Origin of the sequence: Butyricicoccus sp. AF35-5AC (assembly GCF_003477715.1) — a bacterium.
GTDB lineage: Bacteria > Bacillota > Clostridia > Oscillospirales > Butyricicoccaceae > Agathobaculum > Agathobaculum butyriciproducens.
In genome coordinates this window covers 115,344-173,014 of sequence record NZ_QUDX01000005.1, presented here as the reverse complement: position 1 = coordinate 173,014, position 57,671 = coordinate 115,344, and the positions used below count along the sequence as shown (strand labels likewise).

General features: G+C 54.7%; 43 protein-coding genes, 1 tRNA gene, 2 pseudogenes and 1 riboswitch (1 of these 47 only partly in view). Of the genes and pseudogenes, 28 read left to right on the top strand and 18 right to left on the bottom strand.

Translation table 11 applies throughout. The features are described 5' to 3' along the window. On the top strand, nt 1-62 hold the 3' end of the coding sequence (recN, locus tag DWZ82_RS08555; protein WP_118480196.1) for a DNA repair protein RecN. It extends 1,618 nt beyond the left edge of the window; 62 of the gene's 1,680 nt are visible here — the last part of the coding sequence; the start codon falls outside the window, past its left edge; it ends in the stop codon at nt 60-62. A 105-nt stretch (nt 63-167) separates the two neighbouring features. Continuing rightward, entirely contained in the window at nt 168-1,391 is a 1,224-nt protein-coding gene (gene tyrS / locus DWZ82_RS08550) for a tyrosine--tRNA ligase (protein WP_118480194.1), read from the top strand. Nucleotides 1,392-1,474: 83 nt separating this feature from the next. Here tyrS and DWZ82_RS08545 read toward each other — a convergent pair whose 3' ends face one another. Further along, nucleotides 1,475-2,389: an AEC family transporter gene (locus DWZ82_RS08545; RefSeq protein WP_118480192.1), complete on the bottom strand. Its 915-nt coding sequence runs from the start codon at nt 2,387-2,389 to the stop codon at nt 1,475-1,477. A gap of 43 nt (nt 2,390-2,432) precedes the next feature. Between DWZ82_RS08545 and DWZ82_RS08540 the strand changes: the two genes are divergently transcribed. Then, nucleotides 2,433-3,287 carry a LysR family transcriptional regulator gene (locus DWZ82_RS08540; protein ID WP_158575155.1) on the top strand — a complete coding sequence of 285 codons (855 nt, stop codon included), beginning with the start codon at nt 2,433-2,435 and terminating at the stop codon, nt 3,285-3,287. Between the two features lie 12 nt (nt 3,288-3,299). Here DWZ82_RS08540 and DWZ82_RS08535 read toward each other — a convergent pair whose 3' ends face one another. Both DWZ82_RS08535 and DWZ82_RS08530 read right to left on the bottom strand, forming a co-directional pair. After that, complete coding sequence (locus DWZ82_RS08535) at nt 3,300-4,298, bottom strand: D-isomer specific 2-hydroxyacid dehydrogenase family protein (RefSeq protein ID WP_118480188.1); 999 nt, start codon at nt 4,296-4,298, stop codon at nt 3,300-3,302. Nucleotides 4,299-4,303: 5 nt separating this feature from the next. Next, complete coding sequence (locus tag DWZ82_RS08530) at nt 4,304-5,497, bottom strand: aminotransferase-like domain-containing protein (RefSeq protein ID WP_118480186.1); 1,194 nt, start codon at nt 5,495-5,497, stop codon at nt 4,304-4,306. Nucleotides 5,498-5,739: 242 nt separating this feature from the next. On the opposite strand from DWZ82_RS08530, the gene DWZ82_RS08525 reads away from it, so the two are divergent. Both DWZ82_RS08525 and DWZ82_RS08520 read left to right on the top strand, forming a co-directional pair. Further along, entirely contained in the window at nt 5,740-8,307 is a 2,568-nt protein-coding gene (locus DWZ82_RS08525) for a translation factor GTPase family protein (RefSeq protein ID WP_118480273.1), read from the top strand. Nucleotides 8,308-8,377: 70 nt separating this feature from the next. Continuing rightward, entirely contained in the window at nt 8,378-8,803 is a 426-nt protein-coding gene (locus DWZ82_RS08520; RefSeq protein WP_110436718.1) for an RrF2 family transcriptional regulator, read from the top strand. A 209-nt stretch (nt 8,804-9,012) separates the two neighbouring features. Here the strand turns inward: DWZ82_RS08520 and DWZ82_RS08515 are convergent, their stop codons facing one another. The 3 genes from DWZ82_RS08515 to DWZ82_RS08505 form a co-directional block, all read right to left on the bottom strand. Then, complete coding sequence (locus DWZ82_RS08515) at nt 9,013-10,431, bottom strand: lipopolysaccharide biosynthesis protein (RefSeq protein WP_158575153.1); 1,419 nt, start codon at nt 10,429-10,431, stop codon at nt 9,013-9,015. Further along, nucleotides 10,428-11,003 carry a phosphatase PAP2 family protein gene (locus tag DWZ82_RS08510; protein WP_110436720.1) on the bottom strand — a complete coding sequence of 192 codons (576 nt, stop codon included), beginning with the start codon at nt 11,001-11,003 and terminating at the stop codon, nt 10,428-10,430. The genes DWZ82_RS08515 and DWZ82_RS08510 overlap by 4 nt, the downstream gene beginning before the upstream one ends. A gap of 76 nt (nt 11,004-11,079) precedes the next feature. After that, the gene (locus tag DWZ82_RS08505) at nt 11,080-12,267 is read right to left on the bottom strand and encodes a cation:dicarboxylate symporter family transporter (RefSeq protein WP_199667432.1); all 1,188 of its coding nucleotides are present in this window, start codon (nt 12,265-12,267) and stop codon (nt 11,080-11,082) included. A gap of 239 nt (nt 12,268-12,506) precedes the next feature. Between DWZ82_RS08505 and DWZ82_RS08500 the strand changes: the two genes are divergently transcribed. The 4 genes from DWZ82_RS08500 (at nt 12,507) to DWZ82_RS08485 (ending at nt 17,742) form a co-directional block, all read left to right on the top strand. After that, nucleotides 12,507-14,141: a VanW family protein gene (locus DWZ82_RS08500; protein WP_118480180.1), complete on the top strand. Its 1,635-nt coding sequence runs from the start codon at nt 12,507-12,509 to the stop codon at nt 14,139-14,141. A 20-nt stretch (nt 14,142-14,161) separates the two neighbouring features. Further along, on the top strand, nt 14,162-15,094 hold the full coding sequence (locus DWZ82_RS08495) for a DUF975 family protein (RefSeq protein ID WP_158575151.1): 933 nt from the start codon (nt 14,162-14,164) through the stop codon (nt 15,092-15,094). Nucleotides 15,095-15,528: 434 nt separating this feature from the next. Further along, entirely contained in the window at nt 15,529-16,401 is an 873-nt protein-coding gene (locus tag DWZ82_RS08490) for a mechanosensitive ion channel family protein (protein ID WP_158574443.1), read from the top strand. Nucleotides 16,402-16,584: 183 nt separating this feature from the next. After that, the gene (locus DWZ82_RS08485; RefSeq protein ID WP_118480174.1) at nt 16,585-17,742 is read left to right on the top strand and encodes a Gfo/Idh/MocA family protein; all 1,158 of its coding nucleotides are present in this window, start codon (nt 16,585-16,587) and stop codon (nt 17,740-17,742) included. An 82-nt stretch (nt 17,743-17,824) separates the two neighbouring features. Here the strand turns inward: DWZ82_RS08485 and DWZ82_RS08480 are convergent, their stop codons facing one another. Together DWZ82_RS08480 and DWZ82_RS08475 are read right to left on the bottom strand one after the other, a co-directional pair. Beyond that, on the bottom strand, nt 17,825-18,982 hold the full coding sequence (locus DWZ82_RS08480; protein ID WP_118480172.1) for an alginate O-acetyltransferase AlgX-related protein: 1,158 nt from the start codon (nt 18,980-18,982) through the stop codon (nt 17,825-17,827). A gap of 13 nt (nt 18,983-18,995) precedes the next feature. After that, nucleotides 18,996-20,372, bottom strand: coding sequence for an MBOAT family O-acyltransferase (locus DWZ82_RS08475; RefSeq protein WP_118480170.1), 1,377 nt, complete (start codon nt 20,370-20,372; stop codon nt 18,996-18,998). A 206-nt stretch (nt 20,373-20,578) separates the two neighbouring features. Between DWZ82_RS08475 and DWZ82_RS08470 the strand changes: the two genes are divergently transcribed. The 3 genes from DWZ82_RS08470 to DWZ82_RS08460 all read left to right on the top strand — a co-directional run bounded on the left by DWZ82_RS08470 (nt 20,579) and on the right by DWZ82_RS08460 (nt 25,015). After that, nucleotides 20,579-21,919, top strand: coding sequence for an S-layer homology domain-containing protein (locus DWZ82_RS08470; protein WP_118359515.1), 1,341 nt, complete (start codon nt 20,579-20,581; stop codon nt 21,917-21,919). A 148-nt stretch (nt 21,920-22,067) separates the two neighbouring features. Then, nucleotides 22,068-23,387, top strand: coding sequence for an MATE family efflux transporter (locus DWZ82_RS08465; RefSeq protein WP_118480168.1), 1,320 nt, complete (start codon nt 22,068-22,070; stop codon nt 23,385-23,387). Nucleotides 23,388-24,247: 860 nt separating this feature from the next. Further along, entirely contained in the window at nt 24,248-25,015 is a 768-nt protein-coding gene (locus tag DWZ82_RS08460) for a tRNA threonylcarbamoyladenosine dehydratase (protein ID WP_118480166.1), read from the top strand. 50 nt (nt 25,016-25,065) lie between these two features. Here DWZ82_RS08460 and DWZ82_RS08455 read toward each other — a convergent pair whose 3' ends face one another. Then, a complete protein-coding gene (locus DWZ82_RS08455) occupies nt 25,066-25,482 on the bottom strand; it encodes an acyl-CoA thioesterase (protein WP_118480164.1) in 417 nt (138 codons plus the stop codon). 527 nt (nt 25,483-26,009) lie between these two features. After that, nucleotides 26,010-29,741 carry a phosphoribosylformylglycinamidine synthase gene (locus DWZ82_RS08450; protein ID WP_199667430.1) on the bottom strand — a complete coding sequence of 1,244 codons (3,732 nt, stop codon included), beginning with the start codon at nt 29,739-29,741 and terminating at the stop codon, nt 26,010-26,012. 448 nt (nt 29,742-30,189) lie between these two features. Between DWZ82_RS08450 and rpe the strand changes: the two genes are divergently transcribed. Together rpe and DWZ82_RS08440 are read left to right on the top strand one after the other, a co-directional pair. Further along, nucleotides 30,190-30,873, top strand: a complete 684-nt coding sequence (gene rpe, locus DWZ82_RS08445) for a ribulose-phosphate 3-epimerase (protein WP_117750831.1) — start codon at nt 30,190-30,192, stop codon at nt 30,871-30,873. A 76-nt stretch (nt 30,874-30,949) separates the two neighbouring features. Next, entirely contained in the window at nt 30,950-31,747 is a 798-nt protein-coding gene (locus DWZ82_RS08440; protein WP_118480162.1) for a hypothetical protein, read from the top strand. A 262-nt stretch (nt 31,748-32,009) separates the two neighbouring features. Here DWZ82_RS08440 and DWZ82_RS08435 read toward each other — a convergent pair whose 3' ends face one another. Beyond that, nucleotides 32,010-32,342, bottom strand: a complete 333-nt coding sequence (locus DWZ82_RS08435; RefSeq protein WP_118480160.1) for a hypothetical protein — start codon at nt 32,340-32,342, stop codon at nt 32,010-32,012. A 185-nt stretch (nt 32,343-32,527) separates the two neighbouring features. Here DWZ82_RS08435 and DWZ82_RS08430 point away from each other — a divergent pair, with 185 nt between their 5' ends. Together DWZ82_RS08430 and DWZ82_RS08425 are read left to right on the top strand one after the other, a co-directional pair. Beyond that, nucleotides 32,528-33,502, top strand: coding sequence for an ROK family protein (locus DWZ82_RS08430; RefSeq protein WP_118480158.1), 975 nt, complete (start codon nt 32,528-32,530; stop codon nt 33,500-33,502). Then, entirely contained in the window at nt 33,499-34,116 is a 618-nt protein-coding gene (locus tag DWZ82_RS08425) for an HAD family hydrolase (RefSeq protein ID WP_118480156.1), read from the top strand. Before DWZ82_RS08430 ends, DWZ82_RS08425 begins: the two co-directional genes overlap by 4 nt. Before the next feature lie 127 nt (nt 34,117-34,243). Here DWZ82_RS08425 and ftsH read toward each other — a convergent pair whose 3' ends face one another. From ftsH to DWZ82_RS08410, 3 genes are all read right to left on the bottom strand, one after another. After that, on the bottom strand, nt 34,244-36,082 hold the full coding sequence (gene ftsH / locus DWZ82_RS08420; protein ID WP_118480154.1) for an ATP-dependent zinc metalloprotease FtsH: 1,839 nt from the start codon (nt 36,080-36,082) through the stop codon (nt 34,244-34,246). Further along, a complete protein-coding gene (locus tag DWZ82_RS08415) occupies nt 36,079-36,534 on the bottom strand; it encodes a MarR family winged helix-turn-helix transcriptional regulator (RefSeq protein WP_118480152.1) in 456 nt (151 codons plus the stop codon). Before DWZ82_RS08415 ends, ftsH begins: the two co-directional genes overlap by 4 nt. A 163-nt stretch (nt 36,535-36,697) precedes the next feature. Continuing rightward, nucleotides 36,698-37,039 (bottom strand): phenylpyruvate tautomerase MIF-related protein, encoded by a 342-nt coding sequence (locus DWZ82_RS08410; protein ID WP_158575149.1) that lies wholly within the window; start codon nt 37,037-37,039, stop codon nt 36,698-36,700. Between the two features lie 256 nt (nt 37,040-37,295). On the opposite strand from DWZ82_RS08410, the gene DWZ82_RS08405 reads away from it, so the two are divergent. Continuing rightward, entirely contained in the window at nt 37,296-38,282 is a 987-nt protein-coding gene (locus DWZ82_RS08405) for an alpha/beta fold hydrolase (protein ID WP_118480148.1), read from the top strand. 45 nt (nt 38,283-38,327) lie between these two features. On the opposite strand, the gene DWZ82_RS08400 is transcribed toward DWZ82_RS08405, so the two are convergent. Both DWZ82_RS08400 and DWZ82_RS08395 read right to left on the bottom strand, forming a co-directional pair. Further along, on the bottom strand, nt 38,328-39,536 hold the full coding sequence (locus DWZ82_RS08400; RefSeq protein ID WP_118480146.1) for an MFS transporter: 1,209 nt from the start codon (nt 39,534-39,536) through the stop codon (nt 38,328-38,330). Nucleotides 39,537-39,798: 262 nt separating this feature from the next. Then, the gene (locus DWZ82_RS08395) at nt 39,799-41,241 is read right to left on the bottom strand and encodes a nicotinate phosphoribosyltransferase (protein WP_118480144.1); all 1,443 of its coding nucleotides are present in this window, start codon (nt 41,239-41,241) and stop codon (nt 39,799-39,801) included. 252 nt (nt 41,242-41,493) lie between these two features. Here DWZ82_RS08395 and DWZ82_RS08390 point away from each other — a divergent pair, with 252 nt between their 5' ends. The 8 genes from DWZ82_RS08390 to DWZ82_RS08355 all read left to right on the top strand — a co-directional run bounded on the left by DWZ82_RS08390 (nt 41,494) and on the right by DWZ82_RS08355 (nt 50,450). Next, nucleotides 41,494-42,747 carry an argininosuccinate synthase gene (locus tag DWZ82_RS08390; RefSeq protein ID WP_117487980.1) on the top strand — a complete coding sequence of 418 codons (1,254 nt, stop codon included), beginning with the start codon at nt 41,494-41,496 and terminating at the stop codon, nt 42,745-42,747. Nucleotides 42,748-42,817: 70 nt separating this feature from the next. Further along, nucleotides 42,818-44,212: an argininosuccinate lyase gene (gene argH / locus DWZ82_RS08385; RefSeq protein ID WP_118480142.1), complete on the top strand. Its 1,395-nt coding sequence runs from the start codon at nt 42,818-42,820 to the stop codon at nt 44,210-44,212. Continuing rightward, on the top strand, nt 44,202-45,122 hold the full coding sequence (gene argC / locus DWZ82_RS08380; RefSeq protein ID WP_118480140.1) for an N-acetyl-gamma-glutamyl-phosphate reductase: 921 nt from the start codon (nt 44,202-44,204) through the stop codon (nt 45,120-45,122). The genes argH and argC overlap by 11 nt, the downstream gene beginning before the upstream one ends. Nucleotides 45,123-45,142: 20 nt before the next feature. After that, complete coding sequence (argJ, locus tag DWZ82_RS08375) at nt 45,143-46,351, top strand: bifunctional glutamate N-acetyltransferase/amino-acid acetyltransferase ArgJ (RefSeq protein WP_118480138.1); 1,209 nt, start codon at nt 45,143-45,145, stop codon at nt 46,349-46,351. 35 nt (nt 46,352-46,386) lie between these two features. Further along, nucleotides 46,387-47,259, top strand: coding sequence for an acetylglutamate kinase (gene argB / locus DWZ82_RS08370; RefSeq protein ID WP_118480136.1), 873 nt, complete (start codon nt 46,387-46,389; stop codon nt 47,257-47,259). 65 nt (nt 47,260-47,324) lie between these two features. Next, nucleotides 47,325-48,506 (top strand): aspartate aminotransferase family protein, encoded by a 1,182-nt coding sequence (locus DWZ82_RS08365; RefSeq protein ID WP_118480134.1) that lies wholly within the window; start codon nt 47,325-47,327, stop codon nt 48,504-48,506. An 86-nt stretch (nt 48,507-48,592) separates the two neighbouring features. Further along, nucleotides 48,593-49,507, top strand: coding sequence for an ornithine carbamoyltransferase (gene argF, locus DWZ82_RS08360; protein WP_118480132.1), 915 nt, complete (start codon nt 48,593-48,595; stop codon nt 49,505-49,507). A gap of 109 nt (nt 49,508-49,616) precedes the next feature. Continuing rightward, a riboswitch (FMN riboswitch) is annotated at nt 49,617-49,748 on the top strand. 90 nt (nt 49,749-49,838) lie between these two features. Then, nucleotides 49,839-50,450 (top strand): ECF transporter S component, encoded by a 612-nt coding sequence (locus DWZ82_RS08355; RefSeq protein WP_118480130.1) that lies wholly within the window; start codon nt 49,839-49,841, stop codon nt 50,448-50,450. Nucleotides 50,451-50,660: 210 nt separating this feature from the next. Here DWZ82_RS08355 and DWZ82_RS08350 read toward each other — a convergent pair. Continuing rightward, nucleotides 50,661-51,853, bottom strand: a pseudogene (locus DWZ82_RS08350) (IS256 family transposase). A gap of 263 nt (nt 51,854-52,116) precedes the next feature. Here DWZ82_RS08350 and DWZ82_RS15625 point away from each other — a divergent pair. The 3 genes and pseudogenes from DWZ82_RS15625 (at nt 52,117) to DWZ82_RS08325 (ending at nt 57,173) form a co-directional block, all read left to right on the top strand. Beyond that, nucleotides 52,117-52,890, top strand: a pseudogene (locus DWZ82_RS15625) (transposase). Between the two features lie 383 nt (nt 52,891-53,273). Beyond that, entirely contained in the window at nt 53,274-56,945 is a 3,672-nt protein-coding gene (locus DWZ82_RS08330; protein WP_118480122.1) for an MBG domain-containing protein, read from the top strand. Between the two features lie 152 nt (nt 56,946-57,097). Next, nucleotides 57,098-57,173: transfer RNA gene (locus tag DWZ82_RS08325), tRNA-Val, on the top strand. A 244-nt stretch (nt 57,174-57,417) separates the two neighbouring features. On the opposite strand, the gene DWZ82_RS08320 is transcribed toward DWZ82_RS08325, so the two are convergent. Continuing rightward, entirely contained in the window at nt 57,418-57,654 is a 237-nt protein-coding gene (locus tag DWZ82_RS08320) for a tyrosine-type recombinase/integrase (RefSeq protein WP_118480120.1), read from the bottom strand. Nucleotides 57,655-57,671: the final 17 nt, after the last annotated feature.

Here is a 57,671-nt window from a genome sequence, read left to right as displayed (position 1 = left end):
TCTCGGATACAGCACGCCGCAATGCAGAGGAACTGCTCGATGCGGCCGGACAGGGGGCGTGAACCCGTGGTAATCATAGACGAACGCAGAAAAGAGCGTGCTCCGTAACGGTATTCGGACTCTTTTATCATAGAATGCAAACAAATTGAAATACAGGAGACAGAATAATGCAGCTTTACGACGAACTGAAAGCGCGCGGTCTGATCGCGCAGGTAACGAACGAAAAAGAGATCAGCGAGATGATCAACAACGGCAAGGCAACCTTCTACATCGGCTTCGATCCGACCGCGGACAGCCTGCATGTTGGCCACTTTATGGCGCTCTGCCTGATGAAGCGCATGCAGATGGCAGGCAACAAGCCGATTGCGCTGATCGGCGGCGGCACCGCTATGATCGGCGACCCGTCCGGCCGTACCGATATGCGCTCGATGATGACCGTCGAGACCATCCAGCACAACTGTGACTGCTTCAAGAAGCAGATGGAGCGCTTCATCGAATTCGGTGAGGGCAAGGCGCAGATGGTAAATAACGCCGACTGGCTGATGAACCTCAACTACATCGAGTTTATCCGCGACATCGGCTCGTGCTTCTCGGTTAATAATATGCTCCGTGCCGAGTGCTTCAAGCAGCGCATGGAGAAGGGTCTGAGCTTCCTCGAGTTCAACTACATGCCGATGCAGTCCTACGACTTCTACTACCTGTTCAAGAACTACGGCTGCAACATGCAGTTCGGCGGCAACGACCAGTGGAGCAACATGCTCGGCGGTACAGAGCTGATTCGCCGCAAGCTGGGCAAGGACGCGCATGCCATGACCATAACCCTGCTGCTCAATTCTGAGGGAAAGAAGATGGGCAAGACCGCTTCCGGCGCAGTTTGGCTCGATCCGAACAAGACTTCTCCTTACGATTTTTACCAGTACTGGCGCAATGTGGACGATGCGGACGTGCTCAAGTGCATCCGTATGCTGACCTTCCTGCCGCTTGAGGAGATCGAGGCGATGGATAACTGGGAAGGCGCACAGCTGAACAAGGCAAAGGAAATCCTCGCATACGAGCTGACCGCTCTGGTACACGGCAAGGAGGAAGCCGAAAAGGCACAGACCGCTGCCAAGGAGATCTTCGTTTCCGGCGGTGCGGCTGCCAACATGCCTACCACCACGCTGACCGATGCGGACTTCACTGACGGCCAGATCGGTGTGCTGACACTGCTCGTGAAGTGCGGCCTCGCGTCCTCCAACGGTGAGGCGCGCAAGCTGGTGCAGGGCGGCGGCGTATCGCTGGGCGGTGAAAAGGTCGCGGACTTCAAGCAGCAGCTGACCAAGGACTTCTTTAACGAGGAGTGCATGATCAAGAAGGGCAAAAAGACTTTCCATAAGGTTGTTCTGGGATAACGTCTGTCACGGAACGACATTTTCAAGAAGACGCAAAGAAGCGGCACAGACTGATTGGTCTGCGCCGCTTTTGTTATCTGGTTTTAGGAAAGAAAGCGTTCAGCCACCAGCATTACCAGCGGCAGCGTTGCCACGGACAGAATGGTGGACAGGCATACATACGACACCGCTTGCCGGTAATCCTGATCGAACTTCTGCGCGAAGATAGCTGTGCTGCTGGCAACCGGCGTTGCCGCTGCGATCAGCGTAATCAGCGTGATTTCGCCGCGCGCAAAGGGAAACAGCAGGAAGATGAGCACTGTCACCGCCGGAACGACAAGCAGACGCACGGCAGAGACAACGTACAGCCTTGCACTCGCAAACAGATCGCGCAGGCGTACTTTGGACAGGTAGAAACCGAGAATGATCATCGCCAGAGCAGTATTGGCGTCCGCAATGTAGCCGATCGTGCCGGTGACGACCGAGGGCAGTGTCGGCTGAGTCACAAACAGGATAAGACCGATTACCATGGAAATGAAAACCGGGTTGACGAACACCATTTTCAGATTGATGGTTTCCTTTTTGCCTGATATAATAACAATACCGTACGTCCACTGCAGCAGATTGACAAGCGTGCTGTATGAGACAACGTAGAACGCCGCCTCCGCGCCAAACACGGCTGTGACGAGCGGAATACCGATGAAGCCAGCGTTGCCGAACGCGACCGCAAAGTTTTCAATCCGGTGCCGGGTGCCGCAGGTGAGGTACGCCACGCCGATGGACGCGACAAACGCAATCACCGCGATAACAGCCGAAATGCCCATGGCACGCAGCTTGTCCATGCTGAACTCGGACATGTAGCTGCGCAGGATAACGCACGGAATGACCGCATACAGCAGCACGTTGGACAGATCACGGCTGCCCTGTTCGGTTATCATGCCGCGGCGGGAAAGAAGCAGGCCGAGCATCATCAAAAGAAACATGATGATCGTCTGCTGAAGCAGAATTTGAGTAATCATAAGGGAAATTTTCCTGTACTTTCATAGAATGGAGGGGAACACGATGGAATTATACCAGCTTCGGCAGTTTGCTGCCGTAGCCAAATACGAAAATATGACGCGCGCCGCCGAGAGCCTGAACGTGGCACAGCCCGCTGTATCCAAAACCATACGGAATCTGGAAAGCGAGCTGGGAGCCGAGTTATTCGAGCGAACGGGAAAGGGATTGCGCCGCACCGAGCAGGGAGATATCCTGCTGCGGTACGCACGGACGATACTGGAAGCCGAGCGCGACGCACGCGGCGAAATTGAGGAGAGCCTGCACCGGACAGGAGGTCTGTGCATCTGTGCGCTGTCGTGCGCGGAGCGTATCAGTGAGATACTCGCGGGGTTTTCCGCTGAGTACGGCAATCTGGATCTGCGCATCAGCAGCACGCCCGAGGGCAGCGACCTGCTGCTCGATTCCGCGGTATCGCGGGACGAGGTGCCTGCGGGTGCCGTCCTGCTGTACGATGAGGAGATGTGCGTGGCTGTGCCCGAGGGACACCGGTATGCCGATCGGGAAAGCGTATCGCTGACAGAACTTGCCGACGACCCGTTTATAGCGCTGAGCAATTCGCAGTCGTTCCGGCAGATTTCCGAGCATATTTTCCGATCAGCAGGTATGGAGATGCACGCCGCTATCGAGTGCGACAGCGCGGCCTTGCAGATCCGACTGCTGTCGTGCGGCATGGGTGTTGCACTGGTCGCGTCCGGCGAGTGGCGGCAGGTCTGCGAGGACGCAGGCGTGCGGCTGCTGCACATCAAGGACGCACAGTGCCGCCGGTATATCTATGTGCAGACGCTCGGACGGTTCCGCACGCAGAGCATTCGCGCGTTTACTGCGTATTTGGAGCGGTATTTTGCGCAGATGGCGTAAATCCGCGACAGGTCATGCGGCGTGTACCTCGAGAGGAACTTTTTCACCGAGTTCAAACTGATGCAGGCTTTCGAGCGAGCACTGAACCATATCGAACACCGCCTGATCGGTGAAGAACGCAACATGCGGGGTAACGATAGTGTTCTGGAAGGATTTCAGGATGATGTAATCGTGGTTGGTGACGCGGCTGTTGTAATTGTGATCGACGCGGATCACGTCATCCTCACCCTCAAAGCAGTCCACGCCGACCGAGCCTACACGGCCGGACTCAATGCCGTCGATCAGAGCACGGGTGTCGATCAGAGCGCCGCGTGCGCAGTTGATGATGACAACACCCGGCTTCATCTGTTGAATAGCCTCGGTGTTGATCATGTGGTAGGTGCTGTCGTTGAGGAAGGTGTGCAGTGTGATGACATCGGATTGCGCGTACAGCGACTCGAGCGAAACGTACTCCACGCCCATCTGCTTCATTTCCTCGGACGGGTACGGGTCATGCGCGATAATGCGGCAGCCAAAGCCGGACAGATTGTGAATAACGGCTTTGCCGATACGACCGGTGCCGATGACGCCAACGGTCAGGTTCTGCATCTCCATGCCGCGCGCCGCGCCGGATGCGCCGAGCGAGTAGTCTGCGGTGTGCGAGCGGAACATGATGTAGCCGGCCTTGCGGATGCACATCAGCATGAGCATGACCGTGTAGTTGGAAACCGCATACGGCGAATATCCGGCGTGGGATACGCGGATGCCGAGACGCTCTGCAGCTTTCAGGTCTACATTGTCGTAGCCGATGGTGCGCAGGGCCACATAGCGGACACCGTTCTCGGCCAGCTTTTCCAGAATCGGCGCAGGCAGGTCGCAAGTGCAGGAAATGCCGTCGCAGCCGCGGGTCAGCGCAACATTATCGAGGGTCAGCGTGTCCTTCTGCAGCGTAAGGTCCATATCAAGCGACTGACTGAAGTGATCGAAAAACGCGCGTTCGTCCGGACGGGCGTTGAATGCCATAACTTTCATTTTTATTACTCCTTGATCCATTCGTGGGTGAGCTTGCCGAGAATTTCAATGCCCTTGACGATCTGCTCGTCGGTCGGGGTAGAATAGTTGAGGCGGAAGGCGTTCGACACCTGCTTTTCGTCTGCCAGGAACGCTGAGCCGGGCACGCAGAGTACACCGCGCTGAATCGCCTCGCGGACAAACGGCTGCGAATCCATGCCGTCCGGCAGGAAGGCCATGGCGAACAGGCCGCCTTCCGGCTGCGAGAACGTGACCGCCGGATGGAAGGTGCGGCGCATGGTATCGAGCATGAGATTGCACTTAGCGCGGTATACGTCACGCGCTTTGTCGAGGTGCGCGGCAAAATCGTACTTGGTCATGTACTCGTTGCAGACATACTGGAACAGCACGTTAGAGTGCACATCGGTGGTCTGCTTGGCGATGGTCAGCGGCATGGTGAGCGACTTGTTGAACACGAGGAAGCCCAGTCGGAACGCAGGAGCCATAACCTTGGAAAAGCTGCCTGCATACAGCACGCGGCCTTCGGTGTCCATCGACTTGATGGTCGGCACATCCTCGCCGGAAAAGCGCAGCTCGCCGTACGGGTTGTCCTCAAGAATGGCGATATCGTACTTGCACGCGAGTTCATACACCTTTTTGCGCTTTTCAAGCGTAGTCGTGATGCCGGACGGGTTCTGGAAGGACGGGATCGTGTACAGCAGCTTGGTCTCGGGATGCGCCTGGAGAGCGGCCTCGAGCGCATCCGTGTCCATGCCATCCTGCTGCATCGGAATGCCGATCAGCTTGGCGCCATACGAGCGGAATGTGTTCAGGCAGCCGACAAAGGCAGGGTCCTCGGTCAGAATGACATCTCCCTCGTTTACCAGAACCTTGGTGGTCAGGTCGGCGCACTGCTGACCGCCGGACAGGATGAACAGCTCATTTTCCTCAAAATCAAAACCCTGTGTGCGGGTGAGGTAGTCCTTCACGGTCTCACGCAGCGGCATGTAGCCCTCGGACAGACCGTACTGCAGAACAGAGACCGGTGCGTTCTTCATGACGTCCGCGATGATGTCCGCAATCTCGGGCACCGGGAAGGTCTCTGCGGACGGGTTGCCGCCGCCGAACGAGATCATGTTCGGGTCCGCGCCGAGCTTGAACAGCTCGCGGATGGCCGAGCCGTGCACATCGCTCATACGGTTGGAAATTTCATACTGCATATCTATCGCTCCTGTTAAGATTTGGAATACAAGAAAACAAAAAGGTGCTGAAACCCCTTAGTCGGTAGGTTTCAGCGCCTTTGCTGATGATTCTATTGTAAACCTGCACAAGAAATTTGTCCAATATCTGTTGTTTATGACGATATAACGGGAAAGAATACATGCTATGCCTTGAAGAATCACGCAAAACCTGCGATAATAGTAGGAGTTAGAATCACTCGAATATGAAAGCGAATTTTGCTATGAAACATATCTGTATTGGCATCACGGCGCACGTTGATGCCGGAAAAACCACTCTGTCGGAAGCCATGCTGTATCAGGCGGGTGCACTGAAAAAATTAGGCCGCGTGGACCATCAGGATGCGTTCCTCGACACGTTTGCGCTTGAGCGCGCGCGCGGCATCACAATTTTCTCCAAGCAGGCGGAGTTCTCCCTGCCGCACACAGAGGTGACACTGCTGGACACGCCCGGTCACGTTGACTTTTCGGCGGAGATGGAGCGCACACTGCAGGTGCTCGACTGTGCGGTGCTGGTCATCAGCGGCACGGACGGCGTGCAGGCGCACACGGAAACGCTGTGGCGGCTGCTGACGCGGCAGGGAATCCCGACGTTTCTGTTCATCAACAAGATGGATTTGGACGGCGCAGACCGAAATGCACTCCTGCAGGAGTTGAAATCGCGGCTGGATAGCGGCTGTGTGGACTTCACTTCGACGGACACAATGGCGGAGGAGCTTGCCGTGTGCGACGAAGGTCTGCTCGAGCAGTACCTCGAGACAGGAATGGTGGACGACAGCCAGATCGCGCAGCTGGTTGCGGAACGAAAAGCGTTCCCGTGCTATTTCGGCTCGGCACTCAAACTGGACGGCGTGGACGCGCTGCTGGATGGTCTGGAACGCTATCTTCCTGCACCGCAGTACGGCGCGGACTTCGGTGCGCGTGTGTTCAAAATCGCGCGTGACGCACAGGGCAACCGCCTGTCATATCTCAAAATCACCGGCGGTGCGCTGTCCGTGCGTGAGCAGCTTTCGGGCGGCGAGGACGGCGGCTGGCAGGAAAAAGTGAGCGGCATCCGCATCTACTCGGGTGAAAAATTCCGCACGGCCGAGCGCGTCGAGAGCGGCATGGTCTGTGCGGTGACAGGACTCACGCACACGCGTCCGGGTATGGGTCTTGGCGCGGAAGCCGGTGCGCTGCCGCCGGTGCTCGAGCCGGTTCTCGGCTATCGCGTGTGCCTGCCGGAAGGGTGTGACGCACATGTCATGCTGCGCAATCTGCGCCAGCTTGAGGAGGAGGACCCGCAGCTTCGGGTGGTGTGGAACGAACGCTCAGGCGAGATCCATTTGCAGCTCATGGGCGAGGTGCAGCTCGAAATACTCACGAGCGTTATCGCGGAGCGCTTCGGCGTGGACGTAACGTTTGACGAGGGCAGCATTGTCTACCGCGAAACCATCACCGAGCCGGTGGTCGGTATCGGCCATTTCGAGCCGCTGCGCCATTACGCCGAGGTGCATCTGCTCATCGAGCCGGGTGAGCGCGGCAGCGGCATCCAGCTGTCAACGGTGTGCCCGACCGATGTGCTCGACCTGAACTGGCAGCGCCTGATCCTGACTCATCTGGCGGAAAAAACACATCTGGGTGTGCTGATCGGTGCGCCCGTTACGGATGTGCGGTTCACCATCGCGGCGGGCCGCGCCCATGTCAAGCACACCGAGGGCGGCGACTTCCGCGAGGCAACCTATCGTGCCGTCCGCAACGGCCTTATGCGCACGGAAAGCCTGCTGCTCGAGCCGTATTATGCGTTTCGGCTGGAGCTGCCGGACGAGTGCGTCGGACGCGCCATGACCGACATTCAGCGAATGAACGGCACGTTTGAGCCTCCGGAACAGGGTGTTCACGGCTCGATTCTGACCGGAACGGCGCCGGTCTCCACCATGCGCAACTACTGGACCGAGGTCGCGGCGTACACCAAGGGACGCGGTCGGCTGTCGTGCACACTGGACGGCTACGCACCCTGCCACAACGCGGAGAAAGTCATCTCGGCAGCCGCCTACGACCCGACCGCCGATGTGGAAAATACGCCGGATTCCGTGTTCTGCTCGCACGGTGCAGGCTATGTTGTCAAGTGGGATGAAGTGCCGGAGCACGCCCATGTGGATACCTCGCACATTCTCAAAGCCGAGGAGGACGAGCCGGAGCCTGCACAGCCTGTCCGTTCGTCCGGCACAGGCGGCGGAGACGGCTTCGGCGGAGATGCGGAACTGCGGGCCTTGTTTGAACGCACCTACGGTCCAGTCAAAAACCGTGGCTTTGAAGCCTTCCAGCAGAGCCGTAAAAAGGCCGCGACGCTCGAGCAGCTGTACGTCACCCGCATCCGTGAGGACGATTATCTGCTCGTGGACGGCTACAACATCATCTTCTCGTGGGACGAGCTGCGCGACATTGCTGCCCGTGATGTCAACGCCGCCCGCGAAGCGCTCGTCAACGTGCTGAGCAATTATCAGGGCGTGCGCAGGTGTCATCTTATTCTCGTGTTCGATGCCTATAAGGTCAAAGGCGGCACCGGCTCAATTGAGCAGCGCGGCGGCATCCATATCGTCTACACCAAGGAGGCCGAAACTGCGGATATGTACATTGAGCAGGCGTCCTACGACCTGTCGCGCAAGCACCGTGTTCGTGTGGCTACATCGGACGGTATGGAGCAGATGATCATTCTCGGCCATGGCGCGGAGCGTATCTCTGCGACCGAGCTGCACTGGGAAGTGGAGCAGGCCAATGAGCATATTGAGGCAATTCTGAAAAAATTGTAAACAAAAAGCGGTTTGGACTTGAATTCATAGTAAACCTGTGGTATATTAGTAAAAAGGGGAATTTGCAACTATGAAGATTTCAACCAAAGGAAGATATGCGCTTCGTCTGATGATCGACCTGGCGCAGCATGACGCAGGCGGCTACATTCCGCTGCGCGATATCTCCAAGCGACAGCAGATTTCGGCCAAGTATCTGGAGCAGATCGTGGTGCAGCTTTCGCGTGCGGGCTTTGTCATCTCGACGCGAGGCGCACAGGGCGGCTATCAGCTGGCGCGGCATCCTTCGGAGTATACCGTGGGCGATATTCTGCGTATTACCGAAGGCTCTCTTGCGCCGGTGGCGTGTTTGGAGCACGAGCCGGTGGATTGTCCTCGTGTAGATGAATGCATTACGCTCAGCTTTTGGCGCGGATTGTATGACGCAATCAATAATTATGTTGATTCGGTCACGCTCGAGGATCTTGTCAATAACGGAACGCTTAACTTCTCCATCTAACGCAAAAAGACAGACGATTTTTCGTCTGTCTTTTTTTCGTTCCATTCGGTTGAGTAATGGAGAATTATCCTCAGAGTGAAGAGCGGCTTCTTTTGCCCTTCGGGCAATTTACCTTGTGCCGCGCCTGCGAAGAGTAACCCGACTGCCGTTCTCCTTTTCGGAGCGCAAGAAAAGGGAACGCCCCGCAGGCATTCCCTTTGCATATAAACTTATGCTCGATGCAGCAGCTTTTTGACACTGAGCAGCATCTCGCGGCTGTTGAGTGCCGCAACCGCGCCGAACAGTGCAATCTGCCAGACGAGCCACAGCGGCGGCTCGAGCAGCATGAGTACGGACTGCACGGCAAGCAAAATCACGGTCAGCGTCAGGCGCGGCACCTTCCAGCGGACCGGCATGAACCGACGGCTGTCGATTGCACGGTACAGGAACAGAGCCACATAGCTGATGAGCGTTGCCAGCGCCGCACCCGTGCCGCCCATCCGCGGGATGAGCAGGGCGTTCAGACCAATGTTAATAACCGCGGAGAACGCCGTGGACAGGAAGGACGCAACCGTCTTCTTTTCCAGCAGATACACGCTTTTCTGGAAGCTGGACAGGCAGTTGAAGCCCGCGCCGACCGCCAGAATCGGGATGAACGTCCAGCCGATATAGTAGCTGGGGACGGCGAGAACCGTCATAGCCAGCTTGGCGCACATTACGCCGCCGGACGCGATGATGAACACGATGGACGAGTATGTGTTGCCGACGTTCGAGAAGAACGTGATCTGCTCCTCCTTGGTGTTGTTGTTGACCATGGATATCTGCCATGCATCAACAAAGATGGACGCGACAAGCGCAATCAGTGTCGGCACACGGTAGGCGATCGAGTAGATGGCGCTGACTGCGGTATCCTGCATGGAAGCGAGGAACACCTGATCGGAGAAGCCAATGATATACACGAGAATCGCATCCGGCACGAGCGGAAGCGAGTATGCCAGCATGCCGCGCCACAGGTGCATGTCCAGACGCTTGAGCTTGACGTACTTCCACAGACTGGCGATAATGAACAGGCAAACAGTGGAAAGCGCGTCCGAGCAGATGATGGAGAATACATAGCCGAGGATGTTCCAGCGGAACACCTTCAGGTAGAGGATGTTCAGCATGATGGTGACGAACGTACGGAAAATGCCGTCGATTGCGTACAGGCGGACGTGTCCGAGCGCGCGGATGAACTGGCTGCACACATTCTGCGTGCACGAGGTCAGAACATACAGGTAGATGATCCACTGATACTCAAGCAGTGAGCCGGTAACGCCCGCTGAGGTATTATAGTGGATGAGGCTCAGCAGCGGGTGGAACGGCAGTGCGATAATAAAGCCGCACAGCACGGTCACAAGCGCAATGGTAAACACACTGCGCTTGTAATACTTGCGCTCAAGTCCGTAGCGGATGACCGCCTGTCCGATGGACAGCGACACCACCGGATACAGAATACTGGTGGTCTTGATGATCAGGTCGGCGACACCCATTTCATCCTGCGTCATCATGCCGGTGTAGAAACGCAGCATGAGGATGACGAGAATCTTGGAACTGAACGTGCCTATCGCGAAGATAAAGGTATTGCCGAGAAGGCGTTTGTATTGATTCATTTTTTGCCCTTTCTCAGCCGGAGTGTGTGGCACTGATCGGTAACGCGGTCGGTCAGCCATGCAGCGATGATGCCGCACAGCACGCCGATGACCGCACCGGTCAGTACGTCGGTCGGGTAATGGACGCTGGCATACAGCCGCGAAAACGCAATGGCTGCCGCCAGCAGAAAGGCAAGAAAACCGGTCTTATGGTGGAAGAAGTACAGCGCCGAAGCTGCCGCAAACGAGCTGAGCGTGTGCCCGGACGGAAACGACCACGGGTCCTCCGGAACGAGCAGCGCCGTCAGGTCGGTGTGGGTGACAAACGGACGCGGCCGCATGACAAGGTTCTTGAGGAACACATTGCCAAGCAGAAAACCGACGCCGAGCGCGATCAGCATCGCCGCGCCGGCGCGGCGTGTTCGCCGGAAGAACAGCAGCAGTACGGCAAGCGTAATCCAGACAGCACCGTAGCTGCCCAGCAGGGAGAACACCTTCCAGACCGTGTCGGACAGACCACCGCGCCAGTGCTCCGAGATGTACGCGAGAACGCCGTAGTCAACTGAATGCACAATATCGAGCAGAATATCCATTTACCGGAATCGCCGCCTTTCAGGAGATTGGAAGTTGTTTTATGACCGGGGGATGGCTATGGAAACAACTTTCCGGTTATTTTTCGGAAGCAGAACGGTCTACCTTGTCCACGATGAGGGCAATCGCCTGGTCGCCGGTGACGTTGGTAGCAGTGCCGAAGCTGTCCTGCGAGAAGTGCAGGGCGATGATAAGCTGCTGCATCGGGTCCGTGAAGCCGAGCATCGAGGTGATCAGGCCCAGTGCCGACATAACACCGCCGCCCGGTACACCCGGAGCCGCAACCATGGTAACGCCCAGCATGAATACAAACGGAGCAAACATGGCAAAGGTCGGGGTTATGCCGCTTGCAAGCATGATGCCCATCGAGCCGAGTACGAGGCAGATGGTATCGCCGTTGAGGTTGATGGTAGCGCACAGCGGAACGACAAAGTCGGCAACGTCGTTATTTATATTGTTATTATATGCACAGTTCAGCGCAATCGGAATAGTCGATGCAGAGGACTGGGTGCCGAGTGCGGTAAAGTACGCCGGAGCGGCGTTCTTCATGCTTTTGAAGTGGTTCTTGCGGCAGACAATGCTTGCCAGACCAAACTGAGACACGATGTACAGCAGCTGCAGCACAATAATAATGGCATACAGGGAAGCGAACATCTTGACGGTAGCCGCCAGACGGCCCTCGGCTGCGATGTTGGCGAACAGACCTGCGATGTGGATCGGGATCAGCGGAATGATAATGCGGCTGAGTACGCCGGTAACGATTTTCTGCAGATCGCGGAAAACATTCAGCAGGGAATCACCCTTAAGGTTTGCCATGCCGATGCCGATCACGAACGCGAGCACAAGTGCGGTCATAACGCCGAACACCGGGTCAACCGTGATGGAGAACAGCGGCTCGAAGGCGTTGCTCTCGAGTACATCGCCGGTGATGGGCTGAATGAGCCCCGGCAGAACGGCCTTGCCGATGAAGAAGGTCAGCAGGCCGGAAATAACGGTTGTGCCGTAGGCCAGCAGCAGGGTCAGACCGAACAGACGGTTGGCCTTCTTGCCAAGCTCTGCCATGCCGACCGTGATGAACGACAGGATAATCAGCGGGATCATGAATGACAGGAAGGTTGAGAACAGCGAGGTAAAGGTTGCCAGCAGGCGGATGATGGCAACGAAGAACCCAGTGTCCGCGATGCCGAACCACTGTCCGCACATACCGATGAGGATACCGGCGATGATGCCGATAATCAGTCGAATTAACAGTCCTAATTGTTTCACTTGCATTTACTCCTCTTTTTCACAAAAATTTTAGCATACTAATAATACTATAGCAGAAAAGAGCCGTGATAGCAAGTTAAAGCGACAGATTATGACGGCGTATACCGAATTTATCCGAATTTGTGGTTGCTATCATGAATACAGGGCGCTATAATATAAAGGTATACCTGTCGAATAATGGCGGGTGCATCGAGAATCCAAAGCATATTCCAAGCATAGATTAGTTAAGAGGTATACTCATGGCAGATAAAAGCGCAAACAAACCGAAGAAGGGAGCGCATTTGATCAAAAAGCAGGCCAAAAAGCCGGAAAAACCGGCGCAGGTCATCCGGACGGAAGCTAAGCAGCCGAAGAAGAAACGTCGTGTTCCTATCGGTGTAAAGATTGCCGTCGGCGTTGTCATTGCGGCGGCAGCCGGTGCATTCGGCTATGTGTACTGTTACCCGAATGTTTTTCCGGGCGTGACTGTCGGACCGATCGCGGTCGGGGGCATGAACCGCGATGATGCGGCAAACACCATCGAGGACCAGAGTGCGCCGCTGTACGAGGGTAAGAACGTCACGGTGACGATTTACGGCTCCAACTATGATATTCCGGTCGATAAGGTGCTGAAAAACGTGGACGGCATCCAGTCCGCCGAGAACGCCTATGAAATAGGCCGTACCGGCAATCCGCTCGAGCGCGTGCGCGATATCATCGGCGCAATGCGCGGTCACAGAGAGGCGCAGATTGCGGCAACTGTAGATGAGGAAAGCCTGCGCGGCACGCTTAACGAAATCGCGGACACGGCGCTGACCGAACCGGTCAATCCGACTTGGGAACTGAAGGACAGCAATCTGATCGTGCATTCCGGCAAGCCGGGCGTCAAGTTTGACACGGATGCGGTAGAGCAGGCGCTGACTGATCAGATCCGCCTGATGGACTTTGAGCCATATGAGGTCTCGACCGATGTGACAGCCGCTCCGGCGATTGACGTTGACAAGATTGCAGCCGACATTATCGGTGACCCGGTCAACGCTACTGTCAGCAAGGAGGACGGCAAGACCATCATCGCCGGCAAGGCAGGCGTGTCGTTCGACACCGATAAGGCCAAGGAGATCATTGGCGACGGCTCGCAAGAGACCTACACCATTCCTGTGACGATCACCCAGCCGTCCATCACGGCAGAGGCGCTCAAGGCGAAGCTGTTCCACGATACACTCGCGCGTACGGCGACCAATCTCGATGAGGGCAACGCACCGCGTACGAACAACATCCGTCTGGCGGCTAAAGCCATCAACGGCACTATCCTCAATCCGGGTGACGAGTTTTCCTATAACGGCACGGTTGGCGAGCGCACAGCCGCACGCGGTTATCAGGAGGCGCATGCCTACTCGGGCGGCAAGATTATTGACGAGTTCGGCGGCGGTGTCTGCCAACCGTCCTCGACGCTGTACATGGCCGTGCTGCGTGCCGATTTGAAGGTGATCGAACGGCATAATCATTCGTTTACCGTGTCCTACACACCGCTCGGTGAGGACGCAACCGTGGATTACGGCAATCTGGATTTCCGGTTCGTCAACAATACGGCGTATCCGGTCAAGATTCTTGCCGAGCAGACCGATGGTCAGATGATCATGACCATTGTCGGCACCAAAACGAGCGACAAGACGGTCACGACCCGCACAGAGGTGCTCGAGACCTACAAGCCGGAGACCGTTACAAAGACGGACAGCTCGATGGAGGCAGGCGACAGCCGCGTGGAGACCTCGGGCATCACGGGCTACTCGACCAAGACCTACAAGCAGATTACTGAAAATGGCAAGACGACCGAGGTGCTGGCCAACAGTTCCACCTATTCCAAGCGGGATGAGGTCGTGTACGTCGGTGAATGATAAAGAAAACGGAGAATTTTATGAACAATTTTACAGCTGAGACCCGCAGACAGCTTAAGCGGGAGCAGAAGACGCGTGTAATGGAAAACCTTGGCCGGTGTATCGGCATCCAGCTGATGTACCTCGTGCCGTATGTGCTGCTGATGGTGATCCTGTACGTTTCCGTGTTCGGCAGAGCGTTCGCGCTCATCGCAGGCGGCGTCAGCGCAAACGATTACCAGTTGATGGCGGCACTCTCACGCGGATTGAATACGGTATGGCTGTGCATTGCGCTTATGCTGGCGATCACGGGCCCCCTGCAGTTCGGCCTTATGCACTTTTACATCGGTCTCGCACACGGCGAGGATGTAACGGTGGGTATGCTCATGTACCCGTTCACCTCGCTGAAAAGTGTCTGGGCGGGCATCCGCATGGTGTTTACGCTGTGGCTGCGCGGCATTATCTGGTTGATCGTACCGACCGTCATCTATTCGGCAATCGTATTTTCGGTTGCTGTGGCTGTCTCGGATACGGCACAGTATCAGGTAATTGCGGGAGCGCTGCAGGTTGTGTACCTGCTGGTGATGATTCCGATTCGCGTTAAGCTGCAGACCTACAATGCTGGCTGGCTCCTGCTCGCGCAGGACGAGAACCGCAGCGCATGGGCGGCTACGCGCGAGGCTTCATGGGCGTTCCGCGGAAATCTGATGAAGCTGTTTGTGTTCGACCTCAGCTTTATCGGCTGGTATGTACTGATCGCCGTTGTTCTGTGGGGATGTATCCTGCTCGGTACGGTCGGCCTGACTGCGATGAGCACCGGCATGGCGATTGCGGTGTTCGCGGCGGCTCTGGTGGCGGCGCTATGCCTGACCGCTGTGCTGAACGGTTTTCTTTCGGCGTATATGGAAAGCTCGTTCGTGCGTGTGTATGAGCATCTGACCGAACCGTCGGCGGAGTTTTATCCAGAAGGGTAAGCATCCTGCCGGGCAACCTGCATTCGTGGAGGTTATGCGGTGATAGCATCAGGCAAACGACAGGATATCATTTATGAACGTGTGAAAAGCCTCGGAGATGTATGCTCCGAGGCTTCAGTCTGTCAAAAAAGTATTATTTGAATTTTTACGCTTCGTGCGGCAGCACGCATAAAATAGAATTTGCGAAGCAAATTCATAAATTCCGGGAGCATGTATCTCGGAATTTATACAAGGGAAGAAAAAATGTGCCCGTAGGGCGCGGTTTTTCTTCAGTATTCGCTCGAAAGCGTGGTTTCGAGCGAGAGGCTGCTCGGAAAACGATAGTTTTTCGACAGCCTCAAGCCTCGGAGATGTATGCTCCGAGGCTTTTCCTATTGTATCGTACCCGCAGATACGCTATAATAAACCTATCTCCGGAAAGAGAGGGAACCCTGATGTTTGAATGGTTTACAGAATTTATGGAATCACCGCTGGGAAAGCTGATTTCCACGGGAATACTGGCCGTGGCGGTGCTGCTCCTGACGCTGGCGGCGGCCGGACTGGTCAATCGGCTGATGAAAAAGCTGGTTGACCGTCACCGGAAAACGAACAGCAGTATTGCGACCGTCTTAGGATTTGTGCGATACATAGCGGTTGCTGCGGTGTACTTTGCGGGCGGCATGGTCATCGTAGGTGCGATTCCGGTGCTGTCGAGTGCGGTGCGTACTCTGCTGGCTACCGGCGGTGTGATCGCGGTGGTTGCCGGTCTTGCTGCACAGGAAGCCCTCGGCAGCGTGGTCAGCGGCGTGATGATCCTCGCATTCAAGCCGTTTAAGATGGGCGATGTCGTGCGCTATGTCGATAATGACATCACCGGCTGCGTTGAGGAGATCACGCTGCATCATACCGCAGTCCGCACGTTCGAGAACAAGCGCGTCATTATCCCAAACAGCAAGATGAACAGTGCCATCATCGAGAACGCCGACTATGCGGACAGCAAGGTCTGCGTGTTCCTGACAGTGGGGATTACCTACGAAAGCGACCTCAAAAAAGCCAAAGAGCTGCTCGCCCGCGAGGTGCGGAAGCAGCCGGCCTTCCTCGATATTCGCACCGAGCAGCAGAAAAAGGACGGCGTGCCCGATGTGCCGGTCGTTGTGCTTGAGCTGGCGGATTCCGCAGTTGTTCTGCGTGCATCGCTGTGGGCGAAGGATAACGCCACTGCATTCGCGCTCAAGTGCGCCGTGCTCGAGGGCATTAAGCTTACCTATGATGCAGAAGGCATTGATATTGCATATCCGCACATGCAAGTCGTAAAAAGTGAGGAATGAGGAGGCAGAAGTGAGGAGCGGACAATGATTTCCCGTGTTGTCGGGCGGCCGGTGGTCTCCTGCGCAGCGGTAAACCGCAACCGAAACTCCTGTCTCCTGCCTGTAAGAAATCGCAAGATATTGTAAGACAACCACCCGCATTCCTTTTATAATATGGTCAAAGAGCAAAGGGAGGAACATAAGATGAGGAAATTACGCGTTGGTGTAATCGGCATTGGCGACATCAGCAATGTTTACCTGAACAATCTGAAAAAGTATGACGCAGTCGAGGTGGTGGCGTGTGCCTCACGCGGACTGGAGAAGGCACAGCGAAAGGCGGAAGAGCACGGTATTCCCAAGGCATACGCCTCCGGTATGGAGCTGATCGCTGACCCGGATATTGACATTATCCTCAATCTGACGACGCCGCAGGCACATTATGAGTATAATCTGGCAGCCTTGAAGGCGGGCAAGCATGTCTACACGGAGAAGCCGCTGGCGATGACGTTTGAGCAGGGCAGGGAGCTTGTTTCGCTTGCTAAGGAGAAGGGACTGCTGATTGGCTGCGCGCCGGACACCTTCCTCGGCGGTCGCTTGCAGAACATCCGCGAGCTGATCGACAGCGGCAGACTGGGCCGCATCACGGGCGGCGGTGCGTGGTTTGTCGGTCACGGGCACGAGTTCCACCATCCGGCTCCGGCATTCTTCTATCAGCCGGGTGCAGGCCCGCTGTACGACATGGGGCCGTACTACGTCACCGCGCTGCTCAGCCTGCTCGGCCCGGTAAAGCGCGTTTGCGCAATGGCCACCAAGGCAGGAGAGACGCGCACCGTGCCGTCCGGCCCGAGCAAGGGACAGGTGCTGCCGGTGGACGTGGATACTCATATCAACGCGATTCTTGAGTTTGTGTGCGGCGCACAGGTGACGCTGACCTGCAGTTTTGACGTCTGGGATTCCGAGCTGCCGCGTATGGAGATTTACGGTACCGAGGGAACCGTTCTCATTGACGAGAAGGATCCGATTTCCGGTCCTAACCTGTTCGGCGGCGATACGCTCATGCGCACGCCCGACCAGTACCGCTGGGCGGATGCCGAGCGCCGTCCGGAGAACGTAAACGCGCCGTGGTCGGTCGTGCCGAACAGCCATCCGTACAATTCGGTCAGCCACGCCGAGAACCCGCGCGGTATCGGTCTGGTGGATCTCGTCTACGCGCTCGAGGAGGGCCGCAAGCCGCGTGCCTCCGGCGAGATGGCGCTGCATTCGCTTGAGGTGATGGAGTGCATCCTCAAGAGTGCGCATGAGCACATCTTCTGTGAGCCAACGACTACATTTGAGCAGCCGAAGCCGCTTGATTGGCAGTAATTGAAGTAAAAGCCCGAGAAGGATTTTCCGTTCTCAATTGCACCGCATGTCTACCTGAAAAAGACACCCCCGGGTGTCTTTTTTATTCCGCAAGTCCCATCGTGCCGTTGCCTTCGGTGGTGATGCAGGTCAGATCATCGCGGACATACAGCACGACATCGGGTTGATAATCAGCGATATAATCAAGAATATTCTCGCCGTCATAGTGGCGGTAATCCAGGCTGCGCATTTCGTCGCACGAGGTATACAGGATGCCCTCCAAGGGGTTCGTGAACGAATCGCCGATGACAAGCACGCGCGGCAGACCGGGACGGTTTGTCTTAATAATGGTTTCGCCAATGTCGCCGCCCATGTAGTAATCATACACGTTGTTGAAATTTTCGTTGACTACCGTGCTCTCAACCGGCTGGCCGCTATCCTCTCGCGCAAAGGGCACGGGCGTGCCAAGTGTGAAGCGGTACAGCTTGTCATTCGTAGGGTACTCACCGAGCAGCTTGCGGGAGCGGGAACCGAGGAACGGCCGCTCAATCTGCTCGATGGTCACATCGGTGGTGACAGGTGCGTCTATGCCGAGCGTCTGCAGGTGCTCCATAGTGCGCAGATAGGTCTCATACGCGCCGTAAAAGTTGTAGTGATGGTCGGTTTTGCTGTAATATTTCTCCGGATCGGTGCAGAGATAGTCAGCCATGTTCAGGCAGTCAATGCCGCGCGCATCCAGTCCGGCGAGGAAGTCCGTGCGCATGGAATCATCCGTGTAGGTGCCAGACGTGAGGTACGACGGATACTTGTACCGCAAAGCACTGCTCTGCTCGGGAATGGACAGATAGACAAACCTTGCACCGACAGTCTCACACACCGTGTTTACCTGCGAGAGCGCATCCAATACGGTCTGCATGTCCTCATGGTTGTAATCGGTGCGCGGCTTGCCGTGATAGGGCAGCAGCGTATCACCCGCGATAACCGTGTTGCTGACGACCGGATTGTGCAGCGCAAGCTCCTTGCGGACGTTCAGCCGCAGCAGCGGAACACGGCAGGCAAAGTGGTCGCTGATATAGGTTTCCACATTGGGAAAAAACGTACCGTCCAGCACGGTATCGACACTCGGCACCGGAAAGACCGCCAGCCTGCGGTTTTCGTAAAACGAGCCTTTTTCCTTCGGACTGAATACGCTGACAGCCGAAAAAACGACCAGCGTACCGCAGAACAGCACGGTTTTGACAATATGCTTTGCGTTTTTCATGTCTCAACCCTCCTCAGAAGCGGAAGTAGATAAATGGGTTGTAGCTGCTGGCGAGCAGGCGCATCAGGCACAGCGTGAACAGGACAGCCAGCACCGGAAACTCCAGCACGCGCCATACACGGGAGGCCTTGAGACGCGGAAACACCGGCGCGGACAATACAACACCGAACAGCAAGTATGGCCAGAACCGCAGCAGATATTCGATTACGAACCGGTTGAGCGGCACCGCCGAGGTGAACATGCTGCCGAGATACTGCACTGCCAGTCCCATCGAATCGCTGCGGAAGAACACCCAGCCGATGACGATAAAAAACAGCGCATAGACATGCTGCAGCACGGACGGCAGGCGCGTAATCCATCCGGCGAGGAATTTCTTTTCCAGAATGAGCAGGATACCGAAGTACAGACCCCATGCCATAAACGTCCAGTTGGCACCGTGCCAGAAGCCGGTCAGGGTCCATACGGCAAGCAGATTGAAAATGTGCCGTGCGGGCGAGCACCGGTTGCCGCCGAGCGGAATGTACACATAGTCGCGGAACCAGGTGGACAGCGAGATATGCCAGCGGCGCCAGAACTCGGTGACCGACTTGCTGATGTACGGATAGTTGAAGTTTTCGAGGAACGCAAAGCCGAACATTTTGCCGAGACCGATCGCCATATCCGAGTAGCCGGAGAAATCGAAGTAAATCTGCAGCGTATAGCCAATCGCGCCCATCCACGCACCGGCAGCGGACAGCTCGCTCGGTGCATATTTGAATACGCCGTCCGCAATCTGCGCGAACACATTGGACAGCAGTACCTTTTTGCTGAGCCCGAACAGGAAGCGGCTGATACCCTCGGAAAACTGCGCAAACGAGTGTTTTCGCACGGCAAGCTGCACGTTGACATCGTGGTAGCGTACGATCGGGCCTGCGATAAGCTGCGGGAACATGGAAACGTATAGCGCCAGCGAAAACGGATCGTGCTGCGGCGGAACCTCTCGGCGGTATACGTCAATGACGTAGCTGAGCGCCTGAAAGGTGTAAAACGAGATGCCGATCGGCATGACGATATCCGGCACCGGAATACCCAGTCCGAACAGGCTGTCCGCTGAGCTGATGAAGAAATTCAGATACTTGAATACACCCAGCAGGCTCAGATTAGCGATAACGCACAAAATAAGCAGCGGTTTTCTATATGTACTGCGCATGGACAGACCGAACAGGTAGTTCATCAGTATCGAAAAAATTAGCATGCCGATCAGCCTTGGCTCTCCGTAGAAATAAAAGAACAGGCTGAATAAAAGCAGCACCGCGTTCCGCACTCGGATAAATTTCTGCGGCACGATATAATAGCAGAACAGCGCCGCCGGCAAAAAGAAAAATAGAAAAATCAGACTGCTGAAAACCATGTAGCAAACATCCCTGTATGGTAAAATTGCTGTCAGAAAGGCAAAACAACCGACAAAAAGCACCTTTAGTTTACCATGTTCTGCGCGGATTTGCAATCATGCATCAGATAGCCGCATCGTTTCTGAATTGTTGTTTACTTTTCCTAAGAACCATGCTATAATAAAGAAAATCTATTGGCTTTTTCAATCAAAAGGAGGAAGATAATATGAAAAAGATGAGAATCGCACTGGCATCCATGCTGGTTGCTGCCGGCATTACGGCAACAGCCGGTGCGGCGAACTTCACAAACTGTGCGGACCGCCTGAAGGACGTGGGACTGTTCCAGGGCACGAATCAGGGTTACCAGCTTGACAAGGCACCTACCCGTGCCGAGGCTTCGGCAATGCTGGTCCGCCTGCTGGGCAAGGAGGCTGAGGCGGAAAAGCTGACCTACACCGCACCGTTTACCGATCTGAAGGGCTGGGAAAAGCCGTATGTGCAGTACCTGTACGATAACGGCCTTGCCAACGGCATGAGTGAGACTGCCTATAACCCGACCGGCAAGTGCTCTGCACAGATGTATACCACGTTCCTGCTGCGCGCACTCGGCTACTCGGATGCCAAGGGCGATTTTACCTATGCCAAAGCACTGGATTTCGGTGAGCAGGTTGGCCTGGTGGACGATGTCAATTGCAGCACCAAGAATTTCCTGCGTGACAACGTAGTTGCAATGAGCCTGACCGCGCTTGATACCGATGTCAAGGGCAGTGACAGCATTCTGCTCGATAAGCTGGTTGCAGACGGTGCGGTTGACAAGACCAAGGCTGCTTCTCTGGGCGCATTTTTCGCAGACGCGGACACATTCAACACCGCTGCGAAGAACACCTCGGCGGAGTCCAAGATGGCTATGGATATGAACATCAAGGCAAGCGTTAAACTCGGCACCACCAAGCTGCTCGATATGTCCATGCCGATGACGATTAAGGCCGATATGAACCTCAAGGAGCTGGACAAGTCCGTGATGGCATTTGGCGGCAAGCTGAACATGACGATCGACCCGTCTTTGGCGAACGGCGGCGATACCAGTATTTCGCAGGATATTAACTATTACTTCACCAATGGCACTTACTACATGGATATGGGTGCACAGGGCAAGTACAAAATGGCGATGTCCTTTGATGATGTGCTGAACGGCATGGAGATTTCTGCTATGAACAGTTCTGTTCCGGTCAGCGCGATCGAGAGCATTACCAAGGGCAGCGGCGGTATGACCGTTAAGTACAACATGAACAGTGTCTTCAGTTCCGACCTGTTTGACGAGCTGCTCGGCGGCATGCTGGACGGTGTTTCCATCAAAACCCGCGATATGAATGTTACCGCGAAGGCAGTCAATGGCATGCTTACCGATACCGCGATTTCCGGTACGGTTGATATTACAGCAGAGGGCGAGACCATCAGCGCAACTCTGAACGCAGCCGCTAAGGTAACCGCTACCGGCGATGCGGTTAAGATTACGCTGCCGACCGATCTGAGCAGCTATGTCGATCTGCCGACCGAGATTAACTGACGGCTTGACAATTCCGCATCTTTTATGATAAACTTATCTCACTAAAATTTGTGTGGATTTTTACAGCATCTCAAGATGTTCTTTTTCGCCGCACGACCGGGATTCCGGTCGTGCGGTTTTTTATTTGCACAAAAGGGAGGAACCGAACGTGAACCAACGCTTTATGCGGGAAAAGCCGATACTGCCGCTGTTGCTCTCAATGACGCTGCCGATGGTGGTTTCCATGCTGGTGAACTCGCTGTACAACATCATCGACAGCCTGTTTGTTGCAAAAATAGGAGAGGACGCGATAACAGCGCTGTCGCTGGTCTATCCGGTGCAGAATTTGATAAACGCGCTCGCTATCGGCTTCGGCGTGGGCATTAACGCAGTGATTTCGTATCATCTCGGTGCCGGTGAGATCGACAAGGCGGACGCGGCGGCGACGCGCGGTATTGCGTGCTCAGTTATCCACGGCGTAGTGAGCATGATCGTGTGCATCACCGTCATGCCGCGTTTCCTGCGGCTGTTCACGGATTCTGAGCAGGTAGCGGAGATGGGTACGCAGTACGCGTCTATCGCGTTCGCGTTCTCGGTGATTATCATGGTCGGTCTCGCGTTCGAGAAGATTTATCAGGCGATGGGTCGCATGCAGGTGACCATGACAGCGCTGCTGTTCGGCTGTGTGACAAATATCGTGCTGGATCCGCTGCTCATCTTCGGTATCGGGCCGTTCCCGCAGCTCGGCATGCGCGGCGCGGCACTCGCCACCGGCATCGGCCAGCTGGTAACGCTGGCGTTCTATCTGGTGATATATCGGCTGCGGCCGGTGTCCGTGCATATCACACGCAAGGGGCTGCACGGTACTCGAGGCATCACGGCACGGCTGTATGCGATCGGCATTCCGGCGGCACTCAATCTGGCGCTGCCGTCATTGCTCATCTCGTGTCTGAATGCGCTGCTGGCTGAGCTCAGTCAGGCGTATGTGGTCGTGCTCGGCATCTATTACAAGCTGCAGACTTTCCTGTATCTGCCTGCGAGCGGCATTATTCAGGGTATGCGTCCGGTGATCGGTTACAACTACGGCGCGGGTGAGCGGGAACGCGTCAGCCGTATTTTTCAGGTAGCGCTTGCGCTGTGTGCGTGCATTATGATGATCGGCACTGTGCTGTGTCTGGCGTTCGCATCTCCGCTGATGGCACTTTTCACCGAAAATGTCCGGACGGTGGCTATCGGTGCACATGCGCTGCGCATTATCTGTGTGGGATTTCTTGTTTCGGCGGTTTCGGTTACGGCATCCGGCGCACTGGAAGGACTCGGAAAGGGTACGGCGTCGCTCGTGATTTCGCTGTGCCGGTATACCGTGGTCATTCTGCCGATCGCGGTCGTGCTGTGTAAGATTATGGGTGCGAATGGCGTTTGGCATGCGTTCTGGGTGACGGAGTTTATCTCGGCAGGAGTGGCATTGGTCGCTTGGAAGCGAGTATAACTGCGCTGACGCCGCGCGGGCGCCTGCCGCGCCCGCGGCGGTGGGCAAGAGGGTAGACACCTACGGTTTCTACCCTCTTAACTCCCGTTTCCTTTTGTTTCCGAGTCTGGCGCAGACCAGAGATCGGCGACCGCTTCGAAAAGGGGAACGGCAGAGGATTTTTTCTACCGTAGGGGAGCACAGTGTGCTCCCATTTCTTTACCTATTCGCAGTGTCAGATAGCGTTCTGCTATACAGCTCGGCTATTCTACGCTGGGTGCGGCATAACAGTGCCGCACAATTCGTCAGCGCGTTATGATAGATAGGGCCTGCGAAGATAAATTGTATCAAACGCCTAATCCGTAGGTGCCGTGCGGTATAACGTGTTAAAGAGTTTCGCAGCACGGGTATCCCCGGGGGACTCGCTCTTGCCCTGTGGGCAATTCACCTTGTGTTGCGCCTGCGGAGACTTTCCGGTCTGTGTAGCAGTAATGTATCTGACCCTGCGAACAGGTTTCGAAAGACACGGTAGTAAAAATCCTCTGCCGTTCCCGATTTCGAAGCGGTCACATGGAGGCAATCTGCGCCGGACTATCAAACAAGGGAAAGGTAGGAGTCCAAAGAGGAAGGGAAAACGTAGGTGTCCCTTCCTTTTTGCCACGCAGCGGGCGCCGCGACGTTCCCGCTGTCCCCGTGGGCGGCGAATCCCCCCGTTGAATCTCAGTGAAAAACACACCGCCCGTCAGGGACGAACACGCTTGCGCAGTTCGAGCCCCCCGGGTCAATCGGTGCAGGGAAACGACAGCTTTCCTATTGACACAGTAGGCATTCCCCGTTATACTTATAACTAAGCGAAAAACTGCACGAAAGGGAGAAAAAACTTGCTCAATCAATTTTCGAGAACCGAGCTGCTGCTTGGCAAGCAGGGCATGGAGCGCCTGTACAACGCGCGTGTTGCGGTGTTTGGCATCGGCGGCGTGGGTGGCTACACGGTAGAAGCGCTGGCGCGTTCGGGTGTCGGTACACTTGACCTCATCGACGATGATAAGGTGTGCCTGACCAACATCAATCGCCAGATCATCGCTACCCGCAAGACGGTCGGTCAATACAAGGTAGAGGCCGCCGCCGAGCGTATTCACGATATCAATCCGGACTGCATGGTCAACATTTACAAAACCTTTTACACGCCTGAGACCGCTTCTCAGTTCGATTTCACCCAGTATGACTACGTTGTAGACGCCATCGACACCGTAACCGGCAAGCTCGAGCTGATCGAGCAGGCAACCAAGGCCGGTACGCGCATCATCAGCTGCATGGGTGCAGGCAACAAGATTCACGCCGACAAGCTGGAAGTGACGGATATTTATAAGACCTCCGGCTGTCCGCTCGCGCGTGTTATGCGCTATGAGCTGCGTAAGCGCCGCATCCGCAAGCTCAAGGTCGTGTACTCCAAGGAGCCGGCTATGACGCCAATCGACGATATGGCGATCAGCTGCCGCCAGAACTGCATCTGCCCGCCGGGCACTGCCAGAAAATGCACACAGCGCCGACAGGTTCCGGGCAGCACGGCGTTTGTGCCTGCTGTTGCGGGTCTTATCATCGCAGGTGAAGTTGTTCAGGACTTGACCGGCGTGGAGAATAAAGGATAACACAGGCAAAACAAAAACCGTCATCTCAAATGCAGAGATGACGGTTTTTGTTACTCTTTTACAGTATTTGCAGTCAATGCCGCGTCAAACTCCGGCCAGCACCGCTTGAGGATAGCCGGTTTGCCCTCGGCGTTGATAAAGCAATGGCGGCTGTCGCCGGTACAGCGCAGCGTGCCGGTCGCCTTGTCGTAGACATCATAGTGCAGCGTCATGCGTACGCCGTTGTACTGCGTGATAGATGCTTCGATTCGCACGGTTTCGCCGAATTTCGACATGGTTTTGTACTGGCAGGAGACCTCCAGCACCGGACCGCTGTAACCGGCCTCTTCGATGCGGTCGTAGCCGAAGCCGAGCTGCTCGAGCAGATCCACGCGCGCCTCCTCGAACCAGCGGATGTAGTTCGAGTGGTGGACGATGCCCATGCCATCGGTTTCATAGTATTGGACTTTGTGCTCACAGGGGTTCATAAAAACACCTCGTTATTGGAAAAAAGTGAGTTGCGAAGTTTTGGGATTGCAAGTTTGTTCTTTGACGTTCAAGAATATTTGGATAGATCATGAAAAGACAATTCATAGGAGCTGTTATAGAAACCACGCTCTGTATAAATTTCTGTTGTAGGTGATCCTGTTATAAATAATCAAGATTATTGAAGGAAACGGCACAAAGATGCGAACAAAATGAGTCGTTCGCATATACAAAGATCAAGCATTCGTGACTATTGACAGGATCAAACTCGGTTCGATATACACCGAAAGAAAGTCTATTTCGTTGGCAAATATGAGCAAGATGACAATCGAACTGTGCGAGATCGGCAGTCTCCAATATTATTGGGGAAAATGCAGGAGTATTTCGTAGAATTTGCCGCCAATATGGGGATAAACTGATATACCCCAAAACGTCTTGCATGATGCGCTTATAGTATTTTTTAATCGTTTTTCATATTGTATTTATTGATAGGAAAGCGCCCTCTCCGAGGGCGCTTTCTGCACAGGCTTTACTTAAAGTATTTCACGCCGTTTGCAAACAGCGGCTGATACTTTTCGCCGTAGATATTCTTGCCGACAAACGGGCTGTAACGCTCGGTGTGACCCATCTTGCCGAGCACACGGCCGTCCGGGGAGGTGATACCCTCGATCGCGCACATGGAGCCGTTCGGGTTCCACGCGATGTCCATGGACGGGTCACCGTTCAGATCGGTGTACTGGAACGCTACCTGACCGTTCTTGATCAGGTCGTCGATGACGTTCTGCGGTGCTACGAAGCGGCCCTCGCCGTGCGAGAACGCGATGGAGTGCAGGTCGCCGACATTGCAGGAGGACAGCCACGGAGACTTAACCGACGCAACGCGGGTGGTCGCGTAGCGGCTCTGGTGGCGGCCGATGAGGTTGAAGGTCAGCGTCGGGTCGTCGCCGGTCATCTCGTCACGGATTTCACCGTAGGGAACCAGGCCCAGCTTAATGAGCGCCTGGAAGCCGTTGCAGATGCCGAGCATCAGACCGTCGCGCTTGTTCAGCAGCTCGTGGATGCTATCCTTGATGCCTGCATCGCGAAGGAAGGACGCAATGAACTTACCGGAACCGTCCGGCTCGTCACCGCCGGAGAAGCCGCCCGGCAGGATAACCATCTGCGCCTTACGGATGGAGTTTTCGAGCTGCTCAGCGCTCTCGCGGAGGGCATCCGCGGAGAAGTTGCGGACTACGACGATCTCAGCCGCGCCGCCTGCATTCTCGACCGCACGGGCGGTGTCGTACTCGCAGTTGGTGCCGGGGAATACCGGAATAACCGCCAGCGGCTTTGCGCTCTTGACTGCCGGAGCGGAAACATTGCGCTCGGTAAAGGAAACCTTGGTCAGATGCTCGTCGGAAGCAGCCGCCTTGGTCGGGAACACGCTCTCGAGCTTGCCCTCGAAGGCATTCGTCAGCTCGTCGAGCGTTACGGACTCACCGGCAACCGTGATCTTCTCATCGTCGGTGGTATAGCCGACCAGCCAGTAAGCCGGGAGTTCGGATGCGGCTTCAATCAGGATGCCGCCGAAGTTCTTGAGGTACAGCGCGTCAGACGGGAACGAGTCGTCCATCTTAAAGCCGATCTTGTTGCCGAGCGCCATCTTGCAAACGCCCTCAGCGATACCGCCGGTGGACAGCGCCCATGCGGATACCGCCTTGCCGGACGCAATCAGGTTTGCAACCTCGTTCCACATAAACTTGAGCGTGGTGTAATCCGGCGTGCCGTCCTGATTGTACGGTGCATCGAAGAAGTAAACCGGATGACCTGCCGCCTTGAACTCAGGAGAGATCAGGCGGGAAGCGTCCTGCGGTGCGATTGCGAAGGAAACCAGCGTGGGCGGTACGTCCATATCGTCGAACGAGCCGGACATGGAGTCCTTGCCGCCGATGGCTGCCAGACACAGGTTCTCCTGTGCGGTGTATGCGCCCAGCAGCGCGGACAGCGGCTTGCCGAAGCGCTTCGGGTCCTTGCCGAGACGCTCAAAGTACTCCTGGAAGGTGAGGTAAGCGGTCTCAAAGTCACAGCCCGCTGCGACCAGCTTTGCCACGGATTCGATTACCGCGGAAGAAGCGCCGAGATACGGGTTCTGCTCGGTGAAATACGGGTCAAAGCCGAACGCCATAACGGACGCGGTCTCGCACTGACCGTTCAGGGCCGGCATGGTAGCCGCCATAACCTGCGTCGGGGTCAGCTGATACTTGCCGCCGAACGGCATGAATACCGAGCTTGCGCCGATGGAGCCGTCGAAACGCTCAACCAGACCGCGCTCGAGGCAGATGCCAAGGGTAGAGGCGTGGTTCAGCAGCTTTTCCTTCTCGGAATTGCCTGCCGGAGCGCAGGAGATGGACGGAGTCGGCAGTGCGCCAACCTCTGCGTCAACGTGCTTGGAGCAGCCGTTGGTGTTGAGGAAATCGCGGGAAACATCGACAATCTTGACGCCGTTCCAGGTCATGCACAGGCGGTTCTTGTCGGTAACGGTTGCGACAACAACAGCCTCGATATTCTCCTTGGCAGCTGCGGCAATAAAGGCGTCTACGTCCTTTGCACGGACAACGACAGCCATGCGCTCCTGCGACTCGGAGATAGCCAGCTCGGTGCCGTCCAGACCGTCGTACTTCTTGGGAACCGCGTTCAGGTCGATGTCCAGACCGTCAGCCAGCTCGCCGATGGCAACGGATACACCGCCCGCACCGAAGTCGTTGCAGCGGCGAATCATGCGGGTGACGTTGCCGTCGCGGAACAGACGCTGAATCTTGCGCTCTTCCGGCGGATTGCCCTTCTGGACCTCAGCACCGCAGGTCTCAAGGGACTCCTCAGTGTGCTTCTTAGAGGAGCCGGTAGCGCCGCCGCAGCCGTCACGGCCGGTCTTGCCGCCGAGCAGGATGACGATGTCGCCCGGCTCGGGTACCTCGCGGATGACGTTCTCCAGCGGAGCTGCACCGACAACAGCGCCAATCTCCATGCGCTTTGCGACATAGCCCGGGTGATAAATCTCGTGTACGAGACCGGTAGCAAGACCGATCTGGTTGCCATAGGAGGAGTAGCCCGCAGCAGCTGTCTGGCACAGCTTGCGCTGCGACAGCTTGTGTTCGAGGGTCTCAGACAGCGGTACGGTCGGGTCACCCGCACCGGTCACGCGCATCGCCTGATAAACGTAGGAGCGACCGGACAGCGGGTCGCGGATCGCGCCGCCGAGGCAGGTAGCCGCGCCGCCGAACGGCTCGATCTCGGTCGGGTGGTTATGGGTCTCGTTCTTGAACATGAGCAGCCAGTCCTCATAGTGGCCGTTCACGAGTGCCTTCACCTTAATGGAGCAGGCGTTGATCTCCTCGGACTCGTCGATGTTCTTCAGGTAGCCGCGCTTCTTGAGCACCTTAGCCGCGATCGTACCCATGTCCATCAGCGTTACCGGACGCTTCGCAGCCTTTTCCTCGCCGTAGACTTCTACGCGGGCAGCCATGTAGCGGTCAAATGCGTCCTGCACCATCTGATCTTCGAACTTTACGTCATCGATCTGGGTGAGGAAGGTGGTGTGGCGGCAGTGGTCGGACCAGTAAGTATCGACCATGCGAACCTCGGTGATGGTCGGGTCGCGCTTTTCGGTGTCGCGGAAGTAGGTCTGCAGGAACTTGAGGTCGTCCAGATCCATCGCCAGACCCATATTATGCAGCAGGTCAGAGAGAGCCGTCTCGTCCATGTGAGTAAAGCCGACAACCGATGCCACGCTGGTCGGGATAGCGTACTCTACCTTGAGGGTTGCAGGCTTAGCCATCGAAGCCTCGCGGGTGTCTACGGGGTTAATCAGATAGCCGCGGATCTTGTCCATGTCCTCAGCAGTGAGCTCGCCTTCCAGAACGTAAATTTTAGCGGCTGCAACGGTCGGGCGTTCGCCGCCGGTGAGCAGCTGGATGCACTGTGCGCAGGAATCGGCGCGCTGATCGAACTGACCGGGCAGCGGCTCTACCGCAAGGATGGTGTGAGCGCCTTCCGGACGGGGAAAGTCCTCGTCGTAGCACACATCAGCCATAGGCTCGGAGAATACGATGCCCTTTGCCTTCTCGTAGGTCTCAGGTGCAAGTCCCTCTGCGTCGTAGCGGCAGAGATAGCGCACATGAGTCAGGTTTTTGATTTCCAACAGGTCGTGCAGGCTGGAGAACAGGCTGCGTGCTTCGACATCGAAGCCGGGTTTTTTCTCGGAATAACAACGATTGACGCTCATGATCGTGTTCGCTCCTTTATTGCATGATACTTCTATTCTACATTTTTCACACAGATAAATCAATCGGTGAGGGCGACAAAATATTGTTGATTTCGATGGAGAAGTTTTCTATACCGTTAGAACAAATTAATAATCAGGCATTCGTAAGCAGTAATTGACGGTGTGGTGCAGCCTTCTTCGCATGGTTATATCCTATTAAAAATGGCAGCCGCAGGATGTGACAAGATGCAGCGGTGGGAAGAAGATGAAACCGTGAGGTGATCTCCACTCCTCACTCTTTTCTTTCAATTTCCAAAGAGGTGTGATATAATGTAAGTCAAGAGGAGGGCGACTGTACATGCCGCCCTCGTATTCAAAAAGACGGCGCCGTGCAAACCGGTTGAACACACAGGCGCGTCTGGTATCAAATTATGCCGCGGAACACTCTGCGGTTACAGGAGGAACTGTTATGGAAATCAAGCTCTCACCGTCTATTCTGTCCGCAGATTTTGCAAATCTTGCACGCGATATTAAAATTGCCACCGATGCCGGTGCGGAATACGTTCACGTTGACGTTATGGACGGTCACTTCGTGCCGAATATCACCATCGGCGCTCCGGTGGTTAAGGCGCTGCGCAAGGCGACCGACAAGGTGCTCGATGTACATCTGATGATCTCGGACCCCGATCAGTATCTGGACGACTTCATCAAGGCCGGCTCGGATATCATCACCGTACACTACGAGTCCAACGGTGATACGCTCGAGCAGCTGAAGAAAATCCGCGCAGCCGGTGTCAAGGCAGCCTGCGTTATCAAGCCGAAAACCCCCGCTGAGGTGCTGTTCCCGCTGCTGCCGTACTGCGATATGGTGCTCATCATGACCGTTGAGCCGGGCTTTGGTGGTCAGGGCTTTATCCCGGAGTGCATGGACAAAATCAAGGCTGTCCGCGCGGAAATCCAGAAGAACGGCTATAAGTGCGAACTGGAGATCGACGGCGGCGCAAAGCTGAACAATACCGCCGACATCGTAGCCGCCGGTGCAGACGTTATCGTAGCAGGTTCTGCCGTGTTCGGCGGTGACATTGCAGCTAATGTCAAGGGCTTCCACGAGGTATTCAAGGAAGGCGCAGCCAAGGCAGCCTGGAGCAAGTAATCATATAAGTGTGAACAACCCCCAATCGTTAGTCTGTCTGACCGTTGGGGGTTTTCTAATAGAGATGAGGGATAAAATGAACGAACTGACAAAGCGAATCGTTTCGTGTGTGCTGCTGTTGATAATCGGACTTGGGTGCTTTTTCGGCATTTCGGGATGGCAGTCTTCACCGGAGACGCACCGGACGAGCATTGAATATTTAAATGAAAAGCAGGCGACTGTGATGAAGCTGACTGCGGCTTCCACGGCAGCGTCCGCAGCTGTTTCGGCTCTGCCGGGAGACACAGGAAGCGCCATCGCGGAAAAGCTGGCTGATCTCACGTCGGATTTTCTGATCGTGCTGTGTGCCATTATGTTAGAGAAATATCTGCTCACCATTACCGGATACGCGGTTTTCCGGTTTATTTTACCGGCAGCGTGCGTGCTGCTCATCGTCCGGCAGTTCCGCAGCAGCGCGATTCTGGCGAAACTCGCATTCAAGCTGGCGCTGTTCGGCATGGCGGTTTGGCTGGCTGTTCCGGGCGGCATCACAGTATCACGCATGATCGAGGCCACCTATGAAACCTCTCTGTCGCAGACCATTGAGGACGCGCAAAGTGCAGCGGATGCTATCGATACCAGTGCGGGTTCAGACTCGGATTCGGACAGCGAAAAGAGCGGTTTCTGGTCGGGTATTACGTCCTCGGTGCAGAATGCGGTCTCCGGCGTGACGGAAAAGTTTGAAAAACTGCTCAGCAATGTCATGGAGGCACTCGCCGTGCTAATCGTTACCTCGTGTGTGCTGCCGGTGCTCGTACTGCTGTTCCTGCTGTGGATTGTGAAAATGCTCACCGGGATTGACTTCAATCTGCCGAAACGGAAATCAACGGTGTAATTAAGAGTGGAGAGTGAAGATAACGTAGCGATTTACCCTTCTTCACATGATTCTATCTTATTATTAAAAGGTATACCATAGGGTACGTTGGCTTGGCACATCGCCTGTAACTCATCTGCATAGACCTAAAGGGAGTGAATTTTAAATATTGTCAGACCTGCAAGGTCAATCCGCCTCAAACCGGCAGATGTAAGACCTTGTAAAAATAATAAAACCGCCTGAAAAGGCGGTTTTGGTTTTATTGTGTATTATCTATGGTAAATTAATGTTGCGGGTGTTGCTTTACGCTGCGTTTCATCTGGTACATGCACACGCCTGCGTTTACAACAGCCGCCAGCAGGAACAGTACGACTGCGCAGAACCGAATAGCGAACGATGTATCCAGAAGGGCGCTGAAATCCTGTGCATATACGCGGACATTGTACTCGAAAATCTGCCCGAGCAACGCCAGTGAGCACAAACCCATACTGACCGCTGCAAATGGCAGCGCGTTTTTTCGTCTGGCCAGTGCAATGAGCGGCAGTACAAGTGAAAGTATACCGCAGGTCAGGCTCCCCACAGAGCACATCACCGAGATTGAAATTGTAGTGGACATTTTTTGTCTCCTCCTTCCTTTACGAACAGTATAACATATTATGGGTGGAATGGAAAGGACAATGTTGTGCAGACAATAAACCTCACGTTAATTCCTAATTTAGCATTGACAGAACCGCCCACAGAGGATATACTGTATGTAGAAATTAACATACTATTAAAAAGTATTTTGAAAAGAGGTGCACCATGGCAGACACAGGAAAACTCAAGCGGGAGAACACAGCTCTGCTCCGGCAGGCGATGCAGCACGGCTCTGCCGGCAAAAACGATCTTGCGCGGCTGACACATCTCAGCTTTCCGACCGTCAGCCGCATTGTGGATGAGATGGTCGAGCGCGGAGAAGCGCAAGAAATCGGTACGGCAGCCTCCACCGGTGGACGCTGCGCCATGCAGTACCGGCTGAACCCGCAGTACCGGCTGTTCCTGTGTCTGCGACTGGAGCAGGACACGCTGCACTGGTTTGTGTGCGACCTCGACGGTACACCGCTCGAACAGGAACAGCAGACCTGCTCCGGCGATGTGCGCGAATTTCTCGACACGCTTCTGATGCGTGTTAGGGCGCGTTACCCGCGGCTTGCAGCGGTGATGCTCGGCTTTGCCGGAACAATGCATAACGGCATCGTCACCGAGAGTTTCGGCTACCCTGAGCTGCGGGGCGTAAGCCTTAGCGCGTATCTTCACGATAAAACCGGTCTGCCGTGCATGGCGGCCCGTGATATGCAGGTCGTGGCTGCAGGCTACGCGGCGCAGTACACGCCCGCACCGAAAGCCGCTGTGTGCATTTACATCGGCAAGCTGGGTGCAGGCGCAGGTATCGTGCTGAACGGAAAGGTCTGGGGCGGTGCCGCAGGCTTTGCCGGCGAACTGCATTATCTTCCAATCGAACACAATCTCGAATACGCGCAGAATCACTTTGCAGGCGCGGATATAAGCGACTATTTCACCAAGGTCATCTGCGGCTGTGCGGCGCTCATCAATCCGGACAGGGTGGTGCTGTATGCCGATTCCCGTCTGACCGATAAGGCAGCGCGGATACGCGAAAGCTGTGCGCAGGCGCTGCCGGAGCAGGCTATGCCGACCATAGAGCTGTCTCAGTCCTTCGAGCAGGACTATACCCGAGGGTTATTTACCTTGGCGAAAAAGATGGAGGAAACCACATGAAATACTTTGTTTTTGACATTGACGGCACGCTGATCGACTCCTCAAAGGTAGATCAGTGGGCCATGCACACTGCACTTGCCGAGTTCGGCTATGAGTTCACCTACGAGCAGCTGATCTTCTCCTTCGGTATGCCCGGCAGACGCGCATTGGCGAAATTAGGCATTCCGGCCGAGCGGGTTGAGCCAATCATGGCTCGCTGGGAAGCGCTGGCGTATGACCGTCTGGACGAAATCCCGATGTACGACGGCATTCCTGAAACGATAGAGGAGCTCAGAAAATCCGGCTGTTCGTGTGGCATTGTCACCTCGCGGACACGTTTGCAGCTCAAGCAGGGGATTGAACCCATCGGCTTCACGCCGTGGTTTGATGAGATCATCTGTGCGGATGATGTCGAGCATCCCAAGCCTGCGCCGGACGCTCTGCTCGAGTGTCTGCGTCGGTTCGGCTGTAAACCCGAGGACGCCGTCTATATCGGTGACAGCGAATATGATATGCAGTGCGCGAAAAGTGCAGGCGTCAAGAGCGTCCTCGCCCTGTGGGGGTGCTCCGAGGCGGAGAAGTTAATGTCGGATATGAGGTTTGAACATCCGGCAGAGATTCTGTCGCTCAGATAAATATAATTGTATATGCTTAGGGGCGGACCAATGTGTCCGCCCTCTCTTTCTGGTCTGTTCCTTGTTGTGGGTATAGGCAAAAAGAAACCCTTTCTCATTACGAGAGAGGGTTTCCTTTTGCACAGATTTACTCGGATTTATGCAGCAGATCCATAAATTCTTCGCCGGTGATGGTTTCTTTTTCCAGAAGGAAGTGCGCCAGACGGTGCAGGGCATCCATATTATTCTGCAGGATGCCGATGGCCTTCTCATGCGCGGTCTTGACAGTGGCAATCACTTCCTCATCAATTTTCGCAGCGGTCTCCGCCGAGCAAGCGAGCGCGGTATCGCCCGACAAATACTGATTCGTCACGGTCTCGAGCGCAACCATATCGAACTTGCGGCTCATACCGTAGCGCGTGATCATCGAGCGCGTCAGCTTGGTGGCCTGCTCGATGTCGTTGGATGCACCGGTGGTAATCGAGCCGAAAATCAGCTCCTCGGCTGCACGGCCGCCGGTGAGCGTTGCCACCTTGTTCAGCAGTTCATCCTTGCTCATCAGATTGTGCTCGCCCTCATCCACCTGCATGGTGTAGCCGAGTGCACCCGAGGTGCGCGGCACAATGGTAATCTTGGTGACAGGCGCGGAGTCGGTCTGCTTGGCAGCCACCAGTGCGTGACCGATTTCGTGATACGCAACGATCTCCTTCTCCTTGGCGCTGAGTACGGCGTTCTTGCGCTGCGCACCGGCAATGACGGTCTCGACGCTCTCATCCAGATCGGCCTGAATGACGCTGTTTCGTCCCAGACGGACGGCACGCAGAGCCGCCTCGTTGATAATGTTGGCAAGGTCAGCACCGGAAGCGCCGGAGGTTGCTCGGGCAATCGAGTTGAAGTCGATATTGCCGGACATGTGAACATCCTTAGCGTGCACCTTCAAAATTGCGATACGACCCTGCAGATCGGGCAGCTGCACCGGAATGCGGCGGTCAAAACGGCCCGGACGCAGCAGAGCCGGGTCAAGCGACTCTGGACGGTTGGTCGCCGCCAGAATAACGACGCCTTTGGTGCCGTCAAAGCCGTCCATCTCGGTCAGCAGCTGGTTGAGCGTCTGCTCGCGCTCATCGTTGCCGCCCATGCCTGCGCCGTCGCGCTTTTTACCGATGGTATCAATCTCGTCGATGAACACGATGCACGGTGCTTTTTCGCTGGCCTGTTTGAACAGATCGCGCACCTTGGCCGCGCCCATGCCGACGAACATTTCGACGAACTCCGAGCCGGAAATCGAGAAGAACGGCACATGTGCCTCACCGGCAACGGCCTTCGCCAGCAAGGTCTTGCCGGTGCCCGGAGGGCCGACCAGCAGTGCGCCCTTCGGCAGCTTTGCACCGATGGAAGCGTACTTGTTCGGGTTGTGCAGGAAGTCCACGATCTCAGTGAGGGCCTCCTTGGCTTCATCCTGACCGGCGACATCGGCAAAGGTCTTGCCGGTCTCGGTCTCGGCGTAAATCTTGGCGTTGGATTTGCCGAAGCTCATCATGTTGCCGCCCATGTTCTTCATCATCTTTTTCTGTAGCCACTGACCGACCGCGATAATGAGCACAATCGGAACAACGTAGCTGATGAGCATGCTCAGCAGGGGAGAGGTCTGGGTCGGAATCTCGGCAGCAAACTTGACATTGGCCTTCAGCAAGCGGCCGACCAGCTCGTCATCCGGGAAAATGCCGGTCTTGTAGAGTGCGTCCTTGCCCTTGTCATTGGTGGCCTCAAAGGTAATTTCCTGATCCTGCTTGTCGTAGGCGATGGTCTGCACCTTGCCGTCGTCTACCATGGTGATGAACTCGTCGTAGCCGACCTCGGTAACCTGCCGCTGCAGCAGGCTCGGAAACAGCAGCCAGTTGAGCATCATAAGCACGAGCAGCATGACCGCATAATAGAAGATCAGCGGTTTTTTGGGGTTTTTCGTCCCTTTTGGGTTGTTATTCATGTGAGTTTCGTCCTTTCGAGTAAATCGTTGAGGTTTTGCTGCATCTTGCGCATCACACCACACAGGGTCTGCATTTCCTGCTCGGAGATACCCTGCTGCAGTGTCAGCGCAAAGGTTTCACAGCGGTGATGGAGCGTTTTGGCGGCAGCGTGTCCTTCATCAGACAGGTGCAGATGCACCAGACGGCGGTCGTTCTCGTCGCGTACGCAGTAGAGCAGACCACGTCTCTGCAGTCCGTCCACGCTGCGCGTCACCAGCGGCTTGGAAACGTTCCACGCCTGTGCAATGGCAGTTGCGGTGTCCTGCTCGGGCGCGTTGCGGTACAGAAACAGCAGCACGAACATCTCATTTGGCGTAAAGCCGCAGTTTTCGGTCAGCTCGCGGAAGCAGCTGCGGTACAGCTGACCCGCGTGGAACGCATCGGCGGCAAAATCATGGGGAGAGCCGGACATGCGGTGTCCTCCTTTCAGCAAACGGTTTACTTGTAAACTATAATAGACCGAAAGCGAGCGAACGTCAATCGTCCAAATGTGAACATTCTGAAAATTCAGACATTCTCAATTCTTCATCCGAAACAAAAAAGACGCCGAGAAACTCTCAGCGTCTTTCTGCGGTTTACTTCATGGTACCGCGGGTGCCCCAGTTGGAGAACTCGGAGTACGTCAGGTAAATGCTGTCATCGTGCAGACCGGTGTGCAGCTCGACAGCATCAAACAGTGCTTCGGTCAGTGCCTTCTTGTTCTCAAACTCGGTCGAACCGTAGCAGCGAACATCAACGTACGCCAGCTTGCGCTTCTCGCCTGCAAAGTACATGGTGTGGTTATCGGAGATGTCAACCATCAGAGCAGCCTCGGTCTTGCCCGGAATCAGGGAGATCTTCTGGCCGATGGTCTTCTTCAGCTCGTCCTTCTGCTCGTCGGACAGGGCCTTGGAGGTGGTAACAGCAATATACGGCATGGGTATATCCTTCTTTCTTTTGGATTGGGCAATACAGCACTGCCCGTGATTTATTTTATTGTAGCACATCGGTCGCTGTTTGCGATATCGTAATCCTGCATAATTTGCAGTCGGGAAAGGTATTTAAAAATCAGCAATTTTTGACAGTGCATTTTTAAATGAACTGTGAACTTTATCAAAAAACAGGTGCACGATAAGTGGATTTGTGGTATAGTATTAACAGCAAAGAAGTACAGTCCATGATCGGGTGTTGTATATGAATATCAAGTGTACGCAAAATATTTACAAAAGTGCCAATGGTGTTTCCAATGTCACCTATTATATTCTTGTTCCCGAAGGAGTAGAGGTGCGCGGTATCGTACAGCTGTCTCACGGCATGTGCGAGTATTTTTCGCGCTATACCGCATTTGCGAAGTATCTCTGCGGACTGGGCTTTATTGTCTGCGGAAACGATCATATCGGACACGGAGCATCGGTCTCACGCACGGCGGATCTCGGATTTTTTGCCGCTCGTGACGGCTGGAAGTATCTTGTTGAGGATGTCAAGCATCTGACCGACCTGATGCAGCGCCGCTATCCCGACCTGCCGTATTTCCTGCTCGGGCACTCGATGGGTTCGCTGATCGCGCGGCTGTACCTGCTCGATTACGGAGAGAAGCTGTCCGGCTGCATCCTCATCGGCACGGTCGGTCCGATCGCTGCCTCCGGCAGCATCGTACATCTTGCAGATTCGGTAGCACGCTCGCGCGGCATCACCTATCGCAGCGGACTGTTGTCCAATCTGGTGTTCAAGGGTTTCAACAGAAAAATCAAGCAGCCGAAAACCGTGTTTGACTGGCTCAGCCGCGATGAGGCGGTCGTGTCGCTCTATCAGTCGGATGAAAAATGCAATTTCGTGTTTACCGCGACCGGATTCCGCGACCTGTTTACGCTCATCACCAAGGCGAACAATCCGGTGACCTTCCGGAAAACGCCAAAGGACCTGCCGCTGCTGTTCATCTCGGGTGATAAGGACCCGGTTGGGCGGTACGGTGAGGGTGTGCGCCGTACGGTCAATCTGTACCGCGGCAATGGCGTGAGGAATATCGAGGTCATCTTTTATAAGGATGCGCGCCACGAGGTGCTCAACGAGCTTGACAGACTTGAGACCTTCGGAGATATTTCACGTTGGCTGGAGACACACCTTGCCGCAAGAGCTGCAAGGCAGGCTGTCGAGCAGGAGCCGGAAACGGCAGCGGAATAAAAATAAAACCTCTCTCAAAACGCTTGAGAGAGGTTTTTGTGCTTTTTAGGCGCGGGAAGCCGCCTTGCTGTGCTGTCTGTCTTTGAAATACCGTGCATTGAGCACTGCCGAGACAACGAGCAGCACGCCTGCAATCAGCAGGATAGCAAAACCCCAGCGGATTCCCGTACGGTTAGCAGCGATGCCGATCGCGGCTGGAGCCATAGCCGCACCGAAGCCATTGAGCGTAACGTAAATGCCCATGGATGCCGGATAGCGCGAGAACAGGTCTCCGGCGTTGGCTACCGTTGTGCCGTACATGCCGGACATGCATAGACCCAGACCGATCGTTGCAATCGTGAGCACGGAAAGCGTGGTTCCGGTGACGAGCAGCACGAGAAATGCCGCCATGCCGAAGCACATGACCGTGATCATCTGCCACGGACGGAATTTCGCAGCGATCACGCTGCACGAGAAGCGACCGATCAGCAGCGAAACCCACAGCAGGGAAGTGATGATCTGCGCAGCGTCTGCGGCGAGCACACCGGAATCAATGTAAAAGCTGGTCAGCCAGCCCATCATGGAAGCCTCAACAGCCTCGTAGAAAAAGCAGAGCGCTGTGCACAGCCAGAACAGCTTTTCGCGCAGAAATCCGTAGTCGGTCGCGGATTTCTGCCCGGTTTTCGTGGATTTATCGTCATCCATCTTCATGAACAGGCCGAAGATAAACGAAGCCGTCAGCAGCACAATGGAAATCTCAAGCGCGAGACGCCAGCCGTTGTCGCCGCCCAGCTTATGGCAGGCGAGCACAGCTAGCGGCGCCACACACGCGCCGAACGCATACGCCGCGTGCATCATGTTGAGCGGAGTGGCACTGCCGTTCGCGTATTCGCTCATCACGCGGTTGTTGTAATCCGTGATAGCGCCCTTGGAAATGCCGGTCAGGAACATGGCCGCCAGCAGCCAGACCGGCGAGCCGTTGGTTAACAGCATGACAAAGCCGACCGCGAATACATAATATAGGATGAGGTAGGCACGTTTGAGTCCCCATTTGATGGCGGCCAGACCGGACAGCAGGCCGATACCGAGATAGCCGATCGACTGTGCGGACAGCAGCGTGCCGCCGATCTGGTAATCCAGCGCGTAGGCCGCGCGTAAATCCGGCAGCACAGAGCCGAGCATGATGGAGCTCAGCCCCTGTGCGAAATAAACGAGAAGCAGTTCTGCGACAACATAGCGCTTGCTGCGGCTCAGCGAGGATAGAAATGCTTTCATTGGTGTATCCCTTCAATTTGTGTGGAATATGCGGTTTTTTTGACCGCGATTATTAGTATAATCTCCTGCGGTGCGATGTACTACTAAATTCTTGCGATTTACACCTGCGAAAAGATAGCGTGTTTCTGCGGAAAACTGCTGAAACAGGCTGCGTGAGCGAAATCCTGTGCAGGGATGCTCACAGCTTTTATACAATCTTGCGATTGGGCGCAAAGAAACAGCGAACCACTATATTATGGTTCGCTGTCTGCGAATTTGCTTGTTAGATGCGGCAGGCTTCAAGAAGCTCGTTCTTACAGCTCCACAGCTTTTTGGAGAGATCCACGAAGTAGGTCTGCGGATTCTCGAAACGCTTGATCTGATCCCACAGGGTATCGACCTCACGGATGCAGTACTTGCGGATGTCCTCAACATCCGGGCTGTTGTAAATGCACTTGCCGTGCTTGAACAGCTGTACGCGCAGCGGACGAACCGTATAATCGGTAACGATACGCTGCTTCCAGGTGTAGACCGGATGGAACAGTACATACGGCAGAGAAGCGTCGATTTGCTCGTCGTGCACGGTGAGCACGTCGCCGAGCGCCTTGCCGGTCTTGTTGTCGAACAGGCGGTACACCTGCTTGAAGTGCGGTGTGGTGATCTTCTCGACGTTCTCGGAAACCTTGATCTTCGGGATGATCTCGCCGTTTTCATCCTCAACGGCAGCCAGCTTGTATACGCCGCCGAATACCGGCTCGGACTTGGAGGTGATGAGTCGCTCGCCGATGCCGAACGAGTCTACGCGGGCACCCTGCACGAGCAGGTCGCGCACCAGATACTCATCGAGCGAGTTGGACGCCATGATCTGCATATCCTCGAAGCCGGCGGCATCGAGCATTTTGCGGGCCTCGATAGAAAGGTAAGCGATATCGCCGGAATCCAGACGGATGCCGCGTGCGCGGATGCCCTTTTCCGCTTCCAGTTCCTTGGCGACACGGATTGCGTTCGGCACACCGGACTTGAGTACATTATAAGTGTCAACCAGGAATACGCAGTTATCCGGATAAATATCTGCATAAGCCTTGAAGGCCTCGTACTCGCTGTCAAACATCTGCACCCAGGAGTGCGCCATCGTGCCGCCGGCCGGAATCTTGTAGTCACGGTCGGACAGAACGCAGGCGGTACCCTGACAGCCGCCGATGTAGGCAGCGCGGGCACCGAGGATAGCGCCGTCGTAGCCCTGTGCACGGCGGGAGCCGAACTCGAGCACAGTACGGCCTTCTGCCGCACGCGTGATGCGGTTCGCCTTGGTGGCGATCAGGGTCTGGTGGTTGATGGTCAGCAGGATCATGGTTTCGACAAACTGTGCCTGAATCATCGGACCGGCCACCGTTACGAGCGGCTCACCGGGAAATACCGGCGTACCCTCGGGTACGGCCCATACGTCGCATTCAAACTCAAAATCGCGCAGATAATTGAGGAAGGACTCCGAGAAGCACTTGCGGTTGCGAAGATATGCAATATCCTCTTCGGAAAAATGCAGGTTATTGAAGTATTCAATCAGCTGTTCCACGCCTGCCATGATGGCATATCCGCCGCCGTCCGGTACACGGCGGAAGAACATATCGAAGTATGCGCGGCGGTTGCCGATACCCTTTTCGAAGTATCCGTTCGCCATCGTAAACTCGTAAAAGTCAGTGAGCATGGTTAAATTTCTTTCGGTCATTGCGGAAAACGCCCCTTTGCGCACCATTTTTTGTGCGCTTTTATTCATTCCGTGCAATCTGTCTTGACACAGTGCATTTATAATATAATAGTACGTTTTTACAGAAAGTGCAAGCATTATTTATCAAATTCAAATTCATAGTATGCATAAATATACAATGGAGAAAATAATTATAAATTTTGCTTGCCAAATGAGTATGGCGGTAGTATAATAAAACCATCGAAAAAAACGCAGAATGCGAGGTCGAAAAACATGGAAAAGAAATATAACAAAGTTGTTCTGGCATATTCCGGCGGTCTGGATACTTCGGTACTCATTCCGTGGCTGAAGGAGCATTACGGCTGTGAGGTTATCGCGGTTTCCGGCAACGTCGGTCAGGGCACCGAGCTGGACGGTCTGGAGGAGAAGGCGCTCAAGACCGGCGCGTCCAAGCTGTACATCGAGGATCTGACCAAGGACTTCGTTGATGACTACATCATCCCGACCATGAAGGCGGGCGCAACCTACGAGCAGTACCTGCTGGGAACCTCGTTCGCTCGTCCGATCATCGCAAAGCGTATTGTTGATATTGCACTGAAGGAAGGCGCTGACGCGATCTGCCACGGCTGCACCGGCAAGGGCAACGATCAGGTTCGTTTCGAGTTGGCTATTCATGCATTTGCACCGCAGATGGACATCATTGCTCCGTGGCGTTTCTGGGAGCTGAACAGCCGTGAGAAGGAGATCGAGTATGCGGAAGCACACAACATTCCGCTGAAGATCAACAAGGAGACCAACTACTCCAAGGATAAGAACCTGTGGCACCTCAGCCATGAGGGTCTGGACCTCGAGCTGCCGTCCAACGAAGCACCGATCAACAAGCCGGGTTTCCTCGAGCTGGGTGTTTCTCCGGAAATGGCTCCGGACAAGCCGACCTATGTTACCATCCACTTTGAGAAGGGCGTTCCGACCGCAGTTGACGGCGAGAAGCTCGAGTCTGTTGCCCTGATCGAGAAGCTGAACAAGCTCGGCGGCGAGAACGGCATCGGTATCCTCGATATCGTTGAGAACCGTCTGGTCGGTATGAAGAGCCGCGGTGTTTATGAGACTCCGGGCGGTGCGATCCTGTACGCAGCACATGCAAAGCTGGAGGAGATCACCCTCGACAAGGAGACCGCACACTACAAGAATCAGGTTGCTCTCAAGTTTGGCGAGCTGGTTTACAACGGCCAGTGGTACACGCCGCTGCGCAAGGCGCTCTCTGCATTTGTTGACTCCACCCAGGAGACCGTTACCGGCGATGTTAAGCTGAAGCTGTACAAGGGCAACATCATCCCGGCTTCCGTAACCTCTCCGTACAGCCTGTACTCCGAGGATATGGCAACCTTTAACGAGGATGACTGCTACGATCAGGCAGATTCCGCAGGCTTCATCAACCTGTTCGGCCTGCCGCTCAAGGTTCGTGCCCTGAACGATCAGATCCTGTACAAGAAGACCGGTGAGCATTTCCCGTCTGTTGAAAAGTAAGTAAAAGAAATCGTAGGGCGGCACGCCCGTTGTGTGCCGCCCTATGAGTGTTTTGTGAGGTAACATAAATATGGCAAAATTATGGGCAGGACGTTTCCAGAAGGAAACCGATCTGGTGGTAAACGATTTCAACTCTTCCATCCTGTTTGACTGCCGTTTATATAAGGAAGATATCACCGGCTCTATCGCGCACGCTACCATGTTGGGCAAGCAGGGCATCATCGAGGAGCATGAGGCCGAAAAGATCGTCGAAGGTCTGAAGGGCATCCTCAAGGATATTGAGGACGGCAAGGTTGAGTTCTCGCTCGATTACGAGGACATCCACATGAACGTCGAGCAGCTGCTGACCGAGCGCATCGGTGATACCGGCAAGCGTCTGCACACCGGCCGTTCGAGAAACGATCAGGTTGCACTCGATATGCGTCTGTACGTCAAGAAGGAGATCAAGGAGATCATCAAGCTGATCCTCGGCTTCATGAAGGCACTGACTGCAAAGAGCCGCGAGAATCTTGATGCGGTTATGCCGGGCTACACCCATCTGCAGCGCGCACAGCCGACGACCTTTGCACATTATATGATGGCGTATGCCAACATGCTCAAGCGCGACGTATCCCGCCTGCAGGACTGCTGCGAGCGCATGGACGAAATGCCGCTTGGCTCGGGTGCATTGGCTTCGACCACTTATCCCATCGACCGCGACTTCGTTCGTCAGCAGCTTGGCTTTGCCCGCCTGACCGACAACTCGCTCGACGGCGTATCCGACCGTGACTACTGCGTGGAGCTGCTCTCCGCGCTGTCCATCCTGATGATGCACCTGTCTCGTCTGTCCGAGGAAATTATTTCGTGGTGCTCCTGGGAGTTCAAGTTCGTTGAGCTGGACGATGCGTACTCCACCGGCTCGTCCATCATGCCGCAGAAGAAGAACCCGGACGTGTGCGAGCTGATCCGCGGCAAGACCGGCCGTGTTTACGGTGCGCTGACCACCATGCTGACCGTACTCAAGGGTCTGCCGCTGGCGTATAACAAGGATATGCAGGAGGACAAGGAGGCTGTATTCGGCGCGATCGACACCGTAAAGCAGTGCCTCGAGGTATTCACGCCGATGTTCTCCACCATGACGCTGCGCCGCGACAACATGCGCAAGGCAGCCTCCCGCGGCTTTATCAACGCAACCGACTGCGCCGACTACCTGACCAAGAAGGGTGTTCCGTTCCGCGATGCGTACAAGACGGTCGGCCGTCTGGTCAACCAGTGTATCAAGGCCGATGAGACCCTCGAGACCATGACCATGCGCGACTTTGCAGCCATTTCCAACAAGTTCGGCGACGACGTATACGACGCACTCGACCTGCGCACCTGTGTTGCTGAGCGTAAGGTCATCGGCGGCCCGGCTCCGCAGGAAGTAACCCGCCAGATTGATAAAATTGACAAGTTCATCGCGGAGGTTGAGGACGATGAAGCCTAAAATTTACATCGACGGCAAAGAGGGCACGACCGGTCTCCGGATTTACGAGCGCCTCGGTGGCCGCGACGATATCGAGCTGCTGCTCATCGACGAGGACAAGCGCAAGGACACCGAGGAGCGCCGCAAGTTCCTCAACGCAGCCGACATTGCGTTCCTGTGCCTGCCGGATGCGGCGGCGAAAGAGGCGGTTTCGCTCATCGAGAATGATACCACCCGTGTCATCGATGCATCGACCGCGCATCGCACCGACCCGGACTGGGATTACGGCTTTGCCGAGCTGTCCAAGGCGCACCGCGAAGCCATCAAGAACTCCAAGCGCGTTGCCAATCCGGGCTGCCATGCAAGCGGATTTATTTCCTCGGTTTACCCGCTGGTAGCAAACGGTATCATTGCCGAGGACACCGCGCTCACCTGTGCTTCGCTGACCGGTTACTCCGGCGGCGGCAAGAAAATGATCGCGGAGTATCAGGACGAGAACCGCGATCCGCGACATGATTCCGAGCGCATTTACGGTCTGAACCTGCACCATAAGCACCTGCCGGAGATGGGCTACATCTGCGGTCTGACGCAGGCGCCGGTGTTCGTGCCAATCGTAGGTGACTTTTACAAGGGTATGGCCACCACAGTTATGCTCCCGGGCGTAGATGCACATCTCGTGCATGCGACACTCACCAGGCACTACGAGGGTCAACAGCTTGTCACCGTGGCGCCGTTCGGCGGTGAAGAGCCGATGATCTACGCCAACACACTGGCCGGTCACGACAGCCTCAAGCTGATCGTCTGCGGCCACGAGGAGCAGACCATTGTCACCGCACTGTTTGACAATCTCGGCAAGGGCGCTTCGGGCGCTGCCGTGCAGAATATGAATATCATGCTCGGTCTGGATGAAACGACCGGCTTAAACCTCTGATTTCAGCAGGGAGAATTATTATGAAAATTATCGAAGGCGGCGTTTGCGCCGCAAAGGGCTTTAAGGCGGGCAGTGTGCGCTGCGGCGTCAAGGAAAGCCGCACGAATGACGATACCGCGATCATTTTCAGCGAATGCGAATGCACCGCGGCTGCCACCTACACGATGAACCGCGTCAAGGCGGCTCCGCTGTATGTTACCATGGAGCACCTCGAGGACGGCGTAGCACGCGCGATCGTTGCCAATGCGGGCAACGCGAACGCCTGTGCACTGGACGGTATGGAGAACGCTCGCCGTATGGCGCAGGCAGCGGCCAAGCTGCTCGGCGTAGCCGAAACCGATGTTGCCGTTGCATCCACCGGTGTGATCGGTCAGCGCCTCAACATCGAGTGCATCGAGGAGCACTTGCCGGAACTGGTTCTGGAGGACAACGCCTCCGAGAAGGCAAATCGCGCCATCATGACCACCGATACCAAGCCCAAGACGGCGGCTGTTGAGTTCACCATCGGCGGCAAGACCTGCCGCATCGGCGGCATCTGCAAGGGCAGCGGCATGATTCATCCAAACATGGGCACTATGCTGTCCTTCATCACGACCGACTGCGCCATCACGCATGAAATGCTGACTGACGCACTGCAGGAGAATGTCAAGAAAACCTACAACCGCGTAACGGTTGACGGCGACACCTCCACCAACGATATGTGCATCGTGCTCGCAAACGGCATGGCCGGCAACACGCTCATCGAGTGGCAGGACGAGGAATATCAGGCGTTCTGCAAGGCGCTGAACGAGGTGAACACCCGTCTGGCACGCCAGATTGCTGCAGACGGCGAAGGCGCAACCAAGCTGGTTACCTGCACCGTTAAGAACTCCCGCTCCGAGGAGGCAGCTGAGCGATTGGCCAAGGCCGTTGTCGGCTCCAACCTCGTCAAGGCGGCTATGTTCGGTGCAGATGCAAACTGGGGTCGTGTACTGTGTGCAATGGGTTACTCCAAGGCACCGTTCCGTCCGGAGTACGTTTCTATGGCGTTCGAGTCCGCAGCAGGCAGCGTAGCAGTCTGCGACAAGGGTGCGGCTCTGGATTTTGATGAAGAACTGGCGAAAAAGGTGCTCTCCGAGAACGAGGTTACCATTGCGGTTGATGTAAATGAGGGCGAGGACAGCGCTACTGCATGGGGCTGCGACCTTACTTACGATTATGTGAAAATTAACGGAGATTATAGAACGTAATCGCTGCTTATAACAGGATAAAGGAACGAATTAGTATGGATACTCAACTTGATGCGGAGCTGCGCGCCAATATTCTGGTCGAAGCACTTCCGTATATTCAGGAATATTACGGTCAGACCGTTGTTGTAAAATACGGCGGCAACGCAATGATCAACGAGGAGCTGAAGGACGCGGTCATCCACGATCTGGTACTGCTCAATCTGGTCGGCGTCAAGGTCGTTATCGTACACGGCGGCGGCCCGGAGATCAATGAAATGCTGGGGAAGATCGGCAAGGAGAGCAAGTTTGTCAACGGCCTGCGCTATACCGATCGTGAAACCATGGATATTGTCCAGATGGTGCTGTGCGGCAAGGTCAACAAGGACCTTGTAACCCTGATCGAGAAGGCAGGCGGCCGCGGCATCGGTCTCGGCGGCATGGACGGCGGCCTGTTTCAGGCGAAGCGCCTGACCGACCGCTCGGGTACGGATTACGGCTACGTCGGCGACATTATGGACGTAGACCCGTCTCCGGTTATCGATGTGCTGCAGCAGGGCTATATTCCGGTCGTCTCGACCGTTGCACAGGGCATCGACGATGAAACCAACTACAACATCAACGCTGACACCGCAGCCAGCAAGCTGGCAGTTGCACTCGGTGCAAAAAAGCTGATTCTGCTGACCGACGTACGCGGTCTGATGCAGGACATTAACGATCCGGACAGTGTCATTCACCGTCTCAAGGTGTCCGAGGTGCCGAAGCTGGTGCACGACGGCATCATCAAGGGCGGCATGATCCCCAAGGTAGACTGCTGTGTTGAGGCAGTCCGCAAGGGCGTTGAGCGTGCCACTATTCTGGACGGCCGTGTCAAGCATTCGATTCTGATCGAGCTGCTTTCCAAGGTCGGCGCAGGCACTATGTTTCAGTAATTGAGAATTGAAAATGGAGAATGGAGAATGATTCGCTCCGTATCTCCGATAAAAGGTGATACCCTATGACTTACAATGAATTAAAAAGCGAAGAAAATAAATATGTAATGAACACCTATGGCCGTTTCCCGATTGCGCTGGACCACGGCGAGGGTGCGACTCTGTGGGACGTTGAGGGCAAGAAGTACATCGATCTTGCTTCCGGCATCGGCGTAAACTGCCTTGGTTATGCCAATCCGGCAATCATTGACGCGATCGATAAGCAGGCGCACAAGCTGATGCATGTTTCCAACCTGTTCACCACCGAGCCGATGGTTCAGGTTGCCAAGAAGCTGGTAGAAAAGACACATCTGGGCGGCAAGGTATTCTTTGCCAACTCGGGCGCTGAGGCAAACGAGGGTGCCATCAAACTGGCGCGCAAGTACTCGTTCGACAAGTATGGTGAGGGCCGCTTCAAGGTGCTGACGCTCATCAATTCCTTCCACGGACGTACCGTAACCACGCTGAAGGCCACCGGTCAGGAGCGTTTCCACAACTATTTCTTCCCGTTTACCGAGGGCTTTGATTACGCGGTTGCCAACGACATCAAGTCGGTACGCGCAAAGGCGGACGATATGACCTGCGCCATCATGATGGAGCTGATTCAGGGCGAGGGCGGTGTTCTGCCGCTGGACCGCGAGTTCGTCAAGGAGGTAGAGAAGCTCTGCCGCGAGAAGGATATGCTGCTTATCATCGACGAGGTGCAGACCGGCATTGGCCGTACCGGCAGCCTGTTTGCTTTCCAGCAGTACGACATCAAGCCGGACGTTGTCACTATGGCAAAGGGTCTTGGCGGCGGCATGCCGATCGGTGCTGTCATGGCGGCGGATACCTGCTGCAACGTCCTGACGCCGGGCACGCACGCGACCACCTTCGGCGGTACGCCGATTGTCTGCTCTGCAGCAAACGTCGTGCTCGATACTGTCGGTGACGGCCAGTTCCTGATGAAAGTGCGCGAAAAGGGCGAGTACCTGCGCAACGGCATCCTGTCCCTTGGCTCGCCGAATATCAAGGGCGTGCGCGGCATGGGTCTCATGCTCGGCATCATCGTTGAGGAAGGAAAGCACTCCGTGTTTGCCAATAAGCTGATCGAAAACGGCGTTCTGGCGATCACCGCCGGCAAAAATGCCGTTCGTCTGCTCCCGCCGCTCACCATTTCCAAGGAAGAACTGGATGAAGCACTCGCTATCATGGCAAAAGTATTTTGATAATTAGTAATTAACGTGATTATCGCACTGGTGCAGCAGCATCCAAATAATTACTAACTACTAATTTGCAGAAAGGGTTTATTACAATGAAGCATTTACTGAAGCTGCTTGACTGCTCTACCGAGGAGATCATCGGTCTGCTCGATCTGGCGGATCAGCTCAAGTATGAGAGAAAGCACAACATTTCCCATCGTCATCTGGAAGGCAAGAGTCTTGGCATGATCTTCCAGAAGTCCTCCACCCGCACCCGTGTTTCCTTCGAGACCGGCATGTATCAGTTGGGCGGTCAGGCGCTGTTCCTGTCCAACCGTGATCTGCAGATTGGCCGCGGCGAGCCGGTACAGGATACGGCCCGCGTGCTGAGCCGCTATCTGGACGGCATCATGATCCGCACCTACGAGCAGAAGGAAGTAGAGGATCTGGCAAACTACGGCTCTATTCCGATCATCAACGGTCTGACTGATTTCTGCCATCCGTGTCAGGTTCTGGCGGACCTCATGACCATCCGCGAGAAGTTTGCCGTTCTTGAGGGTCTCAAGCTGTGCTACATTGGCGACGGCAACAACATGGCAAACTCGCTGATCGTCGGCGGCCTCAAGACCGGCATGAAGGTTTCCGTCGCAACGCCGGTGGACTACCGTCCGGACGCTGAGGTTATGGCATTCGCAGAGCCGAATCCGAACTTCTTCATCACCGATGACCCGATGAAGGCTGCTGAGAACGCAGACGTTGTTATCACTGATACATGGGCGTCCATGGGTCAGGAAGCCGAGAAGGAAGTCCGCATGAAGGCATTCCAGGGCTATCAGGTCAATGATGAGCTGCTGGCTGCTGCAAAGCCGGGCTGCATGGTGCAGCACTGCCTGCCGGCCTACCGTGAGCAGGAGATCACCACCAAGGTGTTCGAGGAGCACGCAAACGAAATTTTCGAGGAAGCAGAAAACCGCCTGCACGCACAGAAGGCCGTTATGGTTACTCTGATGAGCAGCAAGGAAGACTGATTTCTGATAAAAAGCCGCTTTCGCAAGGGAAGGCGGCTTTTTTGTTTTTTCTTGCTGAAGTGTTGACAAGTCCTTTACTGGCGACTATAATAGCAGTATAAATAAATTAGTTCTGTTTCAGGGCGGAGTGAAAGTCTCCACCGGCAGTATACAGGCTTCGAGCCTGATAGTCTGCGAGCCGCAAGGCATGATGGGTTAGAATCCCAACCGACGGTTATAGTCCGGATGAGAGAAACAGATGTACCTATCGCTACGTCTGTATGCCTCTGGAGCAATCCAGGGGCTTGTTTTATTTATGGAACAGGACTCCTGAAAGGGAGAAAAAACAGCAATGACAAAAACCAGCAAAATCACCTACACCGCAATTTTTGCGGCTATCGCAACCGTACTGATGTACTTTGAATTCCCGATTCCGTTCATGCCGCCGTTCCTCAAGGTGGATCTGTCCGGCGCGGTCGTGCTCATCGGTGCGTTTATTTTCGGCATCGCTCCGGCGATCACGATGATCGGCATCAAGGACATTATTCATCTGACCCAGACCCAGACCGGCGGCTCCGGTGAGGTCGCAGATTTCCTGATGCTTTCCACGCTCATTGTTATCGCCGTGCTGCTGTACCGCGGTCACAAGAGCCGCAAGATGGCTGTCCTCGGCTGTGCAGCCGGATCGGTCGCTATGGCCTGTGTCGGCATGCTGACCAACTATTTTCTTATCATTCCGTTTTATTCGCAGGTTATGCCGCTGCAGGCTATCTTTGATGCATGCAACGCGATCAACCCGTATGTGACCGGCATGCAGGGCTATCTGCTGCTCGGCGTTCTGCCGTTCAATCTCATCAAAGGCGCAATCCTGACTGCGATTACCATGCTTGCCTACAAGAAGCTGAGCGTGTTCATCAAGTCCAAGCAGATCGAATTGCACCACTCCAGACAGCGTGTCGGCTAAGTAAAAAACGAAGGTGCTCTCCAGCAAACGGAGAGCACTTTTTGTTCAATAATCGCAAACAGTGCGGCAACATCTATGATTTCGCCAAAGATCTGTATACGAATTGACAAAATGCGTGGCCAAGATTATATCACATGCGTGCATCTAATAGACTCGGTCCCGTCAAGATTTGTGCGCAAAATTGTTTGCAGATTCTCCGGCTGAATGAAGTCAGCCGGCAATGAAGGCGTCGTCCAGCGCCGTCTCCAAGTGCTTCATGTTCATATATTTTTTGCTGCCCCACTGCGTGCCCACTACATGGCGAAGCCGGGCGCAGACCAGCATCAGAGCAGAGTTGCCGTCAGGGAATGTTCCCACCACACGGGTTCTGCGGCGGATCTCTCGATTCAGCCGCTCAATCACGTTGTTGGTACGGATGCGCGTCCAGTGCCCGCTGGGAAAATCGCAGTAGGTCAGCGTTTCCTTGATACCGTCCTCGACCTTCTTGGCAGCCTCCTTCAGCTTCATGGCGCGCAGTTCGGCGACGACTGCTTTAGCCTTGTCGCGGGACGCCTTTTTGCTCTCCTGCGCGTGGATCGCCTTAAGCATTTTTGCCACAATTTTGACCTTGGATTTAGGCACAACAGAGAAAACATTGCGGTAGAAATGCACCGTGCAGCGCGGGTATTTGGCGTCCGGGAACACCTTGCCCACGGCCTCCAGCATCCCCATGCACTTGCCGCCGACGATGAATTTTACGCCGTCCAAGCCGTGTCCGCGGAGCCACTGAAAGAAGCTGGCTTATCTGGTCTTGTCCTCTTTCATTCCCTCAGCGGCGCCTAAAACCTCATGGAAACCGTCATCATTCACGGCGATTGCCACCCAAATGGCTACATTTTCATACTCTCCGCCCCAGTTGCGGTGCAGATAGATGCCGTCCACGTAGACATACGGATAGCGCCCGCCCTGTAACGGGCGGTTGCGCCAGTCCTCGATATGGACGTAGGCTTTCTTGTTCGGTTCACTGATGATGGCGGGCGAGACCTTGCTGACCCACAGCGCCTCGGTGATGTCCTCTACCCGGTGCACGGAAACACGCCTGCCAGGTACATCTCGATGAGGGATTTCTTCACGTTACTTTCCCGGCGGCGATACCGCTCGATGATGGCAGTCTTGAAGGATACGCCCTTGAGTCGCGGCATATGGAGCGTGACGTCACCAGAGGCGGTGGTGAGATTCCGGTCATAGTGGCCGCTGCGGTAGTCCTGACGGACCTCGCTGCGCTCGTAGCGGGCAGCCTGTGTCAAGGACTCCGTCTCTTTTTCCAGCAGTTCGTTCAGGGTTTCCTCCACGCTGCTGCGGACCAATTCCTTGATTTTCTCCTTGATAATTTCCTCATTCAGCTGTACAATTCTCTCGGACATAGTTTGTTGTCTCCTTTCAGAATGGTGTGTGGTAACTTCATTCTACCAGAGCCTGCAAACTATGTCTTCTTTTATGCGGTTTTCAATTTGCGCAACTTATTGTACCTTATCATATGAATCAGGAAGAATAGCATGGATTTATGGAGAAACTAAACGATAGTGCATAATCAAGTTCGCAAAAGCAAACAGAGAATGGACAAGCCATCAGGGCTCCTGTAAAATGATGGTTGTCGAAAAAATCATGATGTAAAGGAGAGACCCTAATGGCTCACAAAAAGAATACCACAAATCTGACAGAATTGCTACTGCAATGTGTGACGCAACCGGATCCGATGCTGAGTATGGCTGGAATGGCTATGCACAGAGCTGATGGAGGCAGAGGTCGATCAGCAGCTGGGAGCAGAGAAGAGCCAGCGCACGGACGGCAGGAGCGGATACCGCAGCGGTTATCGTCCTCGCCGTTTGGATACCTGAATGGGCACGATGTACCTCATGGTGCCCAAGGTTCGTCAGGGCGGCTATATTCCGTTCTTCGTCAATCGCTCCCTCGCTGATACAGTATACCCGGTTCTCCGGGTGGACGCACTGTGCGAAAAAGTTCGTGTAGATGGCAGAATTGTCAGCATGGCGATACTTATCGTGTGCGGTGTGGACGAAAATGGCCGCAGAGATATTATCGCGCATATGATGTGATCGACTCCTATGCCAAACGCTTTCCGAAAGCGGTTCAGTGCCTTGAAGACGGATTGGAAGATTCTCTGGCCTTCTATGCATTTCCAATGCTGGATGCGTGAAAAATCTCATCTTCCAACATGATTGAGAGATTGAATCGTGAAATCCGGAGACGTACCAGCGTGATTGGAATCTTTCCGAATAAAAGTTCCTATGTTCGTCTGGTGACAACGTATCTCATGGAATACGCCGAGGACTGGTCTGCTTCCAGAGTAAATATACAGCGCTCGTGTTTTTCGTCTTATTATTGCTCATCAACGGCGCAGCTCTGTGAAAAGCTTCACGGTGTTTTCTTGCACTTATAGAATATTTATACGAAACGCAGATAAATGAACGCATAGTCATTAAACGAAAAATATTAGACAGTATATATGGAAATGACATAATAGAGAATTGGTAGTCGTTTTTAAGATAATAACATAAATATGCAAATATGAATATTCTGCCGAATAAAAGGCACACTGCATAAGCGGATGAGACACGAAGAAACAGACTAACGACTGGCTGTGCCCTTATGGAAAATGCTGAATATTAAGTGTCGAATTTTGTCGATTAAAATATTGACGCATGCGAAACCTCATGGTAAGCTGAATAAAAATATGTGTGTTCTCTGCGAAAAATTGTGCAGAGTGCAGTGAACGAAGCGCACGCAATCGTCAAATCCCAGCTTGCGGGTCAGGAGGAAAACGTGAAACGTCTTAAAACGGCATTTTCGGCGGCCTTGGCGCTCTCGATGGCGCTCGGCATGGTAGTCGTTCCTGCAGGAGCGGCCGACGGTACTTATCAGAATGCGGTTTATCCGGAACGGATATGTAGAAAGGCTCAACCAACTACATCAATCCGAATCAATCGAAATGGTACACCCGTAGTTGAAAAGTCGATTACTGTTTCGATTCCAACTGGTGATGAGCCATACAAGGATATGTATACGGCGGATGCACTTTTCCAGGATCTGACGGTCAACCGCGAAGCAACATGCAATATTTCATTGCATGCAGAAGATAAAACAATAGTGGACGAAAACACGAATAATGGTGTCACATTTCGTAGGGAAGAAGAACCAAATAAGCAGACAAACAAAATAGATGTGCACTGGGACATGATTGTTACTTGTAATGCAAAAGCAGGGCAAACATATCATATGAAAGCCGAGTGTAATGGTTTATCTGACGAACTCGAGATTGTTTTAATCTCAGAAGAAGGTTCAAAAGAAGAAACACCGATTATAGACTGGATTACGTCGGCTAAGGGCACATACGGCCAGACCTGGAATGAAATGGTTGATGCTTCCGGCTGCAGTGCAACGCTGAATGGCACAGAACTGCCCGGCACATTCGAGGTCGTAAACGGTGATACCGTCCCGAATATCGGGGACAAATATCGGCTCAAATTTGCGTCGGAGGACGGCAAGTACATCGTGGAAAGCGAGGAGTTTTCTGCAGAAATCCAACCGAAAGCGCTTACAGTTACGGCGGAAAGTGCAGAGAAAGTGTACGATGGCGAACCTCTGGTGAGAAATTCATACATGGCAGACGGGCTGGTAAACGGCGATGAAATTACCCAGGTTATAGTATCTGGAACACTGACCGATGCTGGAGAAATGTCAAATGTGCCAAGTGACGCGAAAATAAGCAGAAATGATACAGATAAGACGGAAAATTATGCAATTACTTACGTCAATGGTACGCTGAAAGTTACTCCGCGGGATATTGCGGACGCGCAGATTGATATGAAGCAGACCGAGTATGTGTATAACGAAAGTGTGCATAATCCTAAGCCGATCGTTATGATAAATGGCAAAGAATTGTTAAAAGGTACGGATTTTGAGCTTTCCTACGCTAATAATGTAAACAGAGGTACGGCAACGGTGACAATTAACGGTAAGGGTAATTACACCGGAAAAGTTGAGGAAACGTTCCAAATCACGCCGAAAATGCCGGAAAAGGACGTGGATTACAAGGTTGTATTGCCTGCGGATCCGATATATGACGGCAAGCCTCGTGAGGCGTCTGTGTGGACGAGAACAGGCGTTGGCGAGGTCACAGTTTGGTACAACGACAGCACGGCTTTGCCGGTTCATGCCGGAACTTACAACGTGGCGGTCGAGATTGCATCGAGTGACAACTTTTCTGCGGTCAAACGGATGGATATCGGCAGTTTTTCAATCAATAGGCGCACGATCTCTTTGGATACAACAGCGCTGAAAATTGAAGACAAGACATACAACGGACGCGATGATGATGCGAAGATTAGCGGTCTGGCGTTCAGCAACCTACCGGATGGCGCGGTACTGAGCGAGGGCACGGATTACACACTCGCTACGCGCTACGCATCTGCTGAAGCCGGCGAGAGGGACGTGACGATTACAGTTACACTTGCGAATGAAAATTACACGCTGAAAGACGGAAACTGCATCGTAAAAGGTAAAATCCTGCCTAAAACAGTCGAACTTGTTGTAATTGCGAAGGATGCAGTTTATACCGGCCTGCCGTACAGCGAGGGCAATCTGACCTGCTCGAGCACATCCGCGCCGACGTATCGCTACTACGCCGACAGCAACGGCGCAAAAAGCAATCAACTGGACGGTGCACCGATCAACGCTGGAACTTACTGGGTGGAAGCGTATGCGCCGGAAACGAGCAGTACGGCTTCCGCAACCTCGCAAGCGGTTCGGTTTCATATTGAAAAAGCGCCGCTGTGTATTCGTGCTAAGGGTAAAACCATAACCTATGGAGAAACGTTAAGTGATAATGGTGCGGAAATCAATGGATTCGTGAACAATGAGAACGAAAACGTGCTTTCGGGTCTGAACTATGCGTTTGACTATGCGCAGTTTAGCGATATTGGAACTTACACAATTATTCCGATGGACGCAAAAGCCGAAAATTACAAAATTACATACGAAAACGGCGTGTTGAACGTACAGCCGAAGCCTATTGAGATAAAATGGAACGGCGAGAGTGTTTTCTATTATGATGGTACGCCGAAGTTGGTCACGGCAGAAGCGATTGGCGCGGTGAACGGAGATGCGCTTACTGTCATAATCGAGGACGGCAGCCGGACCGAAATCGGGTCGTACACCGCACGCGCGGTCGCTCTGGCAGGCGGAAAGGCGGGCAACTATGTGCTGCCCGAGGCACAAACCTTCTCGTTTCAGATCAAGAAGGCACTCGAGATGGCAGATGTCACGCCGAGTACCGTTACTGCCGTAATCGATGGCCTGACGATTCGACTGACCGGCTTTGCGACCGAGCCGATCACGGTTTCTGCGCCGGATGCCGTGGCCGCGGGCGATACGCTGATCATTCATGGCGTGACGTACACGATCGACCGTTCTGCAGTGGATATGCGCCGCGCGGAGATCGCGTTCGTATTTGCGGACAGCAGTACGCAGACTAACGTTTACGGCGCGGGAGATATCGGAACGGCATTTCCGGCCGACAGTAAGCGCGGATACACGTTTGACGGGTGGAAAATCGGTGATAAAACGTACACGACGCTGACGGAGGAAGCACTTACTAAACTGAACGGCACGCAGACTGCAGCACCGGTGTTCACCGCTCAGCAGAGTGGAGGAACGAGCGGCAGTGGTGGCGGCGGTCCGGTCCGCACGCCGACCGGTGCGGTGACTGCGGCTAAGAGTGAGCACGGCGAGGTCTCGATCACGCCGAAAAACGCAGCCAAAGGCAGCACAGTGATGATTAAAGCTGTGCCAAAGAAAGGCTATGCTCTCAAAACAATCGCGATTACCGACCAGAGTGGCAAGCCGGTCGCAGTGACGGAGAAGGACGGTCAGTTTACATTCGTCATGCCTGCGTGCAATGTCACGCTTACGCCTATTTTCGAGAGACAGCCTGCTCAAAATGTGAGCTTCGATGACGTCAAGCCAACCGAGTGGTACGCCGATGCCGTGCACTGTGTTGTGGAAAAGGGTCTGATGAGCGGTACAGGTACGGATGCGTTCTCGCCGGATGGCACGACCACGCGCGGTATGCTGATGACAATTCTCGCACGGTACGCGGGTGCGGATACGACCGGCGGTGCAAGCTGGTACGAGAAGGGCATGGCGTGGGCGCAGTCGGCAGGCATTTCGGATGGCTGCGCGCCGGAGGCTGGAATTACACGAGAGCAGCTCGTCACCATGCTGTACCGCTATGCGGACGCTCCCGAAGCCGGCGGCACACTGGATGCCTTTACGGATGCGGATATCGTCAGCGCTTATGCGGCTGATGCCATGCGATGGGCGGCGGCGAACGGAATCGTCAACGGCTCGCACGGCAGACTGAATCCACAGGGGAATGCCACCCGCGCACAGGCTGCGGCAATGCTGATGCGGTTCTGTGAAAAGATGGAACAATAATACATTGCACCGCGCATGCCGGAGAACGCTGTGCGCGGTGTAAATTTTCGGGTCTAAAATTTTTTGGAGTTTTTTCAGAAAATGTGTTGACAGATTCGTAATTCTGTTATATACTAAACAAGTCGTCAGGGATGAGACGACAACGACCCGATGGAAGTTTAGCTCAGCTGGGAGAGCATCTGCCTTACAAGCAGAGGGTCACAGGTTCGAGCCCTGTAACTTCCACCATGGAGCACTCATTGTAAGATGAGTGCTTTTCTTTGCCTTTTTGCAGCTGGGTTCGTCATGTACCAACCGGCAGAGGGTCACAGGTTCGAGTCCTGTAACTTCCACCAACATGAAACCCTCTAAACCGTACGGTTTAGAGGGCTTTTGTTTATTTCAACTTTTTATGCACTCTACTCGGTTGACGGGTAGAGTGTACTTTTTTGTAAAATGCGCTGCATCAGGCTATTTTCGGCTGTTTGATGTGTCACCTGCTTCCGACGGATTTCTTCTTTGCCTTGCGCTGCTGTGCGTGCTGGAAGTTGATAACCTTGAGCGATGCCTCGGCAAAGGCATCGACGGACAGGTGAGTGTAGATCTGCGACGTCATGGCAATCGACTGGTGACCCGGAAGATCCTTTGCGACATTAAGCGGGACACCGGCGGACTGCAGGTCGGTCGCATAAGTGTGTCGCAGGCAGTATGGCGTGAGATCATCGGCCACAACGACGTTTCCTGGTC

What these genes read in the sequence shown, in the direction of transcription:
- tyrS (WP_118480194.1), top strand. Translation starts at nt 168, where the DNA reads ATGCAGCTTTACGACGAACTGAAAGCGCGCGGTCTGATCGCGCAGGTA.
- DWZ82_RS08545 (WP_118480192.1), bottom strand. Translation starts at nt 2,389, where the DNA reads ATGATTACTCAAATTCTGCTTCAGCAGACGATCATCATGTTTCTTTTG.
- DWZ82_RS08540 (WP_158575155.1), top strand. Translation starts at nt 2,433, where the DNA reads ATGGAATTATACCAGCTTCGGCAGTTTGCTGCCGTAGCCAAATACGAA.
- DWZ82_RS08535 (WP_118480188.1), bottom strand. Translation starts at nt 4,298, where the DNA reads ATGAAAGTTATGGCATTCAACGCCCGTCCGGACGAACGCGCGTTTTTC.
- DWZ82_RS08530 (WP_118480186.1), bottom strand. Translation starts at nt 5,497, where the DNA reads ATGCAGTATGAAATTTCCAACCGTATGAGCGATGTGCACGGCTCGGCC.
- DWZ82_RS08525 (WP_118480273.1), top strand. Translation starts at nt 5,740, where the DNA reads ATGAAACATATCTGTATTGGCATCACGGCGCACGTTGATGCCGGAAAA.
- DWZ82_RS08520 (WP_110436718.1), top strand. Translation starts at nt 8,378, where the DNA reads ATGAAGATTTCAACCAAAGGAAGATATGCGCTTCGTCTGATGATCGAC.
- DWZ82_RS08515 (WP_158575153.1), bottom strand. Translation starts at nt 10,431, where the DNA reads ATGAATCAATACAAACGCCTTCTCGGCAATACCTTTATCTTCGCGATA.
- DWZ82_RS08510 (WP_110436720.1), bottom strand. Translation starts at nt 11,003, where the DNA reads ATGGATATTCTGCTCGATATTGTGCATTCAGTTGACTACGGCGTTCTC.
- DWZ82_RS08500 (WP_118480180.1), top strand. Translation starts at nt 12,507, where the DNA reads ATGGCAGATAAAAGCGCAAACAAACCGAAGAAGGGAGCGCATTTGATC.
- DWZ82_RS08495 (WP_158575151.1), top strand. Translation starts at nt 14,162, where the DNA reads ATGAACAATTTTACAGCTGAGACCCGCAGACAGCTTAAGCGGGAGCAG.
- DWZ82_RS08490 (WP_158574443.1), top strand. Translation starts at nt 15,529, where the DNA reads ATGTTTGAATGGTTTACAGAATTTATGGAATCACCGCTGGGAAAGCTG.
- DWZ82_RS08485 (WP_118480174.1), top strand. Translation starts at nt 16,585, where the DNA reads ATGAGGAAATTACGCGTTGGTGTAATCGGCATTGGCGACATCAGCAAT.
- DWZ82_RS08480 (WP_118480172.1), bottom strand. Translation starts at nt 18,982, where the DNA reads ATGAAAAACGCAAAGCATATTGTCAAAACCGTGCTGTTCTGCGGTACG.
- DWZ82_RS08475 (WP_118480170.1), bottom strand. Translation starts at nt 20,372, where the DNA reads ATGGTTTTCAGCAGTCTGATTTTTCTATTTTTCTTTTTGCCGGCGGCG.
- DWZ82_RS08470 (WP_118359515.1), top strand. Translation starts at nt 20,579, where the DNA reads ATGAAAAAGATGAGAATCGCACTGGCATCCATGCTGGTTGCTGCCGGC.
- DWZ82_RS08455 (WP_118480164.1), bottom strand. Translation starts at nt 25,482, where the DNA reads ATGAACCCCTGTGAGCACAAAGTCCAATACTATGAAACCGATGGCATG.
- DWZ82_RS08450 (WP_199667430.1), bottom strand. Translation starts at nt 29,741, where the DNA reads ATGAGCGTCAATCGTTGTTATTCCGAGAAAAAACCCGGCTTCGATGTC.
- rpe (WP_117750831.1), top strand. Translation starts at nt 30,190, where the DNA reads ATGGAAATCAAGCTCTCACCGTCTATTCTGTCCGCAGATTTTGCAAAT.
- DWZ82_RS08440 (WP_118480162.1), top strand. Translation starts at nt 30,950, where the DNA reads ATGAACGAACTGACAAAGCGAATCGTTTCGTGTGTGCTGCTGTTGATA.
- DWZ82_RS08435 (WP_118480160.1), bottom strand. Translation starts at nt 32,342, where the DNA reads ATGTCCACTACAATTTCAATCTCGGTGATGTGCTCTGTGGGGAGCCTG.
- DWZ82_RS08430 (WP_118480158.1), top strand. Translation starts at nt 32,528, where the DNA reads ATGGCAGACACAGGAAAACTCAAGCGGGAGAACACAGCTCTGCTCCGG.
- DWZ82_RS08425 (WP_118480156.1), top strand. Translation starts at nt 33,499, where the DNA reads ATGAAATACTTTGTTTTTGACATTGACGGCACGCTGATCGACTCCTCA.
- ftsH (WP_118480154.1), bottom strand. Translation starts at nt 36,082, where the DNA reads ATGAATAACAACCCAAAAGGGACGAAAAACCCCAAAAAACCGCTGATC.
- DWZ82_RS08415 (WP_118480152.1), bottom strand. Translation starts at nt 36,534, where the DNA reads ATGTCCGGCTCTCCCCATGATTTTGCCGCCGATGCGTTCCACGCGGGT.
- DWZ82_RS08410 (WP_158575149.1), bottom strand. Translation starts at nt 37,039, where the DNA reads ATGCCGTATATTGCTGTTACCACCTCCAAGGCCCTGTCCGACGAGCAG.
- DWZ82_RS08405 (WP_118480148.1), top strand. Translation starts at nt 37,296, where the DNA reads ATGAATATCAAGTGTACGCAAAATATTTACAAAAGTGCCAATGGTGTT.
- DWZ82_RS08400 (WP_118480146.1), bottom strand. Translation starts at nt 39,536, where the DNA reads ATGAAAGCATTTCTATCCTCGCTGAGCCGCAGCAAGCGCTATGTTGTC.
- DWZ82_RS08395 (WP_118480144.1), bottom strand. Translation starts at nt 41,241, where the DNA reads ATGACCGAAAGAAATTTAACCATGCTCACTGACTTTTACGAGTTTACG.
- DWZ82_RS08390 (WP_117487980.1), top strand. Translation starts at nt 41,494, where the DNA reads ATGGAAAAGAAATATAACAAAGTTGTTCTGGCATATTCCGGCGGTCTG.
- argH (WP_118480142.1), top strand. Translation starts at nt 42,818, where the DNA reads ATGGCAAAATTATGGGCAGGACGTTTCCAGAAGGAAACCGATCTGGTG.
- argC (WP_118480140.1), top strand. Translation starts at nt 44,202, where the DNA reads ATGAAGCCTAAAATTTACATCGACGGCAAAGAGGGCACGACCGGTCTC.
- argJ (WP_118480138.1), top strand. Translation starts at nt 45,143, where the DNA reads ATGAAAATTATCGAAGGCGGCGTTTGCGCCGCAAAGGGCTTTAAGGCG.
- argB (WP_118480136.1), top strand. Translation starts at nt 46,387, where the DNA reads ATGGATACTCAACTTGATGCGGAGCTGCGCGCCAATATTCTGGTCGAA.
- DWZ82_RS08365 (WP_118480134.1), top strand. Translation starts at nt 47,325, where the DNA reads ATGACTTACAATGAATTAAAAAGCGAAGAAAATAAATATGTAATGAAC.
- argF (WP_118480132.1), top strand. Translation starts at nt 48,593, where the DNA reads ATGAAGCATTTACTGAAGCTGCTTGACTGCTCTACCGAGGAGATCATC.
- DWZ82_RS08355 (WP_118480130.1), top strand. Translation starts at nt 49,839, where the DNA reads ATGACAAAAACCAGCAAAATCACCTACACCGCAATTTTTGCGGCTATC.